General features: G+C 62.9%; 59 protein-coding genes, 1 tRNA gene and 3 pseudogenes (2 of these 63 running past the window's edge). 32 read left to right on the top strand and 31 right to left on the bottom strand.

All coding sequences use genetic code 11. The features are described from left to right. Positions 1–1,370, bottom strand: the 5' portion of a protein-coding gene (locus NKJ84_RS01455) for an alkaline phosphatase family protein (RefSeq protein ID WP_352505035.1). Its footprint begins 223 nt before the window's first position; 1,370 of the gene's 1,593 nt are visible here — the first part of the coding sequence; its start codon is at positions 1,368–1,370; its stop codon lies beyond the left edge, outside the window. Positions 1,371–1,579: 209 nt separating this feature from the next. Here NKJ84_RS01455 and NKJ84_RS01460 point away from each other — a divergent pair, with 209 nt between their 5' ends. The 4 genes from NKJ84_RS01460 (at position 1,580) to NKJ84_RS01475 (ending at position 4,695) form a co-directional block, all read left to right on the top strand. Then, positions 1,580–2,512, top strand: coding sequence for a VOC family protein (locus tag NKJ84_RS01460; RefSeq protein ID WP_352476214.1), 933 nt, complete (start codon positions 1,580–1,582; stop codon positions 2,510–2,512). 10 nt (positions 2,513–2,522) lie between these two features. Continuing rightward, on the top strand, positions 2,523–3,158 hold the full coding sequence (locus NKJ84_RS01465) for an alpha/beta hydrolase (protein ID WP_352505036.1): 636 nt from the start codon (positions 2,523–2,525) through the stop codon (positions 3,156–3,158). Beyond that, on the top strand, positions 3,151–3,450 hold the full coding sequence (locus NKJ84_RS01470) for a GNAT family N-acetyltransferase (RefSeq protein WP_352505037.1): 300 nt from the start codon (positions 3,151–3,153) through the stop codon (positions 3,448–3,450). Before NKJ84_RS01465 ends, NKJ84_RS01470 begins: the two co-directional genes overlap by 8 nt. A 186-nt stretch (positions 3,451–3,636) precedes the next feature. After that, positions 3,637–4,695 carry a dipeptidase gene (locus NKJ84_RS01475; RefSeq protein WP_352476217.1) on the top strand — a complete coding sequence of 353 codons (1,059 nt, stop codon included), beginning with the start codon at positions 3,637–3,639 and terminating at the stop codon, positions 4,693–4,695. A 42-nt stretch (positions 4,696–4,737) separates the two neighbouring features. On the opposite strand, the gene NKJ84_RS01480 is transcribed toward NKJ84_RS01475, so the two are convergent. After that, entirely contained in the window at positions 4,738–4,998 is a 261-nt protein-coding gene (locus NKJ84_RS01480) for a hypothetical protein (protein WP_352505038.1), read from the bottom strand. Between the two features lie 352 nt (positions 4,999–5,350). Between NKJ84_RS01480 and betI the strand changes: the two genes are divergently transcribed. From betI to NKJ84_RS01495, 3 genes and pseudogenes are all read left to right on the top strand, one after another. Continuing rightward, positions 5,351–6,046, top strand: coding sequence for a transcriptional regulator BetI (gene betI, locus NKJ84_RS01485; RefSeq protein WP_352505153.1), 696 nt, complete (start codon positions 5,351–5,353; stop codon positions 6,044–6,046). Positions 6,047–6,122: 76 nt separating this feature from the next. Further along, positions 6,123–7,424: a flavin monoamine oxidase family protein gene (locus tag NKJ84_RS01490; protein WP_352505039.1), complete on the top strand. Its 1,302-nt coding sequence runs from the start codon at positions 6,123–6,125 to the stop codon at positions 7,422–7,424. Positions 7,425–7,451: 27 nt separating this feature from the next. Further along, a pseudogene (locus tag NKJ84_RS01495) lies at positions 7,452–7,643 on the top strand (aspartate aminotransferase family protein); the annotation flags it as partial. A gap of 73 nt (positions 7,644–7,716) precedes the next feature. Here the strand turns inward: NKJ84_RS01495 and NKJ84_RS01500 are convergent. The 3 genes from NKJ84_RS01500 to NKJ84_RS01510 all read right to left on the bottom strand — a co-directional run bounded on the left by NKJ84_RS01500 (position 7,717) and on the right by NKJ84_RS01510 (position 9,763). Further along, a complete protein-coding gene (locus NKJ84_RS01500; RefSeq protein ID WP_352505040.1) occupies positions 7,717–8,217 on the bottom strand; it encodes a DUF6496 domain-containing protein in 501 nt (166 codons plus the stop codon). A gap of 122 nt (positions 8,218–8,339) precedes the next feature. Further along, positions 8,340–9,017: a dienelactone hydrolase family protein gene (locus tag NKJ84_RS01505; protein ID WP_352505041.1), complete on the bottom strand. Its 678-nt coding sequence runs from the start codon at positions 9,015–9,017 to the stop codon at positions 8,340–8,342. An 11-nt stretch (positions 9,018–9,028) separates the two neighbouring features. After that, entirely contained in the window at positions 9,029–9,763 is a 735-nt protein-coding gene (locus NKJ84_RS01510) for a phosphoribosyltransferase (protein ID WP_352505042.1), read from the bottom strand. 240 nt (positions 9,764–10,003) lie between these two features. Here NKJ84_RS01510 and NKJ84_RS01515 point away from each other — a divergent pair, with 240 nt between their 5' ends. Both NKJ84_RS01515 and NKJ84_RS01520 read left to right on the top strand, forming a co-directional pair. Next, a complete protein-coding gene (locus NKJ84_RS01515; protein ID WP_352505043.1) occupies positions 10,004–10,441 on the top strand; it encodes a DUF2267 domain-containing protein in 438 nt (145 codons plus the stop codon). A gap of 49 nt (positions 10,442–10,490) precedes the next feature. Beyond that, positions 10,491–10,961, top strand: a complete 471-nt coding sequence (locus NKJ84_RS01520) for a YbhB/YbcL family Raf kinase inhibitor-like protein (protein WP_352505044.1) — start codon at positions 10,491–10,493, stop codon at positions 10,959–10,961. A 24-nt stretch (positions 10,962–10,985) separates the two neighbouring features. Here NKJ84_RS01520 and NKJ84_RS01525 read toward each other — a convergent pair whose 3' ends face one another. Then, on the bottom strand, positions 10,986–12,461 hold the full coding sequence (locus tag NKJ84_RS01525; RefSeq protein WP_352505045.1) for an FAD-dependent oxidoreductase: 1,476 nt from the start codon (positions 12,459–12,461) through the stop codon (positions 10,986–10,988). Between the two features lies 1 nt (position 12,462). Next, on the bottom strand, positions 12,463–13,455 hold the full coding sequence (locus tag NKJ84_RS01530; protein WP_352505046.1) for a hypothetical protein: 993 nt from the start codon (positions 13,453–13,455) through the stop codon (positions 12,463–12,465). Between the two features lie 205 nt (positions 13,456–13,660). On the opposite strand from NKJ84_RS01530, the gene NKJ84_RS01535 reads away from it, so the two are divergent. Next, a complete protein-coding gene (locus NKJ84_RS01535; protein WP_352505047.1) occupies positions 13,661–14,617 on the top strand; it encodes an alpha/beta fold hydrolase in 957 nt (318 codons plus the stop codon). Between the two features lie 69 nt (positions 14,618–14,686). On the opposite strand, the gene NKJ84_RS01540 is transcribed toward NKJ84_RS01535, so the two are convergent. Then, positions 14,687–15,949, bottom strand: a complete 1,263-nt coding sequence (locus tag NKJ84_RS01540) for a tyrosine-type recombinase/integrase (RefSeq protein ID WP_352505048.1) — start codon at positions 15,947–15,949, stop codon at positions 14,687–14,689. 605 nt (positions 15,950–16,554) lie between these two features. On the opposite strand from NKJ84_RS01540, the gene NKJ84_RS01545 reads away from it, so the two are divergent. Next, on the top strand, positions 16,555–16,854 hold the full coding sequence (locus tag NKJ84_RS01545; RefSeq protein WP_352505049.1) for a helix-turn-helix domain-containing protein: 300 nt from the start codon (positions 16,555–16,557) through the stop codon (positions 16,852–16,854). Further along, positions 16,851–17,027: a hypothetical protein gene (locus NKJ84_RS01550; RefSeq protein ID WP_352505050.1), complete on the top strand. Its 177-nt coding sequence runs from the start codon at positions 16,851–16,853 to the stop codon at positions 17,025–17,027. The genes NKJ84_RS01545 and NKJ84_RS01550 overlap by 4 nt, the downstream gene beginning before the upstream one ends. A 52-nt stretch (positions 17,028–17,079) precedes the next feature. On the opposite strand, the gene NKJ84_RS01555 is transcribed toward NKJ84_RS01550, so the two are convergent. The 11 genes from NKJ84_RS01555 to NKJ84_RS01605 form a co-directional block, all read right to left on the bottom strand. Continuing rightward, positions 17,080–17,607, bottom strand: a complete 528-nt coding sequence (locus NKJ84_RS01555) for a hypothetical protein (protein WP_352505051.1) — start codon at positions 17,605–17,607, stop codon at positions 17,080–17,082. A gap of 12 nt (positions 17,608–17,619) precedes the next feature. Further along, positions 17,620–18,333, bottom strand: a complete 714-nt coding sequence (locus NKJ84_RS01560) for a hypothetical protein (protein WP_352505052.1) — start codon at positions 18,331–18,333, stop codon at positions 17,620–17,622. Positions 18,334–18,345: 12 nt separating this feature from the next. Next, positions 18,346–18,726, bottom strand: coding sequence for a hypothetical protein (locus NKJ84_RS01565; RefSeq protein WP_352505053.1), 381 nt, complete (start codon positions 18,724–18,726; stop codon positions 18,346–18,348). Continuing rightward, positions 18,726–19,250 carry a hypothetical protein gene (locus tag NKJ84_RS01570; protein ID WP_352505054.1) on the bottom strand — a complete coding sequence of 175 codons (525 nt, stop codon included), beginning with the start codon at positions 19,248–19,250 and terminating at the stop codon, positions 18,726–18,728. The genes NKJ84_RS01565 and NKJ84_RS01570 overlap by 1 nt, the downstream gene beginning before the upstream one ends. 9 nt (positions 19,251–19,259) lie before the next feature. Beyond that, positions 19,260–20,702: a terminase large subunit domain-containing protein gene (locus NKJ84_RS01575; RefSeq protein WP_352505055.1), complete on the bottom strand. Its 1,443-nt coding sequence runs from the start codon at positions 20,700–20,702 to the stop codon at positions 19,260–19,262. Next, on the bottom strand, positions 20,699–21,094 hold the full coding sequence (locus tag NKJ84_RS01580; protein ID WP_352449269.1) for a hypothetical protein: 396 nt from the start codon (positions 21,092–21,094) through the stop codon (positions 20,699–20,701). The genes NKJ84_RS01575 and NKJ84_RS01580 overlap by 4 nt, the downstream gene beginning before the upstream one ends. A gap of 327 nt (positions 21,095–21,421) precedes the next feature. Then, on the bottom strand, positions 21,422–23,761 hold the full coding sequence (locus NKJ84_RS01585) for a phage/plasmid primase, P4 family (RefSeq protein WP_352505056.1): 2,340 nt from the start codon (positions 23,759–23,761) through the stop codon (positions 21,422–21,424). A gap of 121 nt (positions 23,762–23,882) precedes the next feature. Continuing rightward, the gene (locus tag NKJ84_RS01590; protein ID WP_352505057.1) at positions 23,883–24,119 is read right to left on the bottom strand and encodes a hypothetical protein; all 237 of its coding nucleotides are present in this window, start codon (positions 24,117–24,119) and stop codon (positions 23,883–23,885) included. Further along, complete coding sequence (locus NKJ84_RS01595) at positions 24,119–24,307, bottom strand: DNA-binding protein (protein WP_352505058.1); 189 nt, start codon at positions 24,305–24,307, stop codon at positions 24,119–24,121. Before NKJ84_RS01595 ends, NKJ84_RS01590 begins: the two co-directional genes overlap by 1 nt. Positions 24,308–24,656: 349 nt before the next feature. Further along, a tRNA-Arg gene (locus tag NKJ84_RS01600) sits at positions 24,657–24,733 on the bottom strand. 47 nt (positions 24,734–24,780) lie between these two features. Continuing rightward, positions 24,781–25,473 (bottom strand): winged helix-turn-helix transcriptional regulator, encoded by a 693-nt coding sequence (locus NKJ84_RS01605; RefSeq protein WP_352505059.1) that lies wholly within the window; start codon positions 25,471–25,473, stop codon positions 24,781–24,783. A 174-nt stretch (positions 25,474–25,647) separates the two neighbouring features. Here NKJ84_RS01605 and NKJ84_RS01610 point away from each other — a divergent pair, with 174 nt between their 5' ends. The 3 genes and pseudogenes from NKJ84_RS01610 to NKJ84_RS01620 all read left to right on the top strand — a co-directional run bounded on the left by NKJ84_RS01610 (position 25,648) and on the right by NKJ84_RS01620 (position 27,036). Next, a complete protein-coding gene (locus tag NKJ84_RS01610) occupies positions 25,648–25,974 on the top strand; it encodes a DUF1330 domain-containing protein (protein ID WP_023677873.1) in 327 nt (108 codons plus the stop codon). 121 nt (positions 25,975–26,095) lie between these two features. After that, positions 26,096–26,625: pseudogene (locus NKJ84_RS01615) on the top strand (hypothetical protein). A gap of 120 nt (positions 26,626–26,745) precedes the next feature. Beyond that, on the top strand, positions 26,746–27,036 hold the full coding sequence (locus tag NKJ84_RS01620) for a hypothetical protein (RefSeq protein WP_352505060.1): 291 nt from the start codon (positions 26,746–26,748) through the stop codon (positions 27,034–27,036). Positions 27,037–27,051: 15 nt separating this feature from the next. On the opposite strand, the gene NKJ84_RS01625 is transcribed toward NKJ84_RS01620, so the two are convergent. Further along, a complete protein-coding gene (locus NKJ84_RS01625) occupies positions 27,052–28,215 on the bottom strand; it encodes a M20 aminoacylase family protein (protein WP_352505061.1) in 1,164 nt (387 codons plus the stop codon). Positions 28,216–28,485: 270 nt separating this feature from the next. Here NKJ84_RS01625 and NKJ84_RS01630 point away from each other — a divergent pair, with 270 nt between their 5' ends. Together NKJ84_RS01630 and NKJ84_RS01635 are read left to right on the top strand one after the other, a co-directional pair. Next, positions 28,486–29,664 carry a D-alanyl-D-alanine carboxypeptidase family protein gene (locus NKJ84_RS01630; protein WP_352505154.1) on the top strand — a complete coding sequence of 393 codons (1,179 nt, stop codon included), beginning with the start codon at positions 28,486–28,488 and terminating at the stop codon, positions 29,662–29,664. 4 nt (positions 29,665–29,668) lie between these two features. Further along, positions 29,669–30,823: a CobW family GTP-binding protein gene (locus NKJ84_RS01635; protein ID WP_352505062.1), complete on the top strand. Its 1,155-nt coding sequence runs from the start codon at positions 29,669–29,671 to the stop codon at positions 30,821–30,823. A 167-nt stretch (positions 30,824–30,990) separates the two neighbouring features. Here NKJ84_RS01635 and NKJ84_RS01640 read toward each other — a convergent pair whose 3' ends face one another. The 5 genes from NKJ84_RS01640 to NKJ84_RS01660 form a co-directional block, all read right to left on the bottom strand. After that, the gene (locus tag NKJ84_RS01640; protein WP_352505063.1) at positions 30,991–31,260 is read right to left on the bottom strand and encodes a sulfurtransferase TusA family protein; all 270 of its coding nucleotides are present in this window, start codon (positions 31,258–31,260) and stop codon (positions 30,991–30,993) included. Between the two features lie 5 nt (positions 31,261–31,265). Then, positions 31,266–32,591 (bottom strand): L,D-transpeptidase family protein, encoded by a 1,326-nt coding sequence (locus NKJ84_RS01645; RefSeq protein WP_352505155.1) that lies wholly within the window; start codon positions 32,589–32,591, stop codon positions 31,266–31,268. 211 nt (positions 32,592–32,802) lie between these two features. Continuing rightward, entirely contained in the window at positions 32,803–33,753 is a 951-nt protein-coding gene (locus tag NKJ84_RS01650; protein ID WP_352505064.1) for an acetyl-CoA carboxylase carboxyltransferase subunit alpha, read from the bottom strand. Positions 33,754–33,852: 99 nt separating this feature from the next. Further along, positions 33,853–34,770, bottom strand: coding sequence for a site-specific tyrosine recombinase XerD (locus NKJ84_RS01655; protein ID WP_352505065.1), 918 nt, complete (start codon positions 34,768–34,770; stop codon positions 33,853–33,855). Further along, on the bottom strand, positions 34,767–34,916 hold the full coding sequence (locus NKJ84_RS01660) for a hypothetical protein (RefSeq protein WP_023677884.1): 150 nt from the start codon (positions 34,914–34,916) through the stop codon (positions 34,767–34,769). Before NKJ84_RS01660 ends, NKJ84_RS01655 begins: the two co-directional genes overlap by 4 nt. A 158-nt stretch (positions 34,917–35,074) precedes the next feature. On the opposite strand from NKJ84_RS01660, the gene NKJ84_RS01665 reads away from it, so the two are divergent. From NKJ84_RS01665 to NKJ84_RS01680, 4 genes are read left to right on the top strand one after another with little or no spacing between them, the layout of a single operon-like run. Beyond that, complete coding sequence (locus tag NKJ84_RS01665) at positions 35,075–35,677, top strand: shikimate kinase (RefSeq protein WP_352505066.1); 603 nt, start codon at positions 35,075–35,077, stop codon at positions 35,675–35,677. Continuing rightward, the gene (aroB, locus tag NKJ84_RS01670; RefSeq protein WP_352476243.1) at positions 35,674–36,816 is read left to right on the top strand and encodes a 3-dehydroquinate synthase; all 1,143 of its coding nucleotides are present in this window, start codon (positions 35,674–35,676) and stop codon (positions 36,814–36,816) included. The genes NKJ84_RS01665 and aroB overlap by 4 nt, the downstream gene beginning before the upstream one ends. Continuing rightward, on the top strand, positions 36,813–37,709 hold the full coding sequence (locus NKJ84_RS01675; RefSeq protein WP_352505067.1) for an HlyC/CorC family transporter: 897 nt from the start codon (positions 36,813–36,815) through the stop codon (positions 37,707–37,709). The genes aroB and NKJ84_RS01675 overlap by 4 nt, the downstream gene beginning before the upstream one ends. Positions 37,710–37,749: 40 nt before the next feature. Next, positions 37,750–38,556, top strand: coding sequence for an alpha/beta hydrolase (locus NKJ84_RS01680; protein WP_352505068.1), 807 nt, complete (start codon positions 37,750–37,752; stop codon positions 38,554–38,556). 1 nt (position 38,557) lies between these two features. On the opposite strand, the pseudogene NKJ84_RS01685 reads toward NKJ84_RS01680, so the two are convergent. Beyond that, positions 38,558–38,859 (bottom strand): annotated as a pseudogene (locus tag NKJ84_RS01685) (BolA family protein). A gap of 133 nt (positions 38,860–38,992) precedes the next feature. Here NKJ84_RS01685 and NKJ84_RS01690 point away from each other — a divergent pair. The 6 genes from NKJ84_RS01690 (at position 38,993) to NKJ84_RS01715 (ending at position 44,685) form a co-directional block, all read left to right on the top strand. Next, entirely contained in the window at positions 38,993–39,622 is a 630-nt protein-coding gene (locus NKJ84_RS01690) for a J domain-containing protein (protein WP_254816626.1), read from the top strand. Positions 39,623–39,744: 122 nt separating this feature from the next. Beyond that, entirely contained in the window at positions 39,745–40,731 is a 987-nt protein-coding gene (cobS, locus tag NKJ84_RS01695; RefSeq protein WP_352505069.1) for a cobaltochelatase subunit CobS, read from the top strand. A gap of 11 nt (positions 40,732–40,742) precedes the next feature. Next, the gene (gene cobT / locus NKJ84_RS01700; protein WP_352505070.1) at positions 40,743–42,641 is read left to right on the top strand and encodes a cobaltochelatase subunit CobT; all 1,899 of its coding nucleotides are present in this window, start codon (positions 40,743–40,745) and stop codon (positions 42,639–42,641) included. Beyond that, positions 42,638–43,663, top strand: a complete 1,026-nt coding sequence (locus NKJ84_RS01705; RefSeq protein WP_352505071.1) for an esterase-like activity of phytase family protein — start codon at positions 42,638–42,640, stop codon at positions 43,661–43,663. Before cobT ends, NKJ84_RS01705 begins: the two co-directional genes overlap by 4 nt. Before the next feature lie 174 nt (positions 43,664–43,837). Further along, the gene (locus NKJ84_RS01710; RefSeq protein WP_352471491.1) at positions 43,838–44,206 is read left to right on the top strand and encodes an ArsR/SmtB family transcription factor; all 369 of its coding nucleotides are present in this window, start codon (positions 43,838–43,840) and stop codon (positions 44,204–44,206) included. Then, positions 44,203–44,685, top strand: a complete 483-nt coding sequence (locus NKJ84_RS01715) for an SRPBCC family protein (RefSeq protein WP_352505072.1) — start codon at positions 44,203–44,205, stop codon at positions 44,683–44,685. Before NKJ84_RS01710 ends, NKJ84_RS01715 begins: the two co-directional genes overlap by 4 nt. A gap of 57 nt (positions 44,686–44,742) precedes the next feature. Here NKJ84_RS01715 and NKJ84_RS01720 read toward each other — a convergent pair whose 3' ends face one another. The 3 genes from NKJ84_RS01720 to rpmB form a co-directional block, all read right to left on the bottom strand. After that, positions 44,743–45,417, bottom strand: coding sequence for a spermidine synthase (locus NKJ84_RS01720; protein ID WP_352505073.1), 675 nt, complete (start codon positions 45,415–45,417; stop codon positions 44,743–44,745). A 76-nt stretch (positions 45,418–45,493) separates the two neighbouring features. Then, positions 45,494–46,174, bottom strand: a complete 681-nt coding sequence (locus tag NKJ84_RS01725; protein ID WP_352505074.1) for a queuosine precursor transporter — start codon at positions 46,172–46,174, stop codon at positions 45,494–45,496. Between the two features lie 81 nt (positions 46,175–46,255). Next, on the bottom strand, positions 46,256–46,552 hold the full coding sequence (rpmB, locus tag NKJ84_RS01730; protein ID WP_352505075.1) for a 50S ribosomal protein L28: 297 nt from the start codon (positions 46,550–46,552) through the stop codon (positions 46,256–46,258). A 518-nt stretch (positions 46,553–47,070) separates the two neighbouring features. On the opposite strand from rpmB, the gene NKJ84_RS01735 reads away from it, so the two are divergent. The 3 genes from NKJ84_RS01735 to NKJ84_RS01745 are packed head-to-tail and all read left to right on the top strand — an operon-like array spanning position 47,071 to position 49,475. Beyond that, positions 47,071–47,859 carry a DUF3108 domain-containing protein gene (locus NKJ84_RS01735; RefSeq protein WP_352505076.1) on the top strand — a complete coding sequence of 263 codons (789 nt, stop codon included), beginning with the start codon at positions 47,071–47,073 and terminating at the stop codon, positions 47,857–47,859. A gap of 42 nt (positions 47,860–47,901) precedes the next feature. Then, positions 47,902–48,807, top strand: coding sequence for an aromatic amino acid exporter YddG (gene yddG / locus NKJ84_RS01740; protein ID WP_352505077.1), 906 nt, complete (start codon positions 47,902–47,904; stop codon positions 48,805–48,807). Further along, the gene (locus NKJ84_RS01745; RefSeq protein ID WP_352505078.1) at positions 48,804–49,475 is read left to right on the top strand and encodes a lysoplasmalogenase family protein; all 672 of its coding nucleotides are present in this window, start codon (positions 48,804–48,806) and stop codon (positions 49,473–49,475) included. Before yddG ends, NKJ84_RS01745 begins: the two co-directional genes overlap by 4 nt. 4 nt (positions 49,476–49,479) lie before the next feature. On the opposite strand, the gene NKJ84_RS01750 is transcribed toward NKJ84_RS01745, so the two are convergent. Both NKJ84_RS01750 and gloB read right to left on the bottom strand, forming a co-directional pair. Then, positions 49,480–49,908, bottom strand: a complete 429-nt coding sequence (locus NKJ84_RS01750) for a cupin domain-containing protein (RefSeq protein ID WP_352505079.1) — start codon at positions 49,906–49,908, stop codon at positions 49,480–49,482. A gap of 21 nt (positions 49,909–49,929) precedes the next feature. Next, the gene (gene gloB, locus NKJ84_RS01755; RefSeq protein ID WP_352505080.1) at positions 49,930–50,697 is read right to left on the bottom strand and encodes a hydroxyacylglutathione hydrolase; all 768 of its coding nucleotides are present in this window, start codon (positions 50,695–50,697) and stop codon (positions 49,930–49,932) included. Positions 50,698–50,794: 97 nt separating this feature from the next. Between gloB and NKJ84_RS01760 the strand changes: the two genes are divergently transcribed. Then, the gene (locus NKJ84_RS01760; protein WP_352451212.1) at positions 50,795–51,565 is read left to right on the top strand and encodes a class I SAM-dependent methyltransferase; all 771 of its coding nucleotides are present in this window, start codon (positions 50,795–50,797) and stop codon (positions 51,563–51,565) included. Between the two features lie 128 nt (positions 51,566–51,693). After that, positions 51,694–53,359: the 5' portion of an ABC transporter ATP-binding protein/permease gene (locus tag NKJ84_RS01765; protein ID WP_352505081.1), read on the top strand. The gene runs 167 nt beyond the window's last position; the window shows 1,666 of its 1,833 coding nt (coding positions 1–1,666); it begins with the start codon at positions 51,694–51,696; the stop codon falls past the right edge of the window.

The raw sequence follows: 53,359 nt of genomic DNA on the forward strand, positions 1-53,359 counted from the left end.
TATTTGAACTTTTGGGTGCGGATGACAGCGAGATTGCACTGACGCGGACCGATACCGAAATAGCGTTCTGCATCACCATCGGCGATCGAGCGGAAATCGAACTCCCAATGCGCCGCATCGCGCCAATCGTCCGGCTCCGTTGCGTCCAGGAAAGGCGCCAGCGAGCGGCCGTCGAGATGCGGCAGCACTTCGCCGCCGGTGAGCTCGAGCCCAGTGAGCTCGAGCAAGGTCGGTGCCAAATCGACCGCCTCGGTGAAGCGGTCGACACTGCTGCCGGCAGCCTTGCGGCGGCGCGGATCGCGAATGATCAGCGGAACATGGAAGCTGCCGTCGAAGAAGCCGCCCTTGCCCAGCATGAAATGATCGCCCATCATCTCGGCGTGGTCTGAGGTCAGCACGATGACGGTGTCGTCCCATGCATCGGCCGCCTTGACCGCTTGCCAGACACGGCCAAGCTGCGCGTCGACCTCCGAGATCATGCCGTAATAGAGCGCCCGGATGCGGCGAAAACTATCGTCGCTCCAGTCGCGCACCTTACCTTCCGAGCCGGGGCGGAATTTCGACCGTTCCTGCCGGTCTGATTCATAGGCGAGATAGGGGTGGCTTGCTGCTTCGGCCTGCCAGCTTTCAGCGCCGTCAAAAGCTGGGCCGACGGCCGGATCGTACATGGTGTTGTAAGGCGCCGGCACGATGAAGGGCGGATGGGGGCTGATGAAGGAAAGGTGCGCGAACCACGGCGCATCGTGCTCCTGCTCGCCGAGCCAGCGGATGAATTCGCCAGCCAGGAAGGCCGACGGCGTCTCGTCCTTCGAATAGATTGGCGGGGCGTTGCTGATCTCGCCGTCGTTTTCCAGGATTTCGCCCGCCGGGCGGTGGATGTCGGGGGAGCCGGCGCCGGCATCGACGCCGCGCGCCTTGAGCCATGACAGCCAGGGCCTCTGATGCTCGGGCAGAAGCTGGCGCACGGTAAAGCCCGGCAGCACGCCTTCACAACTCTTCAGCTGCGGATCGCCAGGCGCCAGCGTGCGCGGGTCGCGCGCCGTGTCGGTATAACCGAACAGCGTCGGATCATAGCTGAGAGCGCGCGCCCAGAGCGCTATGTTGCCGTGGCGGGCGTCGAGCGGTGTGCCGTTGCGGCAGACACGATTGTTCATCTGATAGAGGCCGGTGTAGAGGCAGGCGCGCGCCGGCGAGCAAGGTGCGGCGCCGCCATAGTGCTTCCGGAACAAAACGCCCTCGGCAGCCAGCGCGTCGGCATTGGGCGTCCTTACCACCTTGTGGCCAGCAGCTGACAGGCAGTCGCCGCGCCACTGGTCGCAGGTGATCAGGAGAATGTTGGGGCGTTTTCCACTCAACCGCTGTATCCTCATGCTGGCTACATGCGTCGCTCATGGAGCGCAATTTCGGCGAGTATGCAAGCCGGTCCAGTTTGCCGAATGGTGAACAAGACCTGCTTCGTCGTTCACTTTAACAGCACAGTCCATTCTGTGTTTGCCGCCTTTGCGGCCAGGAGGCGGATGCTCATATTTGCGTGGACAGCGGCAAGCGCCGCACCGGCACAAGGAAGGGAGCCACAGATATGCTCGACCAGGTCAAAGGCCTGCATCACGTCACCTCGATGGCCAGCGATGCGCGTCAGAACAATGAATTCTTCACAGGGACGCTCGGCCTGCGGCGGGTCAAGAAAACCGTCAATTTCGACGCACCCGACGTCTACCACCTCTATTACGGCGACGAGGTCGGCACGCCCGGCTCGGTGATGACCTACTTTCCGTTCCCGAACATCGGCAAAGGCCGCCATGGAGTCGGCGAAGTCGGCACCACCGCTTATTCGGTGCCCGAGGGCACGCTCGGCTATTGGGAGAAACGGTTTGCCGAGCAAGGTGTCACTGGGCTGTCACGCGAGGAGACGTTCGGCGAGAAGCGTCTTGCGTTTGCCGGTCCCGACGGCGACGGGTTTGCGCTGGTCGAGGACAGAGCGGACAGCCGTGCGCCATGGGCCAAGGGTGGCATCCCCACCGACGAGGCGATCCGCGGCTTCCACTCGGTGTCGCTCAGGCTGAAAGATGGCGGCGCCACCGAAGAGCTGCTGAAATTCATGGGTTATGAGGAGGTCGACAAATCCGGCAACGTCAGGCGGCTGGCGGTGAAGAACGGCAACGGCGCCGATGTGGTCGATATCGAATCGCTGCCAGGGGCCGGCTTCGCCAATCTCGGCGCCGGCTCGGTCCACCATGTCGCTTTCGCCGTCGAGAACCGCGCCAAGCAGCTCGAAGTGCGCAAGGCGCTGCTCGATACAGGTTATCAGGTGACGCCAGTGATCGACCGCGATTATTTCTGGGCGATCTACTTCCGCACACCGGGCGGCGTGCTGTTCGAAGTCGCCACCAACGAGCCGGGCTTCGACCGCGACGAGGATACCGCCCATCTCGGCGAGGCGCTGAAACTGCCGTCGCAACACCAGCATTTGCGGCCCTATCTCGAGCAGCATCTGCAGAAACTGGAAGACTGAGGGCAAGGTTATGAGCAAGGATTCGTATATTCACAAGGTGCTGCCCGGTTCGCCGGGCGGACCGTTGCTCTTCGTCTTCCATGGCACTGGCGGCGACGAGGATCAGCTTCTGTCGCTTGGGCGCGATCTTGCGCCGCAAGCAACGATCGTTGCCCCGCGGGGCGATGTCTCGGAACAAGGCGCCGCACGCTTTTTTCGTCGTACCGGCGAGGGCGTTTACGACATGGGCGACCTCACGCGAGCGACGGACAAGATGGCCGGCTTCGTCAAGGCGCATGTCGAGGCGGCAAAGCCATCTTCGGTGCTAGGCCTCGGTTATTCCAACGGCGCCAACATCCTGGCCTCGGTGCTGTTTGCCGAGCCGTCGCTATTCGACGCAACGGTGCTGATGCATCCGCTGATCCCGTTCGAGCCGGAGGTCAAGGGCAGCCTTGGCGGCAGCCGCATCCTGGTCACCGCCGGCAGGCGAGACCCGATCTGTCCGCCTAATTTGACGGCGCGGCTCGAAGCCTATTTGCGCGCCGATGGCGCCGATGTCACAGTCGAGTGGCATGACGGCGGCCATGAGGTGCGGCCGGGCGAGATCGAGGCGGCGCGGCAGTTGTTCGCCGTGGCGTCGGATGAAAGGACCGCAAGCCATGTCTGACCTATTGCCGGAAATTGAACTGGAGGACCGCGGCTCGAAGGGCCGCTACTTCCTGCGTGGGCCGGACGGCGCCGAGGCGGAGATGACCTTCACCAAGATCGGCGAGCACCAAATCATCATCGACCATACAGAAGTGCCGGATGCATTTCGCGGCCAGGGCGCGGGACTTCGCCTGGTCACCCGTGCCGTCGAGGATGGGCGTGCGGCGGGCAAGACGATCATCCCGCTTTGCCCGTTCGCCAATGCTCAGTTCCGCCGCCATCCGGAATGGGCGGACGTGCTGAAGCGGTAAGAGACAGCCCCTCGATGAGTGACAGGAGAAAGGGTGCGCGGCTTTACCGCGTGCCCCTTCGACCATTGGCGGCGTACAAACACAAGGCAAACATGCGGGATTTGCGCAGAGCGCCCGTCTTGCCTAAGTATTGGCAACAACCGGCTCGCCTTCTGCGGCCCGACCACTTCAACCGAATGGCCCCCCATGACCGAATCCGATCTCGTTCCCGTCTTCGACGGCCACAACGACACGCTGCTCAGGCTCTACCAGTCGAAGGATGCGGACGTCGAAAAGCTGTTCGTCGAGGGGACGCCGGGTGGCCATATCGACCTGCCGCGCGCGAAGAAAGGCGGATTTGCCGGCGGCATGTTCGCGATCTTCCCGCCGCCTGCCGAGAAATCCAAACGCGGTGCGGTGCCGCTGGCGCCGAGCGACAGCGAGCCCTTGCCGCCCGAGGTTCCGCGCGCCGATGCGCTCAACTCCACCGTAGCGATGGCCTCGATCCTGTTCAGGCTGGAGCGGGCTTCGGCGCTTACCGTCTGCCGCAGCGCCGGCGATGTGAGAAAGGCGATGGCGCAAGGCTCGATTGCGGCGGTGTTTCATATCGAAGGGGTCGAGGCGATCGACCCTGAGCTCACCCTGCTCGACGTTCTCCACGCAGCCGGCCTGCGCTCGCTCGGCATCGTCTGGAGCCGTCCCAATGCCTTCGGCCACGGCGTGCCGTTCCGCTTCCCCTCGTCGCCCGATACAGGGCCGGGGCTGACCGATGCCGGTAAGGCGCTGGTGAAAGCGTGCAACCAGCTGAAGATCATGATCGATCTTTCGCATCTCAACGAAAAAGGTTTCCGCGACGTCGTCGAGATCAGTGACGCACCGCTGGTCGCGACCCATTCAAACGTGCACGCGATCTGCGGCCATTCGCGCAACCTCACCGAATGGCAGCTCGGCGCGATCCGCGACTCCGGCGGCATGGTCGGGCTGAACTTCGCCACCGGGTTCCTGCGTGAGGACGGCAGGATGAACGCCGACACCAGCCTCGACATCATGGTGCGCCATGTCGATTCACTGCTGCAGGCGCTGGGCGAAGACGGCGTCGGCCTGGGCTCGGATTTCGACGGCGCTATGATCCCGGCCGTGATAGGCGACGTTGCCGGCCTGCCAAGATTGCTCGACGCTTTCGCGGCGCGCGGCTTCGGGCGCGCGCTGATCGAGAAGATCGCCTATCGCAACTGGCTCGGCATCTTGGAGAAGACCATCGGCTAAGCGGGTGATGCCGGCTTGTCCGGAACACAGGTTGGAGGCGGACTATTCGAAACCCATGCGTTTAAGCCAGTCCTGGCCAATGCCGCGGTCGCGGATGATCGGCAGCGGATCGGTCGAATCCAGCCTCGCACAAATGCGGTAGACCTCCAGCGTTTCAGCGCTCATCTCGCCGCGCTTGTAGAAGAACATGGCCGCGGCATAGCGGGTGCGGCCCGACCATTTTTCGCCGAGCGGCGTGTTGACCAGCTGCCACTGTTCGGCGGCTTCGGCGTCGATTTCGGGACTGTCGATGTCGTCGGCCATATTCAGAAATCCGCAGGCGATTGGCAGTGCGGCGGCCGAGCTTGATGACCAGCCGCGGCACCAGTTTGGCACGCTTCAGCAGCTTTTGATATTGCAGCTCGCGCCTGGCGTAGATCTCGACCCAAGATCCGCTACAGGCGGACTCGGCGGTGCTGATCTGGTCCGCGTGCCGGGATCGTTGCCTTTCGCCGACGGCGCCTTCGACGTCGTTTTCTATAAGGGTGCAGTCTCGACGAGAACATTCGAATATGGGCAGCCATGCAGAAGGTGCTTGACAGTGCCAAACACCGTCCCACTGATCTTCGCGGCCGAAGCCGGTCGGCTAGCCGGCGATGCTGGAGACCGTTACCCGATGAAGACAACAGAGGCGCGCGAAGCCCTCCTCGAACCGGCGCGAAAAAGCGATTCCGATAAGCGCGGCCGCAAAGCGTCGAAGCAGACAAGGCAGGTTCAACTGATCGAAGCGACTATCGATTCATTGGCCAAGCGCGGCTATTCGGAAACGACTATGGCCGACGTCGCCGACGGCGCCGGCCTGTCGCGCGGCATCGTCAATTTCCATTTCGAGAGCAAGGAGAAGCTGCTCGTCGCCACTTTGCAATACATGCATGACGAGTATTCGGCGCATTGGCGCAGCGCCTTGCAAAGGGCCGGCGATGATCCCGCCCGCCAGCTGCAGGCATTGGTGGCGGCCGATTTCGACCGCTCGATATGCAACAAGCGTAAGCTGGCTGCCTGGTGTGCCTTCTGGGGCGAGGCCAAATCGCGACCGAAATATCAGGCGCTGAGCAGCGCACGCGATGCCGTCTACCAGAACATCTTCATCGACCTTTGCGCGGCGCTCAAGCAGAACGGCTTCTATGCCTATGAGCCGCAAGTCATGGCGCTGGCGCTCAGCGCCATGCTGGATGGTCTGTGGCTGCATTTGATGATGGGCATCGAGGACGCCACACGCGAGACGGCGCTGCAGGCTGCGAACGAGTTCCTGTCTGCGGCATTCCCCAAGCACTATCCGAACTCCGCAGCCCGCGGTGCCAGGCCGGCGTGAACCATCAAAAAGAGGGTGGACCAGCAATGAAGACAATGATCCGGCCCCTGACATTCGAGAAGATCAAGGCCGGCTAATGAAGTTCAAGATCGAACGAGCCGATGTAGCCATCGTCGGCGCCGGCTTCACCGGCCTGTCGGCCGCGCGTGAATTGAACCACGCCGGCATCGATGTCGTGCTGCTCGAAGCCCGCGACCGTGTCGGCGGCCGCGTCGAAGCCGTGCAGAACGGGCTCGGCGAGCGGATCGACAGCGGCGGCCAGTTCCTGTGCGAAGACATGCCGGAATTGATGGCGCTGGTGCAAGCGCGCGGCAAGACATTGGTCGAGACCCATATCGCAGGCGAATTCGTCACGCAGCCGCGAATGGGCGAGGCGCAAGCCGGGCGCACTTACGGCACCGCGATGCGAATGCGCGAGCGGATGAACGCGATCGCACCGAACGACCCGACCATTGCCGGCTTGACGGTCGCGGCATGGCTCGATCGCCAGGCCGATCCCGACGATGCGAAGGCCGCCTTTCGGTCGATGATCGAGGGCCTGTGGTGCCTGGCAATGGAAAGGCTGCCGCTGTGGTACTTGATCGACAATGATCGCCGCATCACCAACGAGGTGTCGGAGCTGCAGTATTTCGTGGGCGAAACCATGCATTCGCTGGCGGATGATCTTGCGCGGGATCTCGGCGATCGACTGTGGCTGAATACAGCTGTCGAGGCCATTGAGCACGGGCCGGGAGGGGTTCGCGTCGTTTCGCCTGCCGGCGCGATCGAGGCACGAGCGGTACTGGTCGCCGTACCGCCGATGATGGCCTCGAGAGTAGATTTCGTGCCGCCGCTGCCGGCTGTGCTGAAGAGGGCCCTCGGCGTCTGGCAAAGCGGCGCGGTGATCAAGATGCTGGTGCGCTATCCCACGGCTTTCTGGCGCGACAGGGGCTTGAGCGGCATGGTGATGTGGCGCGACCCGCACGGGCTTTTTGCCTGCGATGCCAGCAGGGACGAGGATCATGCAGCACTTGTCGTCTTCATCGGCGGGCCGCTGGCGCAGCGCTGGCGGGATTTGGACGACGCGGCGTTACGCGCAAAGGTGACGTCAAAGCTGGAACAGGCGCTCGGTATCGAGGCGGCCGGCATTATCGATCTCAGTTATCGCGATTGGACTGGGGATCGCTGGAGCGGCGGCGGTTACAGCGATCTGATCGTGGATGTGACGGCAACTGATGCCGAACGCATTATCCGCGCCGGCGCGTCGCCGATTCATTTCGCCTCGTCGGAGCTGTCGCCGTCATTTCCAGGCTATGTCGAGGGCGCCATCGTCGCCGGCCGCATTGCTGCCCGAAAAATTATTCAGTCGGCCATCGACAGCAGAGCCTCGGGGTCATGAGCGAGGCGGATCGAGCTGCCGAGCGGGATTGACGCCCATTGCCACGAGCTCGGCCTGCTGGTCAGGCCGCTGATCAATATATGCGATATCCGTCATATGCGTCATGTCCCGCCGCTGATCATCACGCGCGAGCGGATCGACGACATGGTGTCGATCCTGCGCCAAGGCATTTCGCGCACGATGGACGATCTGCGCCGGGAAGGGGTCTGGCGGGGATAAGCGTTTATGACTGGCGTTCTCGCAGGTCGTTTGGGCCATATCGGGTTTCCAGGAGGCGAACTGCCGTCTTGAACTATGCGTGCTGTGCCCGCGTTCTGGCGGCCTTCTGCGCCGCCGCCTTCCTTCCGCTGGCGCCTTTCGTCTCGGCGGCCTTCTTTGCGGCGGCCGAGCGCTCCTCAGCCGTCCGGCGTGAGGCCGCACGCTTGGCCTGCTGCGAGAGCGCCTCGTGCGACGCCGTGCTCTTCGGCTCATGCTCGAGCACCTTGGAGACGGCTTTCGAGACCCGCGGGCGGCGTTTCGGCGTGCGTTCGCCCTGGCCGGCCTCATAGGCGTATTCGGCGCTCTTGCGCGTGCTCTCCTTCACCTTGCCCTTTTTGGGCGGGGGCAGGTCTACGCCTGCGCGTCTCGCCTCGGAAAGCCCGATGGCGATAGCCTGCTGGGTCGAGCGCGCGCCGTGCTCGCCGCGGCGGATTTTATCGATCTCCTCGTGCACGAACTCGCCGGCCTGGGTGCTCGGCGATTTGCCCTCGCGCTTATCCTTTCGGGCCTTCTCGATGGTTTTCTTCTCCGGCATTGTCTTTCTCCCACATATGGGTTGCGACAGCCATTCAGGTTGCAGCGGCGCACGATCTTATGAGGATCATAACGCGTTGAGGACGCAAATGATCCCGGGACTGGTGATCCAAGCCCCGGCTGTCAAGACGTCGACGCCGATCCGTCCGAAATCAGATGGCGCAAGAACCATTGAGTAGCGAGATCCGCGACTTCGTCCAGGGCGCCGGGCTCCTCGAACAGATGTGTCGCGCCAGGGACGATGGCGAGCTCCTTCTCGCCGCGGAGCGCCACCAGCGCCGAGCGGTTGAGTGCGATCACTTGCGTGTCCGCGCCTCCGACGACGAGCAAGGTCGGCGCCCGGACGCGCGGCAGGGCGAGCGCTGCGAGATCGGGCCGGCCACCACGCGAAACCACCGCCGCGGCCTGGTCGGGCCGCTCGGCCGCCGCCACCAGGGCGGCACCGGCGCCCGTGCTCGCGCCGAAATAGCCAAGACGCAACCCCGACGTGTCCGGCGAGGCGCCGAGCCAATCCGTGACGCCGACCAGCCGATCGGCGAGCAGTCCGATATTGAAGCGCAACTCGGCCGTGACCTGGTCGATCCGCTCCTCTTCGGCCGTCAACAGGTCGACGAGGAAGGTGGCGAGGTTCGCCTCGTTCAGCCTTGCGGCCACGTAGCGGTTGCGCGGGCTGTGGCGGCTGCTTCCGCTGCCATGGGCGAAGAGCACGAGGCCGCGAGCATCCGGGGGCAACGAAAGATTGCCCTCAAGCGTGACAGGCCCCGCGGGAACATGAACGACGTGCTCGCTATGCCGGTCCATATCCACCTCCGCTATGGCGATCTAGTGCCGCGCGCCGGACCCGCGCCCGCGTGCCCAGCCAACTCCTCTTCGGAAGCGGCAGGCTTGTCGGAAGCTGCAGGCTTGGGCACGGACCTGGCGACCAGCGCGCGGACCTCTTCATCGCTCGTCTGCGAGAAATCCACGTACCAGCGCCCGACACCGAGCAACGGCTCTGGTGTCGTCGCGCAAACGACCTCGTCGGCGTCCGCCCGCATCGCGTCGCAAGTGTCGGGGCTACCGACGGGAACGGCCGCGACGATACGGGCGGCGTGGTTTTTTCGCAGCGCCTTGATTCCGGCCCGCATGGTCGATCCGGTCGCAAGCCCGTCATCCACGAGGATAATGGTCCGTCCATTCAACTGCGGTGGGGGTCGCCCGGCCCTATAGAGGTGCTCGCGGCGCAGAAGCTCTTTTTCCTCCTTTGCAGCGACCGCGTCGATGACATATGGCGGGATCGCGAGACCGCTGACGATTTCGTCGTTCAGGACACGTACGCCGGAGGGCGCGATCGCCCCCATGGCCAGTTCCTCGTGGCCGGGGACGCCGAGCTTGCGCACGACGAAGACGTCGAGCGGTGCCTTGAGTGCCTGCGCGACCTCGTAGCCGACCGGCACGCCGCCTCGGGGCAGCGCCAATACGATCACGTCGTCGCGGCCGGCAAAGCGAACGAGCTCCCCGGCGAGTTGCCGCCCGGCCTCGCGGCGATCTGAAAATATGACGGCCATGACCTTCAATCCGCGTGCATCTGTTTTCCCGGTGGATGTGCTTTAACCAACCTGCGGCTACATCCCGTGGGATGGCTGATCGGCGACAGCAAATAAAACTCGTCCGCCCATGAGGATGTTCCGCACGCCGGCCGGGAAAGGCGGTCCGAAAAACCGCGGAATGCGCATCGGGGAACAACCGGCAGGTAGGACTGTTTGGTCACATCCGCCGTAATCGGATTTGAACGGAAGGAGGATTCGATGAACGCCACCGGACTCGACGTATTCGACAAGACACTGCAGACCACGAACATCTGGCTCGACGAGATCATGGACGAGATCGGACCGGATCGGCAGGTCGCCTGGCACGTTCTCGGAGCGGTGCTGCACGCCCTGCGCGACCGTATGCAGCCGGATCTTGCAGCCCACCTCGGCTCGCAGCTGCCGATTCTGGTGCGTGGCGCCTTCTATGACCAATATCAGCCTTCCAAGGCTCCCGAGAAGGTGCGGTCGCTCGACGAGTTTCTGGCCAAGATCAAGGCGGAGCTTGAATTCACCCGTCCGGTCGATTCCAAGGATGCATTCAGGGCCGTGTCCAAGGTGCTTGCCCATCATGTCGGAGAAGGACAGATGCACAAGGTCTGGGAATCCCTGCCAGGAGAGATCAGACGCGTCGCCGAAGCTCAGCAAGCGGCGTGAACGGCGCCGGCGCGGGTTTCTTGGTCGCAATCTTCTTGGGGAAACAGCAATGCCACTCACCCTTATCAGCCCGGCGTTCCCGGCAGGCGGAAAAATTCCCGAAAGGTATACGCGTGACGGCCAGAACGTCTCGCCGCCACTGAAGTGGTCCGGTGTTCCGGATGGTGCCAAGAGCCTTGTTCTTGTCGTGCTGGATCCCGATGCGCCAAGCGGGACTTTCGGGCATTGGGCGGTATTCAACATCCCACCCGATGCCGGTGAACTCGCCGAGGCAGCAGACGGCAAGCCCGGTCCGTCGGCACTCAGGCAAGGCACCAACGATTTCGGCAATGCCTATTACGATGGCCCGCAGCCGCCCGTAGGCCATGGCGTCCATCATTACCATTTCCGGCTGGCCGCGCTTGATGTGCCGAGCCTCAGCGTACCGGGACAGGCGGGCGTGCATCAGGTCTGGAAGCAAGCCCAGAAACACGCATTGGAGGAGACGGAGTTGGTCGGAACCTACGAACGGCCGGCGTGACGCGGGCGGCGTCGGTCGCCGCCTTCACAACGTAATCTGGGCAAGCGGTTTTCGGGCAGGGCCGTGGATGACCGAACCATCGGCCGCGAAGATCGAGCCGTGGCAGGGACAATCCCAGGTGTGGTCCGCAGTGTTCCAGGTTACGGTGCAGCCCTTGTGGGTGCAAGTCGCCGAAACCGCCTGGAGTGCACCTTCGGTGTCTCTCCACGCCGCAATCTTTTCGTCTCCCCTGACGATCACGCCCCCCATACCAGGCGCAATGTCGTGGGTGGTCGAGACGATCGATTGACTGCGGCCGTTCTTGTGGAAGTCCTCAGGATAGGCCCGGGCCGGATCGTAGAGTTTTTGCCATGGGCTCGGGCGGCCGCAGATCAGGTCGGCGATCATCGTGCCCACGGCCGTCCCGTTGGTGATGCCCCAGGCGTTGAAGCCGGTGGCAATGTGGAAGCCGGCTGCCTTGGCGGGATCGGGCTCGCCGGCATATGGAATCCTGTCGGCCGTATCATAATCCTCATTGCACCAGCGCCACGCGACGTCGCCGACCGAAAGGTTCTTTCTTGCCCATTTTTCCAGTTCGACAAACCGTTTGGCCACGTCGCCGTCCCAGCCGGTGTTGAACTTGGGGCCGAGCGCGACCAGCAGCGGCCCTTCGGCATCGTGGCCCGTGCGGATGGAATGCGTCGGATCGTCGATGCCGATGAACATGCCGTCGACAGTGAGGGGATCGTCGATCCGAAAGGCCATGGCGGTGTGGCAGCGCGGTTGCGTCCGGTTCGCCATGCCGATGGGGCTCTTCACCGTCATGTTGGTGGCGACGACGACATGCCCGGCATCAACGGCGCCGCCATCGGTGACGATGCGCCAGCGGCTTGCCTCGTCGATCGACGTGGCGCGGCTGTTTTCGAAGATCCGACCACCATGGGCCGTCACCGCTTCCGCCAGGCCAACCAGATACATCGCCGGATTGAACTGCGCCTGGTCAGAAAACCGTAGCGCGGCGGCCGTTTCGAAAGGCAGCGGCGCGTGGTCGAGGATCTCGGCCTCCAGCCCGACCTGGCGGGCGGCCTCCGCCTCGGCCGCGACCTCCGCGCGCCGGCTTTCATCGCAGGTGTAGGTGTAGGCGTCCTTGCTCTCGAGATCGCAGGCGATGGCGTACTCGCGAACCCAATCGCGGATCTGTCGGGCGCCGGCGGAATTCGCATCGGCGTAGACCTGGGCCAACTCCCGGCCGACAGTGTCGATGAGATGACGATAGATCAGTGCATGCTGCGTGGTGATCTTGGCCGTCGAGCGGCCGGTCACCTGGCCGCCCGTGCGCAGGCCTTCAACGACGACCACCGACCGGCCTGCCTCGCAAAGGCGAAGCGCCGTCGTCAGCCCGACAATTCCAGCACCCACGACAACGGCGTCCGCACGGATCGAACCTTCGAGCTGGGGATAGTTCGTGGATCTGGCTGCCGCTGCCCAACAGCTTCCCGGTTTTCCCAAGAGAATGGCCATTTCAACCGCGCTCCTTGCGTCTCGATGCACTTCCATCGACAACCGCGCCAGCAGGGGAACGTTCCCGAGCTTGGTTGCTTCTTTCAGTCATTGTCCCGCCACCCCGGGTCAGAAAAGCACCGGGAAGGCGCGAGGTGCAGGCCATCACCCAGGTGATCGCCTCGCGGTCGTATTCGTCGCCGGAGCGCCAGTCCTCGAAGAAGGCATTCAGCCTATCGACACGCCCCGGCCAGATGCCGGCGGCTTGCAGGCCGAGCGATACGCCGTAATTGGTGAAGGCGAACTTGGTATCGCGCAGCCATGGCGCGCGGCTGAAATAACCGGGCGGGTCGACCCACATCGTTTCCAGGGTTCGTAGCGAACGCCTCGTCTGGGCCTCGGCCCACGGCTCGTCGGGAAAGAAATGGGCGAGCCACAGCATCATGCCGAGGCCGAGGTCCTGGTCGACGTCGAGTGTGCGCCAATCGCGCTCCATCAGGTCACGCATCTGCGCGATCTCGGGCGCCAGTTCCTCTTCGTCGAGCATGCGATAAGAGACGTAGCCGTCATAGGCATCCATGCTGCCGAGGCCGTAGCCGGGGTAAGGACCGCTCAAATCCTCCTGCATCTTCCAGATCACGCCGCGGCCGGGGACCACAAACGCCGGGTGAATGTCCCGCGCCAGCGCAATGCCGCGTTCGCGGTATTCCGGCTTCAGATCGCCGAGACGCGCCAGGGCAAACAGCCACATCGCCAGATAGTGGAAATACTGGCCGTCGCGATCGGCCGCTTCGCCGATCCTCAATCCGCGCCGGCGGCCGAGCACACGCTCGACATCCACCACCAGCCGCTCGGCCTCGTCCAGCCAGCGCTCTTCGCCAAGTTCCGCATAAAGCGAGACGTAGAGCACGACCCCGAATGCATCGGTCCACAGATATCGCAAGCCGTTGGGCCAGATGCCTTCGGCGCGCATCCAGTCGAGTTTTTGCAGGACATAATCGACGTCACGCAGCATTGCGCCAAGCCCCGAATCCACGGCAGACTTTGCCGATGTTCGGCTCCATGCGATTGCGAGCATGCGGCATATCTGCCTCAGGTTGATCTGGCCAGATATCGCCAAACGATCTGATCGGCGGCGGGGTTCCTTGGTCGCTTCCACCGGCCGCGACCGGGAACCCTCGACCCGATCATGAGTTTCGGGTCCAGGCGCTCACAACGGGATGCGGGAGGTTACCAGTCATTTTCGGAGCCTTTCAATCGAGGAGGCAAAGTTGCGACACCGCCAAATCAGAGTTGACGGAATTACTGTCTTCTTTCGCGAGGAAGGGCCGGCCGACGCTCCCGTGCTTCTGCTGCCGCACGGCTATCCCTGTTCCTCCTATCAGTTTCGAAGGCTGATGCCCGGACTGGCTGATCACTGGCACACGTTCGCCCCGGACTTTCCTGGCTTCGGCTATAGCGCTACGCCCGACATGGCTGCATTCGGCTACGATTTCGAGACCTATGCCGGGTTTTTGGCGGCTTTCGCGGACACGCTCGGCCTGTCCCACTATGCGCTCTGGCTGCACGATTACGGCTCGCAGATCGGATTGCGCCACGCCATCGCCTATCCGGAGCGCGTTGCCGCGCTTATCATCCAGAACGGCGACATCTACGAAGACGTGCTTGGCCCGAAATACGCAGCCATCAAGGCGTATTGGAACGACAAGACGCCCGACAAGCATCGCCCGCTGGAAGAAGCGGTGAGCGAGGAGGGCTTCCGGCACGAGTTCATCGGTGAGGTTGGCGAGGTCGTGGCCGAGCGCGTGCCACCGGATCTGTGGAAACTCCATTGGCCTCTGATGGACACGCCGCCCCGTCGGCGGCTCGCGGTCGGCCTGATGGAGAAGCTGGAGGCGAATCTTAACTGGTTCCCGAAATACCAGGCTTATCTGCGCGAACGGCAACCACCGACACTGATCGTCTGGGGTCCTGAGGATGGCTACATGCCGGCCGCATCGGCCCGCGCCTACAAGCGCGACTTGCCGCAAGCAGAGCTCCATCTCCTCGATGGCGCCGCCCACTGGCTACTGGAAACCCATTTCGATGAGGCGCTTGCGTTGGTGCGCGACTTCCTCGCACGCGTTCACAGCCGAGCACCGACGCAACCGTCAGGTAACCTCTTGAACACGTGGTGATCCCGACAGGGATCGAACCTGTGACCTACAGATTAGGAAGATGTAGGAACCCCAGCGTTTGCGCGGGCTCTAGCTGATTTGTTGCACTTTTGTTGCAGATAGGGGGCCAAGCAGCGCAGCTTCCGCTGCTGCCATAGCCGCTGCGTCGTCCGTGGCGGGAAACAGGTGGCCATAGGTGTCCATTGTCAGGGCGAGAGTGGAATGGCCCAGCACGTCCTGCACCTCCTTCGGGTTCATGCCCCTTCCGTCGCGCGACTTGGAATTGATGGACCAGCTGGCGAAGAAGTGCCGCAACGCGTGCAATCCCTCGTACTTCGCGACCGTGATGAATTGCTGCTTGCCGTCCTTATCCAGCACCGGCTTGCGCCCCTTTGTCCGTAGCACCTTCTGCTTTGTGAGGCCGGCAGCGATCTGCGGCGCACAAAGGCCGCGGCGTACAATGTTCTCATGGCGCTGCACGGTGCCGTTCTGTGTTGGAAAGACAAGGCCAAGCTCGCCCTTCGGGCAGCGCGTTTTCCAATGGGTCAATGTGTTGGCGACGTAGTCAAACATAGGGATAGTCCGCTCGCCGGCTTCGGACTTTGGTCGGCCAATCTCGTTGTTGGCGTCGGCGCGTTGCGTGACGTGGATCTTCTTGTGCTTGAGATCGACATCAGTCCAGCGCAGGCCCCGCAACTCGCTCGCTCGCATACCCGTGAAAATGGCGGTGATGATCAATTCCCGGTAGGCGGCATTAGGCTTGCTGAGTTCCACCAGTATGCTTTGGACTTCCGCTGGGCTCGGGATATCAACACCGATCTTAAGCTTGGCCTTTCGGCGTGCAGCGTGCCGCGCCTCCTTGCCCTTGCGGCGCTGTGACATTTCACGCACCGCATTGCGCACGGAATGGCCGCGTTCCTGGGCCTCGGAAATGATCCCGCTTAGGCTTGTGCGGACGGACTTGACCATCGCGCCCGAACGGCCTGCCTCCTTCAGCTTGTCCATGAACTTGCGCACTTCTGGAATACCGATGCACGAGATTTTTTCTTTGCCGATGAACGGCACGATATGGAGGCGGAGGTGCTGCTCGTATTGATCCGCCGTTTTTGTCTCCAGATCGTCCCTCGCTCGCTTGAGCCAATACTCTCCCGCTTTTTCTACGGTGATGTCAGCGGACAGCGGGACGTGTGAGTTGTTTCGTACCTCCACCCCCGTCTGGTCCCGAAACGCCACAGCGTCCTTGCGGCGCGTAAATTGTCGAACCTGCCGGTGGCCGGTCTGGTCGGTGTAATCAACGAGATAGGCTTCGGACGTCCCTTTCTTGGTGGTCCATGTGCGCTTACGAATACTCATGTCTCTGTGCTCCTGTCTGGAGCAACAATGTTGCAGAAAATCCGTTGGTCAGCAACGAGGCGGGTCTAACGCGGTTAATAATGGGACGCCGGCCAAAGCCGGGCCCTGTAGCGCGACAAGCATGCGGATCGCCCCAAGTGTGTGGGCAGCGCGCCTTGCACTGTAGGCGCCGCATTTTGCTTGCTGTTTTTGTGTCAGACTGCTAGATTGATAATTGACGTAAGCAGGCTCTAAAAAGCGATTCGTCAACGCAGATGTGCGGAAGCAAGCCCCGCCCGTCATCACCCAAATCGAAACCGTTTCAACGAACAAATCGATATCGGAGTTAACGTCATGACGATGTCAAGGCGCTGGCTTACCGTCGGGTTGACGATGCTTGGTATTGCCGCCAACGTCTACAGTCTGTCGCCATTAGCCCAGCAAATAATCCGACTCATCAGAAACTAGAAACCCGGACCGGGCTGGCGTCTTTAGCTGCACACAGTCGAAGGCGCCGGCTCGGCTATGAAAACGTCCGATGACAACTACCAGTCGCTCTACCAACTAGGAATGTTGTCCTAGTCTGCTTTTCGTCCAACAAGGACGTGCCAGACAGGAGACATCACATGCCCAAGAGCAAAGACGTAGCGACCGACAAGCCGCAGACGAAGAAATCCCGCGTGCAGGAAATGCTGACTGCCGGCGCCGTCAGCGTCGCAGAAATTGCCGACGCACTTTCGATTAGCAAGCAGGCCGCCTATTCGCTGATCGGCGATTTGAAGCGCGCCGGCGTTGAAATTGCCGGTGCCCTCAAGGACGGCGTGATGTGCTACAGCGTTACTGCGCCAAAGCGCGGAAAGGCCAAAGCAGCCGCCTTTGGCAAGGGAGCGAGCGGCAGCGCTGCCCCGTCGGAGGGGAAGGAATGACGATTCAGCAACTCATTGAAGCGCTGACCGCCATTCGCGACGTGAACGGCGCCGACATTGAAGTCCGCATGGGAAGTAAGTGGCGGTCGCATTCCGTGGCTGAGGCCCAGGTTGTCTTTCAGGAAGCCAACGCCTTCGAACCCTATGTGCTGATCATCGCCGAAGCCAACTGACTCGGGTAACGATGGGGCGCTGGGCGACAGCTCCGCGCCCCCGTTGCTGATGTCAGCCGCGCAGCCTGTTGATCCTCTGGGTGAACTTGCCCGCCGTTGGCGCGCTGCGCTTCTGCCGGTAGCCCACCCCATCATCGGATTCCAGAAAGCTAGCGACGACCCTCTCCACCGGGAACCCACCGTAGGCTGACGTAGCTATCACGACCGCGCCGCTGCCGTCGTCTGACGCCTGCACCACAAACTTGTTCCGCTGCTGGAGCAGTGCTGCCACACCTTCCTGTAGCCCCGGCTTGATACCTGCTTTGGCAATTTCAGCGGCGAGCGAGCGCTCTACCGTCTCCCTATCCCGCTTGGCTTTCGCATGCCCGGCGGACAGGCGTTCGATCTCGGTTGAAAGGCGATCCCTTTCCCCCTCATACCATGCCTTCAGCTCGCGCCCTTCGTCGTTCAGGATGAAGCGGTCTGGGTACTTGGGGTGGACGCGATAAGCTTCCTTGAAGTCGTCGGGCACGTCGTCCATCGAGTTGACCAACACTGGCATGCTGAACATGCCATGTTCGTCCACGTACGGCTTTGCCATGGTCGTTCTCCCTTATGCCGCGTCCCGGTAGAGGGCTTGCAGTTCCTCACGCGCCTTCATCGCGGCTTCAGCGAGCGTAATGGCTGGCGAGTTCGCGACGCGTTCGACGAAGCCAACGAATGCATCGCCCTGCGCCTCAGCCAGTGCCAGCGCCTTTTTCAGGCGACGTGACCGCTCATACTGGGCAGCGAAGAACTGGCTCCGGTAACGATGCCGCACAATTCCCATGTAGCCGGGCGTCAGGCCCGAGAGATAGGGCGGCCAGCGCAGAACGGCACCCAGCACTGTCTTGTTCTGCGTCTTGAACGCGTCGTTGATAGCCGCCTTGCGCTGGGCCTCCGTCATCGTCTTGAATGCGGCGCGGAACTCAGCTTCAACGGATGCACTGACCGGCGACAACGCCGGAGCCGCTGTGTCCTTCTCGAACTGTTCCAGTCCGCCAGCGATTCTCGCCCGGGCGGCATCGAGTTTCGTTGCCACGGCGGCGGACGACGACAGCGCGTGGTTTCGAACTTGCAGAAGCCCGACTTCAGGCACCTGCGTTCTGTCGCGCATTGTCACGTCAGCGAACTTTACGATGCGTTGCGCCGCCTCGCGAGCCGCTTTGATCGAGTTGGCGAGGTCATCCAGATCGTCGTCCTCGACCTTTTCGCGGCTGACAGGATCGACAGCGTGAAACTGTTCGATCAGCCTTTCATCGACTGACACAGGTGCATTGACTGCCATGGATTTTCTCCTTCACACTTTTCTATTTTCGACTACGAGCAAGTGGTAGCTGACCGTCGCAATGGCCGGCCTGATCTCGATGAACCCGACGCCGGTAAACTGCCGTCTGCGCACTGCCAGCATGACCCTCGCAATGTCGCCATCACGACTCATGTACTCGCCGCGATTTCCATCGACCCACACTTTGTCGCCCGAATTGAAAACAGGTGTTTCTATCGGGATTAGCCCTTCCGTGTTCCGCTGGTAGCTGCTGTATGTTCCGTACATGTTTTTGCGGACCAACTTTGCCTCACGTCTCCCGCTCGGGTTGCTGAGAAACCCGCTCACGACCCAGCGAAGCTGTCCTGATCCTGCTACGGACAGGGCAACGATGTCGCCGACCGCTACGGTCATCAGATTTCCTCCGCGCGCGCTATGCGGCCCTGCGCTTGCGAAAAATCGATGGGCGGCAAGCCGGCGCGGTCACGCTGCACCAACAACGCGAATTGCCAACGCCACAAAATGAGGTGGTCTGAGCCGCCGCTGTCGCTATCATATTGCACCGCGACGAACAGGTCGTTGAAGCCCGACGCTTTGACCAGCATCTTGCCGTCATGCGTCTCCATGAAGGGGTGAACTTCTGCCGTAGCGGGCACCGCGAAATGGAGCGTGTCCTGTTTCACAAGCGACACCGAACCATTCAGGTACCCAGCTGACGTGTAACCCACTTCAAAGTCGTTGCGCTGCCAACCCTTCCGGATGTCGGATTGGGGACGCAGTGTGAACAGCAAGTTGGGCGTGCCATTCCAGTCAATAGCGCGAATCAGGAAAAAGTGACGGCCCTTGCCGAGAGCGCGTTCGTAGGCGCCTTCCTCGACCGCATAGCCGATGATCCATTTGTGCTTACGCCTTGATGTTATGATGTCGCCGCTGCGCATGTTCTGTTCTCACATCGGAATTGCTATGGTGGTGGTTTTCGTCTGACGCCGAGCCTGTGCGATCACTGCCAGGCACCCAGCGACGGCGTTCGCCACGTCGTCATGCGCTTCGGCTTTGTGATCGATTGTCTCACGCCCCGCGCTGGTCACGCGGCGCTGAAGACCAACGAGCTGCGCGACCATCTTCCCGTGGTCCAGCAATTGAATGCTGTGGCTGTTCAACATCGGCAGGAAGTTGAGGAATAGTTCGGTCTTGGTCATTGGCGACCGCAGGTATCGGATGCCATGCCGCTCAAAGGCAGCCGTCACCCATTCACCACCGTAAGCATCGCCATAGACGCTGTCGCAGCCGTAGGATTTCAGGATAGCCGAAAACTTGGCGACAACTTCTTCAGGCTTAAACGGCGGCTTCGCTTCCTCAAGCCGATCCAAAACTATCAGATCCTTGCCCAGCTGCTGGTCGTCTAAGCCGTCATGACCGATTGCGAGCGTGAAGCTGTCACTTGACCCGCCGCTCGGGTCACAGAATGCCCTGTAAGGTTGCCGCAGGGCGTTGGGCAGGATGACCGCCAGTGCCGCAACTACGCAGGCCTGCACAGTTTCAAGGCTCACAAAGGCCTCAAGATCATTCCTGAATTCGCCCAAATATTCGGCGCGCGCTTTGGCTTCATCCTTTTCCAGTGCGCGATCAACGACACGCTGCGCCAATGATGGATTGAAGGTGCGGCTCGCGCCCCTCGCGACCAGGATAAGGGGATCACCGTTTGGACCGAAGTCGCGCTCAACCGCTTGGAACACTTCACCCGACTTTGCGTGCGGCGAGCTAATCGCAATCAGCGGCCCAGATGTCGTCGCGAGCGAAGGGCGCACCGCATTCAAGATTTCCGTATCGGTGTTCGCGCTATTTTCCTCGGACTGGAAGAATGCCAGTTCGTCGAAGATTGCGCCGATACTGGTGACGCCGCGCAGCCCGCGCCACGACGCGGCGCGCACTTCCAGTTCAATGCCGGTCTTGAGCTTGATGACATCGGCGCTGACGTTCTCCACCATCTCCCGGAACAGGGGTAGGTCGGTGAAGGTCGACCGCGCATAGCCGAAAGCGATGCCGGCCTGTTTGGCGTTATAGGCCATGTACAGGAGCTTGCCGGTTTCACCGGGAACCAGCTTGTCGCTCCAGTCACAGAGTCCGGCTAGGTAGGTGCTCAGGACGCTCATCGCCCTCGTCTTGCCGCCACGGCGTCCGACGATGCCCCAGAACTCCTCGACAGGGGACAGCGGTTCGTGGTGGCGCTTCGTCAGCTGCGTGAAGAGTGATCGTTCTTCGTCCGTGAGCGGTTCGCCCATCAAGGCGATCAGGAGCATCCGCCATGCCTGCCAGCTGTCGCCTTCGAGGATGGTCCCGAACAGGTCCGGGTCGGCAAGGGCTTCGCGCATGGAGATGAGAGGCTTCATGCTGCGCCCTGCCGCTTGGACGCCAAGTGGTCTTCGATGGTCTTGGGCGGCTTGGCTGCTCGCTTCAGGCCCAGCGACTCCAGTAGGCGGCGGAGCGAGTTGGCGCTGGTCTGGTACTTCATGAGGTCATCAGTGTTGACCGTGCCCTCGTTGGCGAACTGCACTTCCATCTGTTCCAGTGCGAGGGCAATGTGCGCGGCACTCTTGATGATAATGTACTGGCTCTGGGCGATAGCGTCGGGGCCGCCCAGATCAGCCACGTGCTGCGCGATGACGTCATACAGGCGCTTGGACCATGCCGTCCGGCCATCGACCCCAGGCAACAGGGCGCTGCCGTTTGCGACGCCGCTTTTGCCTTTTGTCTTCTTAGGGACTGGATAGGGTGTGCCCACTATGCATCTGCCGTGTAGTTTGCCTGTGGATTGAAGTAGTGCAATGCTTAGGGCGCGCTGTAACATCGACGCAACATGAACCTTTTTCCGCAATAGTTTGAATCGCTTACATGTGTACTACGGATACAAAAACTGTAGGTCGAGCAAGAGCTTTTAGCCCAGCTGCATCAAGCCCAGTGCTGCAATAAAAAGCGCGAGGTGACCAGATTTTCATCTCACCGCACAACACCCAACATTTACCGATCCTAGAGTGGGAAATTTTGCACTGGGAAAAAGCGCAAGCCGCAACGGGGTGTGTAAATGTCCCGGTTTGTGAGGTGTGTACCGTCACCGCCCATAGCCATCTGGGTGGAAAGGGTCCCTCCCACTGTCAACCGCGTCCCGATTTAATCGCGCCTGCTGGGCACTGTGCCGCCGTTCCACGACAGCATCTGTCAGTCTCAGTCCCTTGTAGATGGTAGTGCGTTCATTGCCCGTGCCAGTGTCGCCACTGCCCAGTCCGGGAACTGCTGTGCGCAGATTGCGTCCAAACCACTTCTTTGTGCCTGCCCTGTCGATATTGGAGCGCTGGCACCACGCCTCCCACTCGTCGAACAAGTCGTCGATGGTGACTTCAAACCCCGGACCAACCTCACAGCAATCCTTCACGAAGGCGCGGGCAGGGGACGCAAGCATCTCCATCTCGTCCACCACCGCCTCGCTGCGTGACGGCTGGATGAAGTGCCCACGCTTTCGCAGACGCTCATAGCCCTCCATCGCCCAATTCAGGATGCCAGCCATTTCAGTCTTGAGCTTGTCGAACAGCCCTCTGTCCTCTTCGCCGAGGAAGCTCACCTCCATCATCAGCACAAGGAAGCGGCTGGCGAGGGCGCCTGCACCATCGGAGAACGCGGGCACCTCATTTGTCAGGATCATGATGCGGGTATTCAGTCGTCCAATCCACGCGTCCTTGAACTTGCGATTGACGGTAAGCGTGTCCTCGCCGGAGATGGACAGCAGTCGCTCCGCCACTGTGGACTTGTCCGTCCTTGCGCCAATCCGCATGTCAGGCACGATGGCGAGGGGCTTTGGTATGAGCGATTCAAGCCCGAATGTATCGCCAAGCCCCGATGCAGTCGGGCCGGCGACCGAGTCGCGTCCCAGCAGTTGCGTCAGCACGCGGGCAATAGTGCCTTTGCCCGAGCGGCGTGGTCCTACGATGAGGAGTATTTTCTGCTGCGATGTGTCAGGCAGAAGCGTATAGCCAAACCACTCCTGCAGCGCGTCTATCGCCTCCTGATCGTCGACAAACACTTGCTTCAGGAATGCCAGCCATCTGCTGGGTGCGGAGGCGTCGGGATTGAACGACACTTCCGATGAACTGGTGTTGAAGAAGCTGGCAGTTGGTTGCCACATCTCGCCGCTCGGGACGTGAAGCAGTCCATTCTTCACTGCCATAAATTCTGACGCCGGCTTGTCGGGATCAGCATCCATCCATGCAGGCGCTGAAATGTCGTTGCGTAGGCGCGCGGCGGCGCGCAGCGCCTTGGTTACATCAGCTACGCGGGCAGAGTTTGGCTTGAACGGTGCTAGTCCCTCTTTGCCCGGTTGAAAGGCGACGGCGAGGAAGCCCCACGCATCAGCCTCGATCTGCTCGTCGTCGGCAATTGCATAGTGCGAGCCATTCCATACCCAGAAGGTGCTGCGGTGGCGCTGTAGCGTGCGCAGCCCCTTGTCGTCGGTGTAGCGCGCAAGCACCATGCTCCTCGCGCTGCGCATCGGGTCTGTCGGATCTAGGATCAAGCGGGGCGTGATGGGGCGCTGCTTGCCAGCCGCCAGTCCGGATTGAATTGATTTGCTCGACTCTTTCCGAGCGAGGCCACATTCATCCGCCGCTGCTTCAAGCCGCTTCCGAGCGTCCTCTTCATCAATGTAGCCGTTGGCGACTAGCCCACCTATCGTGAAGGCAGCTTTGTTCAAGTTGTCGTTGCGCTTGTGGCTGCCGTCTGGCGTTGCCGCCACCTTGGCGCACTCACTCTCCACCAGCTGCATGGCCGCGCCATTATCATCGTCCGCCGCGTCCACAACTTGCGGGATGGCTGCGGCAGGCGGATCGCCCCTGAACTGCCTTGCTGGGTATGTCTCGACAAGCCATGTCTTGTAGATGCGGACAAGCTGTGGCTCGCCTTTCTGGTGGTAGAAGCCAGGCAGACGCATGACGCGGGGCAAATCCTTCACCACCTCGTCACCATCAAACTTTGCGATGAGCTTGCGCTGGGCGGCAGGGAACTCGTCAAGCTCCATTCCCTCGACGCACCAGTACGCGTGCCATTTGCCCTCGGATGTCGTTACCACCACCTGCGGCGGGCAGACATCCTTCAGCACTGGGTCAAGTGGCGCGCCATCCAGATCGACAAAGACAGCGCGGACACGGATGATGTCTTCCGTTTTGCGCCCCTCGCCATTCGTCTCGTTGATGGTAACGAAGACACCGGCACCCAGCTTGTTGAGCTTGATTAATTCAGGGGCGCACTGGTGAAGCGATCCGTTCAGCACCCGCCCCAACTTTGGGTCTTTCTTTGGACTGTCGTCGATTGTCTGGAAGGTGAAGGATGTTGCCTCTGGATCGATGATATTCAGAAAGCGCTCAGCCTCGTCGATATCCACGGCAAGTGGCTGTTGTGTCATTACCCTACCCAATAAAATCTGTTGCAACGCAAGGTTGAAGTAGGGTAGCGTTTTGCGAGCATTGCCCAAGCTCGGGACGTGCTTTTAAGTGCTCATGCTTCTCCAGAACGCCGGTTCCTGTTCAGTCAGGAATCGGCGTTTTCTTTGGCGTAGGTAGCCACAGCCCTCCAAGCAACGCTGCTCGGGCGGCGAGTTCGAACGTATCGCCAACTACCATCTCGTCGATGTCCTCTCGGCTGCTTGGCGTAGCAAACGAAATGCGCCAGTTGGTGGTGAACTTGAGGATGGATAAATGGCCGTCGAAGTCAGCCGACATTGTTAACAGCCGATCCATAAGTTTGATGTCGTTGGCGTCCATCACGCCGCCTCCGTTCCGAGGAACAAGTCGTGCAGCTTTTGGCGGGCGACGCACCAGCGCCCAGCAAGCTTGCGAGCGCCAGGGATCGAACCGCTCTCCAGCAGGTAGAAAGCTTTGCGCTCGTCGCAGTTGAGGAGGTCGGCAATCGCCTTCGCACCCCAGATAATATCAAGGTCGGTATTTGCCATGTGTCGGTACTCCGAAATTGAGCACTGACAGTTCTGGCTTGAGACAGTCAGCGCTCGGGTTGCGCGGCCTTGCTCGAAGCGGGCCATATGACTGTCTGGGCGCCCAAAAGGGATGGGCGTGGGGCAACTATAGCGGCCCGCGTAATTATCGCAAGTGCGTGCAAGTGCGTAAAAGTTCGCGGTACTACGGTCCGAATCGGTGTTGCATGATTTGTTGCATGTAAGCGCAGCTAGCACGTGCAAAACCGCGGTAATGCGCGGTAGTAGCCGGTAGGCGTGCAACATAAAATCATCAGATTTTAAGAGCCACCAAATCTCCGCAAAGCCTTGTGCTGTATGGGTTTGCGAGTGGTGATCCCGACAGGAATCGAACCTGTGACCTACAGATTAGGAATCTGCCGCTCTATCCTACTGAGCTACGGGACCACGCGGCCCGACACATAACCGCTTCGGATCGTTTCGCCAAGAGGCAGTTAGGCCGCTCGCTTCGGCTCCACCGCGAACGGACTCAGGCCGAGCCAGGTCTGCATTTTGCGCGCGATATCCTGGTCGCCAGTCAAGATGACTTTCGGCCCGGCCTTCTCGACGGTGATCAGTCCCATCCAGATTTCGGTCATGGTGTGCAGGTCGGTCGAGACGTAGAGATCGACATCGAAGCCCGGGTCGTACCAGCAGAGGTCGACCTCGCCGTGCTTCTCGACGATCAGCCACCACGACCGTTTCGAGGCGGGGAGCTCCTGGTACAGAAATTGTATCACCGTGCGGCCATCGGGCAGCGGCGACGCATTGAGGTTGCGCCGCATGTCCCACATCAGCAGCGACGGATCGAGGTTCTTCAGCGACAACCGCGACTCGACCCATTTCTGCCCCCAAAAGCCCATCGCCTCGACAACGGAACGCAGATCCTTGCCTGCCTCGGTCATCCGGTATTCGAAGATGCCTTTCTCGCCGCGCACCTCCTTGCGCTCGACGATCCCGGCCAGCTCGAGCTCCTTGAGGCGTTGCGACAGAAGGGTCGGCGACATTTTGGGGACGCCGCGGCGCAGATCGTTGAAACGGGTCGAGCCCGCCACCAATTCGCGAAGCAGAACCATGGTCCAGCGGGTGCACAGCACCTCCGCGGCCATCGATAACGGGCAGAACTGTTTGTATCCGGACTGGGTCACGATGTTGCCTTCCCCTCAAACTCCGCCGGAACCATAGGCCTTTCCCAGCGACGCGGCGAGTACAGAAACTGTACCACACCAGTACAGATCGCGGACTGGCTGGCGCGACCCTTGCCGTGCGACCCCTCTGCCGCTGCACGGGATACCCCTGTGCACGACCAGGAGACATGACCCATGACCGCTTACGTTATCGCAGACATCAAGGTGAGGGACCCGAAGTGGATGCCGGCCTATGCCGCGTCGGTCCACGACCTCGTTCACAAGCACGGCGGCAGATATCTGTCGCGCAGCGGCAATGTGAAGACACTCGAAGGCAAGCCGCTCGACACGACGCTGATTGCCTTGATGGCGTTCCCGACCGAGGCAGCGGCGCGCGCCTTCACCGACGATCCTGCCTACGCACCGTTCGTTTCGGCCCGTCAGGGCGGCAGCGACAGCCGTTTCCAGCTGATCGACAACTCCGATCTGGCTGGGACGATCCCGTATCTGCCGAAGGGATGATCTTCCCCTGCATTCGTCGCATCGGGATAGGGATCTCCCAGCAACAACAGCCACAGCGCCCACCTGCCGGACCTCCTTACCTCCGGCGGCCAGCCGGGCTGTGCTTTTCAAGAAGAATGGAATGACTATGACAATCAACTTTCGCAATAGACTTCTCGCTGCCGCGGCGCTGCTGTCGGCCTGCACTGCGTTGGCGCAGGCGCATCAGGCAGCGCCCGCGTCCGGTCCCAATCCGCTGGCCGACAAGGTACCGCCGCCAACAGCCGCTTCGAGAATGTGGCGGCGGCGACCGCCGAGGGCTATGCGCCGATCCCCTGCGCCAGCGGCATCACCGGCGGCGCCATGGGCATCCACTACGTCAATCCCGGCTACCTCAAGGACGACGCTGTCGATGTCGCCAAGCCGGAAGCGGTGATGTACGAGCCGATGGCCGACGGCACGCTAAAACTGATCGCGGTCGAATACATCACCTCGAAAGGCCCGGCCTCGCTCGATGGGCATCTGTTCAACTTCAACAGCGCGCCCAATCGCTATGGCCTCGGTCCGTTCTATGAGCTGCATGTCTGGGCCTGGAAGGGCAACCCGACCGGCGCGTTCGCGGATATGAACCCGAACGTGTCGTGCGAACCGACGACTGCTGTCAGCCAGTAAGCAGCCGAGCCAGGCGGCGCCAACGCCGCCTGGCCGAATGTGGGAGCAGGCCCCAAAGAGGTCGGGATAGCGGAACTTTCGGGACGCCGGCGCGCTTTAGTGTCCCGAAGGAGACACCGCATGAGCGCCACCAAAGAGTTCTTTCAAACGTGGCTGCAGGAGAATGTCGGCAATTTGCCTGCCGAGAGCGAGGTGAGCGTCGCCGTTCTGGCGCAGCAATTCGAGCAGGACGCCGACGCTGCCGGCTATGGCCACGAGGTTCGCGAAGACGAACTCGGCAATATCCAGGAGGCGATCGAGGCAGCCCTGAAGAAGGCGAGGACAGGCGAAGAACCGCAACCCGCCGACGACAACGAGCTGGCGCCGGTCATGGAAGCGCTGGAGGTCGAGGATCCGAAGAGCGGGCCGTAAGCCAATGCCGAACGGCTACGCCGCCAGCGCTGTTTCCGCCAGCTTCACCCAATAGCTCATGCCGTGCGGGATGACCTCGTCGTTGAAGTCGTAGGCTGGGTTGTGCAGGCCGGCGGTATCGCCATTGCCGATGAAGATGAAGGCGCCCGGCCGCGCTTCAAGCATGTAGGAGAAATCCTCGCCGCCCATCACCGGCTGGATCGCGCGGTGCACATAGCTGTCGCCGGCGACGTCGGCCGCGATGTCGCTGGCAAAGACCGTCTCTTCCGGATGGTTGAAGGTGACCGGGTAATTGGCATTGTAATCAACCTCGATTGTCGCGCCGAAGGCAGCGCCCAGGCCTTGGCAAAGCGCGCGGATGCGCTCTTCGGCCTTCTTGGCGACCTCCTTCTTCAGCGTGCGTACGGTGCCGGCGATCTCGGCGGTCTCGGGAATGACGTTATAGGCATCGCCGGCGTGGAATTTCGTCACCGAGACGACCACCGCCTCGACCGGATCGGTGCTGCGCGAGGCGATCGTCTGCAATGCGCCGACGAGTTGGCTGGTGATGACGATCGGATCGATGGTGCCGTGCGGCATCGCCGCGTGGCCGCCCCGGCCCTTGACGGTGATGGTGAATTCGGCGGTCGCCGCCATGATCGGGCCCGGCCTGATGGCGAACTGGCCGACCGGCAGGCCCGGCATGTTGTGCATGCCGAAAACCTTGGAGATACCGAAGCGCTCCATCATACCGTCCTTGACCATCTCGTTGCCGCCGCCGCCGCCCTCTTCGGCCGGCTGGAAGATGACCGCGACGGAGCCGGCGAAATTGCGCGTTTCGGCGAGGTATTTGGCGGCACCCAACAGCATCGCGGTGTGGCCGTCATGACCGCAGGCGTGCATCTTGCCGGGGACGGTCGAGGCATAGGATTTGCCGGTGATCTCGTTGAGCGGCAGGGCATCCATGTCGGCGCGCAGGCCGATGGTCGAGCCTTCGCCGTGGCGGCCGCGGATGATGCCGACGACGCCGGTCTTGCCCAAACCCGTCACGATGTCGTCGCAGCCGAAAGCCTTCAGCTTCTCGGTGACGAAAGTGGCGGTCTTGAAGACGTCGAAATTCAGCTCCGGCGTCTGGTGCAAATGGCGGCGCCAGCCGGCCACCTCGTCCTGCATTTCGGCGGCTCGGTTCAGGATCGGCATGATGGTTCCATTTCGCTGTTGGAGCAGGCGGTCTTGGCCTGCTGCTTTGCAATTGTGCCTGTTGCCTTGCAACCATGCACGCTGCTTTGCATTGTGCTGCTGCTTCCACATTGTGATCGGCAGCACTTTGCCATGTTGACGTCACATAGAGTAAATAGCACCGCGACTGTGGTCCGGGAACAGAGGGCCGGACCATTATCCTGGCGATCGTGTAACGAAATCTTACGGAGCCAGGTGGGACTGCGGCAAGAGGCTATTTCGGTTTTCATGATGCGCTACAGGCATTTCCTCAAACTGTTGGTGGCGGGCACGGTGGCGCTTGCGTCGCTGGCCGGGCCTGCCTTGGCCAATCCGACAATCCTGTTCGACCTGAACAGCGGCAAGATCCTGCAGCACCAGGAGGCGTTCAGGCGCTGGTACCCGGCTTCGCTGACAAAGCTGATGACCGCCTATGTGGCGTTTCGTGCGATTGCCGCGGGTGAGGTCCAGCTCGATTCGCCGATCAAGGTGACGAAACATTCCGCCGGCGAGCCGCCGAGCAAGATGGGCTTCAAGCCGGGCTCGGTGATGCGGTTGGACAATGCGCTGAAGATGATGCTGGTCAAATCGGCCAACGATATCGCCATGGCGGTCGGCGAGAATATCGGCGGTTCGCAAGCGGCTTTCGCCGAACGCATGAACGCCGAAGCGCAGAGGCTCGGCATGAGCGGGTCCCATTTCGTCAATCCGAACGGGCTCTATTCGCCGGACCAGTATACGACAGCGCGCGATCTCGCTTTGCTGGTGATGGCGATTCGCAAGGAATTTCCGCAATATGCCCCCTGGTTCTCGATCGAAGGCCTTGCCGTCGGCAAGAAGGCGATCTCCAACTACAACCTGCTGATCGGCCGCTATCCGGGTGCCGACGGCATGAAGACGGGTTTCGTCTGCTCGTCCGGGTTCAACATGGTCGGCTCGGCGACCCGCAACGGCCGCACCCTGGTCGCCGTGGTGCTCGGCGAGCAATCGGCCGTCACCCGCGCCGAGGCGGCGGCAAAATTGCTCGACCAGGGCTTTGCAACGCCGGCGCCGAGCTGGCTGACGGTAGCGGCGCTGCCCGCCTATGGCGACACCATGTCGGCCAACGACATGAATGACGAAATCTGCAAGAAGAAGCCGGTCGATGAGCAGTCGGAAACCGCACCCGCCGTCGGCGACAAGGGCAAGGACGTGCCGAAATCGCCCTATCAGGAAAAGCTCGACCATGTACCGACGCTGATCGCCGTCGGCCTTGGCGGCGCCACGGGACCGAAGCCGAAGGCGATGCTCGACGCCTCCGGGCAGGAATATGCCGACGTGCCGCTGCCGACATGGCGGCCGGACCGGGCGCCGCCGGCCGGCGCCGAGCCAGTTGTGGCCGGATCCGCCACCGCCGCGCAGGTCCAGCAGCCGGCCAAGGCGCTGAACTAGCCGCATGGCCGGCTTCCCGATCCCCGTTTCGGTGCTCACCGGCTTTCTCGGTGCCGGCAAGACGACGCTGCTCAACCGGCTGCTGCGGGATCCCGCGCTCGCCGACACCGCCGTCATCATCAACGAGTTCGGCGAGGTGGCGATCGACCATCTCCTGGTCGAGCAGGCCTCCGACGGCATCATCCAGCTCTCCGACGGCTGTCTCTGCTGCACGGTGCGGGGCGAGCTGGTCGACACGCTGGCTGACCTCGTCGACCGCCTGCAGACCGGCCGCATCGACCGGCTTGCCCGCGTCGTCGTCGAGACCACCGGGCTCGCCGATCCCGCCCCCGTGCTGCAGTCGATCATGGCGCATCCGGCCCTGGTCCAGGCCTTCCGGCTCGACGGCGTCATCACCCTGGTCGACGCCGTCAACGGCAATGCGGCGCTCGATGCCCATGTCGAGGCGGTGAAGCAGGTGGCGGTCGCCGACCGTATCGTGCTCAGCAAGGCCGACCTGGCCACGGATGCAGGCGATGTCGAGGCGTTGCGGGCGCGGCTCAGGCAGCTCAACCCGGGCGCCGTGGTGCTCGACGCGAGTCAGGCAAGCGCCGCGACTCTGTTCGATTGCGGCCTCTACAATCCGGCCACCAAATCGGTCGATGTGCAGCGTTGGCTGGGCGAAGAAGCCGGCGACGACCATGACCATAGCCGGCATGACCACAGCGGGCATGATGACGACGGGCATCATGACGACGGGCATGACGGTGGCGATCACCATCACCATGATCATGGTCATGGCCATAGGCACGATTCCCGCGTGCGTTCGCATTCGTTGGTTCACGACGGGCCGGTGCCGTTTTCGGCAATCGAGATGTTCCTCGATCTGCTGCGCTCGGCGCATGGCGAGCGCCTGTTGCGGATGAAGGGCGTCATCGAGCTTGCAGAAGACCCGTCGCGGCCGCTGGTTATCCATGGCGTGCAGAAGATCCTGCATCCGCCGGTGCAACTGCCGGCCTGGCCGGACAGCCAGCGCGGCACCAGGCTGGTGCTGATCACGCTCGACATGCCGGAAGACTATGTCCGCCGGCTGTTCGCCGCCTTCACCAACCAGCCGTCGATCGACACGCCGGACCGGGCGGCACTGGAGAGCAATCCGCTGGCCATCGCCGGGCGGTGAAGCGGCTGATCTCCCCCCTCGAGGGGGAGATGGCCGGCAGGCCAGAGGGGGTTGCCGCGCGTGAAGCGCCAACTTTCTCTTTGGTCGTACATGGCGTCGCGCCAGCCGAGGCAACCCCCTCTGTCGCCTTCGGCGACATCTCCCCCTCGAGGGGGGAGATCACGCGCTCAGCCGCGCTCGACCAGGAAGCGGTGGCCGGCTGACATCGCCGTTGTCTCGACCAGCCGATGGCCGCTCTCGGCGCAGAAGGCGGGAATGTCGATGACGGCGAGGGGGTCGGTGGTTTCGAGCCACAGGCGGCTGCCCGGCTGCATTGTGGCCAGGCGCTTTTTTGCCTTGAGCACGGGCAACGGGCAGTTCAGGCCTTTGAGGTCGTAGACGGCGGCGGGGCTGGTTGAGGGCCTCTCTTCTTGGCCCCCATCTTCTTGTTCAAGCATGAAGTTCAGCCGCCAAACATGCCGAGCAGCTTTTTCTTCAACCTTGTCGCCGTGCTTTCGGCGTCCGCAGCCTGCGTTTCGACTGCCGGGGCGGCGTCCGATGGCGCTACGGTGGCAGTGGCGACAGGCATCTCTGCGGCGGTCTTGGCAGCTTCCTTTTCGGCGAGCGCCTGGGCTTTGGCAGCTTCCTTCTCGGCCAAGGCCTGTGCCTTGGCTGCCGCTTTCGCTGCCTTCGCCGCTTCTATCGCGGCAAGCCGCTGTTCCTCGGCCTTCTGCTTGGCAGCCTTTTCGGCGTCGAGGGCCGCCATCTTGCGGCCCGCCGGCGAATCGATGCGGCCCATGCGCGCCGTTTCGGCCACCGTGCCGTCCGGGTTGAGCGAGGGCGGCTCGATCGGAACGCGTTCGCCGCGGGCACGCCGCTTCGACCAGTCGGAAACGATGCTGGCTTCCTTGATCCCGGCGATGGTCGGCTTAGGTGCCGGCACGCTGGCCTTGACGGCGCCGTTGAAGGCCGCCTCATAGGTGCTTTGATAGGCGTTGATGGCGCTCTTCAGCGAATCGGGCTGGGTGGTCGCAGGGCAAGCGCCGGTCGGATTGAAGGTCGAGCCGTCGGCCGCAACCTGGTTGAAGACGTAGCGCTTCTCGCAGACGTCGACTTTCGGCGGCACCTTGGTGACCTCGAAATTGTCGTAGCCGACCTTCAGCATCTTCCAGAATTCGTAGTTCGGGTCGTTGCGATAGCGCGCCATGTTGGCGGCGGTCATGCGGAACGGAAAAGCCTGGATCTGGAACTCGGTCTGGCCGCCCTGGAAGGCGTCGCGGCCGAAAGCGTAAATCTGCTCGATCTGCGCGTCGGTCATCGAATAGCAGCCGGACGACGAGCAGGCGCCATGGACCATCAGGTTGGAACCCGTGCGGCCATTAGCGCGGTCATAGGCGTTCGGGTAGCCGATGTTGAAAGACAGGTGGTAATTCGACCGCGGGTTCATCTGTGCCGGGCGGACCGTGTAAAAGCCTTCCGGCGCCTGGCGGTCGCCTTCGGTGAATTTTGGCCCGAGCTTGCCTGACCATTTGCAGATGTCGTAGCTGGCGACCAGGTCGTAGCGGCCGTTGGTCTTGGCCTTCCAGATTTCGAGCTTGCCTTCTTCCTTGAAGATGCGGGCCATCACCGAAGAGGTGCGGACCATGCCCTTGGCTTTCATCTCGGCCAGGATCTTGTCCGGCAGCGGTTTGTTGGCTTGCGGCGCAAAATCCTTCATCGAAGCGTCATTGCAGCCGGCGACGCCGATCGCAGCGATCAGAACTCCGGTGCGGGCAAGCTTGGCAAACATGGATATGGCTATCGTCTTCATCTCTGCGCCGCGGATGCCGCAGCTGCTAAACCGACCGCTGACGGACCTTAAGCCTGTTAACCTTGAAAATTCCTTACCGCAATCAAGCGGCGCGTCCCCTTGCGTTAAGCTCACTGAGCCGAATGCGGCGGCATTTTTGTGGCGAAACTGGTTCACGCCGCCACATTTCGGGTCGCGTGCCTGCCGGATGTTACAGATTGCGGCCCATCGCCAGGTATTTCTCGCGGCGATGCTCGCGGAAGTCGGTGTTGGCGCCGGAGAATTCATTCATCGTCCTGGCGATGAGGTCGCCGGTGGCGGCAATCACCGTTTCGGGGGCGCGATGGGCACCGCCGAGCGGCTCGGCAATGATGGCGTCGATGATCTTCAGCTCCAGCAGGTCCTGCGCCGTGATCTTCATGTTGGTCGCCGCGTCCTTGGACCGCGTGGTGTCGCGCCACAGAATCGAGGCTGCGCCCTCCGGCGAGATCACCGAATAGATGGCGTGTTCGAGCATGTAGACGCGGTTGGCGGTGGCGATTGCTATGGCGCCGCCCGAGCCGCCTTCGCCGATCACCACCGAGATCGACGGCACCTTCAGGCCAAGGCAGGCCGAAGTCGAGCGGGCGATGGCTTCCGCCTGGCCGCGCTCTTCGGCGTTGACGCCGGGATAGGCGCCGGCCGTGTCGACCAGCGTCAGCAGCGGGATCTGGAAGCGGTCGGCGAGTTCCATCAGCCGCACCGCCTTGCGGTAGCCCTCCGGCCGCACCGAGCCGAAATTATGCTTCAGCCGGCTTGCCGTGTCGGAACCCTTCTCCTGGCCGATGATCGCCACCGGCTCGCCGCGGAAGCGGGCGAAGCCGCCGACGATCGCCTGGTCCTCGCCGAAATTGCGGTCGCCGGCGAGCGGCGTGAAATCGGTAAGCAGGCCCTTGATGTAGTCGATGCAATGCGGCCTGTCCGGATGGCGCGCCACCTGCACCTTCTGCCACGGCGACAGCGCCTTGTAGGCGTCGCGCAGCGCATCGCGCGAGCGCTTCTCGAGACGGGCGATCTCATCGCCGACATCGACCGCCTCGCCGTTCTCGGCAAGCTTCTTCAGCTCAAGGATCTTGCCTTCGAGATCCTGCACAGGCTTTTCGAAATCGAGGTAATTGTACATTCTTGGGCGGACCGGCAAGTCGGAAGGCAATGACTGACGCAAGCCTGAAAATGCAGGCTGGGCGCGGTGGAACGTCGTTCTCACATAGCGACATGACGCCTAGTCGGCAAGCGGATGATGATCGTTGACCAGACGCACCAGCCGCTCCTCCAGCACATGCGTGTAGATCTGCGTCGTTGAAATATCGGCATGGCCGAGCAACTGCTGCACGGCCCTGAGATCAGCGCCGTTCTGCAAGAGATGGCTGGCGAAAGCATGGCGCAGCACATGCGGCGATATCTTCGCCGCGGCAATGCCGGCCCGAGCGCCAAGCCCTTTCAGCTCGCGGGCAAAGACCTGTCTCGAGAGATAGCCGCTGTCGGAGGCAGCCGGAAACAGGAACGGGCTGTCGGCAAGAGCCGGCACCGCCCCCCGTGCGGCAAGCCATGTCCGCATCGCGGTGCGCGCCTTGGCCGACAGCGGCACCATGCGCTCCTTGTTGCCCTTGCCGCGGACCATGAAGAAGCGGTCGTCGCGCTGTGCCACCGTCACGGGAAGGCCGACCAGCTCCGAAACGCGCAAGCCGGTGGCGTAGAGCACCTCGACCAGCGCGTGCAGGCGCAGCGCCGCCAGCCTGTCGCCGTCATGCATGGAGGGGTCCATCGCCTCCTGCGCCGCGCGGTCGAGCAGCCGGCCGGTATCGGCCTCGCTCATCGTCTTAGGCAGCGGCCGGCCTTTCTTCGGACTGTCCAGCGTGCCGGTCGGATCGTCACCGCGCAGGCCTTCGGCGTAGAGGAACTGGAAGAACTGCCGGATCGCCGACAATTTGCGCGCCTGCGAGCTGGCGGCAAAGCCGCGCGCGGCGATGTCGTCGAGATAGGCACGGATGTCGGCGCTGGTGGCAGCGGCAAGCCCACCGCCGATCCCGGCGGAAGCGTCTTCGAGGTCGCGGCGGTAGGAGGAAAGCGTGTTTTCGGCCGCGCCGCGCTCGGCGCTCATCATCTCCAGGAAGGCTTCGATGCGGGCGGCGCTGTTCATTTTTTGGGATTGAGCTTTTCCGGAGGGATACGCACGCTCATTTCCGCCTTTCTCGGCTCGACGAACATGACCAGGGCGAACATCGCGCCATAGACAATGCCGGCCAGAATCGCGAGCGTCACGACAAAGCGAAACAGTGTTGGCATTAATTTTCGCCCGTCGTCTTATTCTGCATTTCCAACCCTGTGCCCTTATGAGACGCCAATCCGGCCAATTCAAGGGTGAAGCCCATAGTCCCGGTTGCGCCGCGCTTGACGCAAACAGGCTTTTGATGTCGATACGCCGCCAAAGAGGCCCTAGAAGCATGAACGCGCTACCAGCAAATCCTCCGGGCGAGAGCCATGCCGCGCTGCTCGGCCGGCTGGGCGGCCGTTCCATCGTCTTTGTCGGGCTGATGGGCGCCGGCAAGACGGCGATCGGCCGCAAGGTGGCGGCGATGCTGGCACTACCCTTCATCGACAGCGACCAGGAGATCGAAACTGTTTCGCGCATGAGCGTCCCGGACCTGTTCGAGCGCTATGGCGAGGCGGAGTTCCGAGCACTGGAGCAGCGCGTCATCCTGCGTGTGCTGGAGCACGGGCCGCAGGTGCTGTCGACCGGCGGCGGCGCCTTCATGAACGCGCAGACGCGCGAGGCGATCGCCAGCCATGGCGTTTCGGTTTGGCTGAAAGCCGAGATCGACCTGTTGATGGAGCGCGTTTCCAAGAAACAGAACCGGCCGCTGCTGAAAAGCGCCGATCCACGCGCCGTGCTGGAACGGCTGATGGCGGAACGCTACCCGGTTTATGCCGCGGCCGATGTCATCGTGCCGACCCGCGACGACCGCAAGGAGATCATTGCCGCCGAAGTGGTGGACGCGCTGCGCGGCCATCTCGGCATTGCCGACATTGACGAGGTGCGGTCGTGAGCGCTGATGCAACGGTCTCTGTCGAAGTCGGGCTTGGCGAGCGTGCCTACGATATTTTGATCGGTCCCGGCCTGCTGTCACGCGCCGGCGCCGAGATTTCGCGCCGTCTGCCGGGGACGCGGGCGGCGGTCGTCACCGACGAAAACGTCGCGGCCGCGCATCTCGCGACGCTTGCGGCCGGCCTGGCAAGCGGTGGCATCCAACATGCCGTCATCACGTTGCCGCCAGGCGAAAAGACCAAGAGCTTTGCGCATCTCGAAGAGGTGGTCGATGGCGTGTTGGCCGCCAAGCTGGAGCGCGGCGACGTCGTCATCGCGCTCGGCGGCGGCGTCATCGGCGACCTGGCCGGCTTTGCCGCCGGCATCGCGCGGCGCGGCATGAATTTCGTGCAGGTTCCGACCTCGCTGCTGGCGCAGGTCGATTCCTCCGTCGGCGGCAAGACCGGCATCAACAGCAAGCGCGGCAAGAACCTCGTCGGGGTGTTCCACCAGCCCAAGCTGGTGCTGGCCGATACCGAAGTGCTCGACACGCTGCCGATCCGCGAGTTTCGCGCCGGCTATGCCGAACTGGCCAAATACGGGCTGATCGACCGGCCGGAGTTCTTCGCCTGGCTGGAAGAAAACTGGCGCCAAGTGTTTGCCGGCGGGCCGGAGCGGGCTGCGGCCATCGCCGAGGCCTGTCGTGCCAAGGCCGACGTCGTTGCCCGCGACGAGTTCGAGACCGGCGACCGCGCCCTGCTCAATCTCGGCCACACCTTCGGCCATGCACTGGAGGCGGCGACCGGCTATGACGGCGCACGGCTCGTGCATGGCGAAGGCGTCGCCATCGGCATGGCGCTGGCGCACCGCTTTTCCTCAAGGCTCAATTTGGCGAGCCCCGACGATGCGGCGCGCGTCGAGGCGCATCTTCGCGCCGTCGGCCTACCCTGGCGCATGGCCGACATTCCGGGCGAATTGCCCGACGCCGAGCAGCTGTTCTCCTTCATCACCCAGGACAAGAAGGTGTCGCGCGGCGCGCTGACCTTCATCCTGACGCGCGGCGTCGGACAGGCCTTCATCGCCAGGGATGTGCCGGCCTCGGAAGTGCTGGCGTTCCTCAGGGAGAACCATCCGGGTCGGCAGGAAAGCCGCCCGGGATGAGTCAGGCCGGCTGGATCGCGGCTGCAGTGCTCGCCGGCCTAGGCCTGCTGGGCTTCGTCCTGCGCCGGCACCTGCTCGCCGCCTTCGGCTATGAGCTGCAGCGCATCGAGCCGCAGCGCTCGGCGCGCGAGGAACTGCGCGGCGCCGTCGACGATTTCCGCCGCGACGGCCAGGTGGTGCGCGAGGACCGCGCCCGCATCGGCGGCCTGTTCGACCTCGAGGAGCTCGAAGTGTCGGACGTCATGGTCCACCGCACCAATATGCGCTCGGTCAATGCCGATGACCCGCCCGAAGCGGTGGTTCGCGAGATCCTGCAGAGCCCGCACACCCGCATGCCGTTGTGGAAGGGTTCGCTCGACAACATTGTTGGCGTGCTGCACGCGAAGGATCTGCTGCGCGCGCTGAACGAGGTCGGCAACGATTTCTCCCGGATCGACGTGATGAAGATCGCATCTAAACCGTGGTTCGTGCCCGACACCACGACGCTGCAGGAGCAGCTCAACGCCTTCCTGCGCCGCAAGGCGCATTTCGCCATCGTCGTCGACGAATATGGCGAGGTCGAAGGGCTGGTGACGCTGGAGGACATCATCGAGGAGATCGTCGGCGAGATCGCCGACGAGCACGATATCGACATCCAGGGTGTCAAGCAGGAGGCCGACGGCTCCGTCGTCGTCGACGGCACGGTGCCGATCCGCGACCTGAACCGGGCGCTCGACTGGCACCTGCCGGACGAGGAAGCCACCACCATTGCCGGCCTCGTTATCCACGAGGCGCAGTCGATCCCGGACGAAAAGCAGGCCTTTACGTTTCACGGCAAGCGCTTCGTCGTCATGAAGCGCGACAAGAACCGAATCGCGCGGCTGAGGATCAAGCCGGTAATGCTTGGCGAATGACAGCGCGCATCTTGCGGCACCTGTGGGCGGTCAGGAGTCTATGACAATCGATCGGCGAAGCCTGCTTCTGGTGTCGATGGCGGCGCTGTTGCCGGGGCAGGCGGCGGCATTGCGGCTGCGTTCGCCGTCGCCCGAAACCTTCGACTATGGGCCGGCCAAGCTCGACATCTATTCCCGCGACGGCGCAAGCGGCCTGCCGGTCGTCTTCTTCGTCCATGGCGGCGCCTGGCGGGTCGGCAGTCGCGGCAACGTCAATGCCAAGCCGCAATTCCTGCTCGACAATGGCTTCTGCTTCGTCTCGATCGACTACCGGATGCTGCCCGAGGCCGACGTCGCCACCCAGGCGGCGGATGTCGAACTGGCCTATCGCTACGTCCGCGCCAACATCGCCAGGCATGGCGGCGATCCGGACCGGATCGTCGCGATGGGCCATTCGGCCGGCTGCCATCTCGTCGCATTGACCGGCCTGCGCGGCGGCCTGCCCGGGGTCGCGGCGCTGGTCCTCGACGACACCAGGGCTTACGACCTGGAGGCATTGGCCAGGAGCGGCGGCATGGCAGGGGTCTATGCCCGCGCCTTTCCCGATCCGGCGCAGTGGCGCGCGCTGTCGCCTGTCACCTATGTGGAAGGCCGCAAGCACCCGCCGACCTTCATCGCCCATTCACGGGCGAAAGCCCGCGCGGCGGACGCGGAGGCCTTCGCCGGGCGTCTGCGCGCCACCGGAACCAGGGTCACGCTGTTCGACGGCAGCGCCTATTCGCACATGTCGATCAATCGCGACTTCGGCACCGAAGGCGATGCATTGACCACAGCGGTGATGGCCTTCTTGAGGTCGAGCGTCGGCTGATCTACCAGCGGGTCTTTTCGCCGGGCGCCGCCGGCTCGATCGCCAGGGCATGCACGCCGGATTCAACTCCTCGGCCAGCAGATCGTTGACGGCGCGGTGACGCTCGACGCGGCTCATGCCGGCAAAGGCTGGCGCGACGATGCGGATGCGGAAATGCGTCTCGCCGGCGCCGTCGAAGGCAGCGTGATGGCCGGAATCCGCGTGATGATGACCGGCATGGAGATGGCTTTCGTTGATGACGTCCAGCCGTTCCGGCGAAAACGCCTTTTTCAGCTTATCTTCCATCGTTGCCTGTATGGACATCGTCGCTTCCCTTCACCACATCTATGTCATCGCACAAAATTCGCCATTCGCCGGTTTTATGCCGCGATTCAGCGGTTAGGGCGATCATCGCGAAAATGTCAATTCTTGTTTCGCATCCGCGAACGGCCCATAAATGGGTGAGATGAAGCCGTACCCAAAATATTTCGAGAAGATTCGCATCCGCCCGGAGAAGGACGCGGAGCTGAAGTCGCGTTCGCCGATCTGCCAATGGGATGGCTGCAAGGAGGCCGGTACCCACCGCGCGCCGGTCGGGCGGATGAAGGAAGGCGAGTATTTCCAGTTCTGCTTCGACCATGTGCGCGAGTACAACAAGGGCTTCAATTATTTCTCGGGCGTTCCGGATACCGAGATCGCGCGCTTCCAGAAGGAAGCCATGACCGGCCACCGGCCGACCTGGAAAATGGGCGTCAACGGCGCCTCGACACGCTCCTCGCCCGACTTCGCCCAGGCGCGTTCCGGCCGTGCCGGCTACTACAATCGCATGCGCGATCCCTTCGACCTGTTCAAAGGCCCGAAGGACCCGCGCGAAGCACGCGAGCGCAAGGCCAAGCCGCTTGAGGCCAAGGCACTGGAAACGCTTGGCCTTGATACAAAGGCAAGTGGCAAGGATATCAAGGCGCGCTATAAGGAACTTGTGAAACGCCACCATCCGGATGCGAATGGCGGCGACAGAGGTTCGGAAGACCGGTTCCGCGATGTGCTCCAGGCGTATCGCGTGCTCAAGCAGGCAGGTTTGTGCTGAGCGACCTTACGGTTCGTGTCGCTTTCCAACTTTCATAGGGTTGGAAAAGGCTCTAAGACCGCCCCCGAACAAAATCGATTGCCAGCGAAACGCGGCGTTTCGCTTGTGGAGACGTGATAGAGATGAACAAGGTCGATCGCGACATCGCCAACCTGCCCGACACCACGGTGTCGGTGAAGGAGACATTCGGCTTCGACTCCAAGATGGTGGTGCCGGCCTATTCGGTGACGAGCGAGCATGTGCCCGACATCGATCCGGACTACCTGTTCGACAAGAACACGACGATGGCGATCCTCGCCGGCTTTGCCTATAACCGCCGCGTCATGGTGTCGGGCTATCACGGCACCGGCAAGTCGACGCATATCGAGCAGGTCGCCGCCCGCCTCAACTGGCCTTGCGTGCGTGTCAACCTCGACAGCCATGTCAGCCGTATCGATCTCGTCGGCAAGGATGCCATCGTCGTCAAGGAAGGGCTGCAGATCACCGAATTCCGCGACGGCATCCTGCCCTGGGCCTATCAGCACAATGTCGCGCTGTGCTTCGACGAGTACGATGCCGGCCGCCCGGACGTGATGTTCGTCATCCAGCGCGTGCTGGAATCGTCGGGCCGGCTGACGCTGCTCGACCAGAGCCGGGTTATCCGCCCGCATCCGGCCTTCCGGCTGTTTTCGACCGCGAATACGGTCGGGCTCGGCGACACCACAGGCCTCTACCACGGCACCCAGCAGATCAACCAGGCGCAGATGGACCGCTGGTCGATCGTCACTACGCTGAACTATTTGCCGCACGACAATGAAGTGAACATCGTGCTGGCCAAGGCCAAGCATTATCGCGACGGCAAGGGCAAGGAGATCGTCAACAAGATGGTTCGTGTCGCCGACATGACGCGCTCGGCCTTCATCAACGGCGATTTGTCGACGGTTATGAGCCCGCGCACGGTTATCACCTGGGCCGAGAATGCCGAAATCTTCGGCAATATCGGCATGGCGTTCCGGCTGACCTTCCTCAATAAATGCGACGAGCTGGAACGCTCGCTGGTCGCCGAGTTCTACCAGCGCGCCTTCGGCGAAGATTTGCCGGAATCGGCGGCGAATGTGGTGCTGGGCTAAGCAGAGTCTCGATGGCGGGTCCGGGCGACAACACACGAAACAAATCCAAGACCGGCGCTGAGGCCGACAGCTTCAAGCGCGCGGTTACCGTCTGCATGCGCGCCATCGCCGGCGACAAGGATCTCGAGGTCGGTTTCGCCAAGGACCGGCCGGCGCTGGCCGGCAGTCGCGCCCGGCTGCCCGAACTGCCGAAGAAGGCATCGAAGGCGGATATCGCCATTACCCGCGGGCTCGGCGATTCCATGGCGCTGAAGCGCGCCTGCCATGATACGCGCATCCACACCAGGCTGGCGCCGGAAGGCAAACAGGCCCGCGCCATCTACGACGCGGTCGAGCAGGCCCGGGTCGAGGCGATCGGCAGCCGCGCCATGCAGGGCGTTGCCGACAATATCGGCTCGATGCTCGAGGACAAATACGCCAGGGCCAACCTCGCCGACGTCAAGGACAAGGCCGACGCGCCGATCGAGGAGGCGCTGGCGCTGATGGTGCGCGAAAAGCTGACCGGCCGCACTGTGCCGAAGAGCGGCGAACGGCTGGTCGATCTCTGGCGCCCTTGGGTCGAGGAAAAAGCCAGTGCCGATCTGGACGGGCTGTCGGCAAAGCTCGACGACCAGCAGGCGTTCGCCCGCGTCGTGCGCGAGATGCTCGCCTCCATGGAAATGGCGGAGGAGCTCGGCGACGACCAGGAGACGGAAGACTCCGAGGACAACGACGAAAACCAGCCGCAAGGCGAGGAGCAGAGCGAGGAGGGCGGCGAAGACGATTCGGGCTCCGAGCAGTCGCAGTCCGAGGATACCGAGGCATCGTCGGACGACGAGCAATCGGCCGAGACGGAAGCCTCCGACGCCACCGCCGAGGATCTCTCCGACGACGACGACGCCGATGCGGAGACGCCCGGCGAGGCGCGCCGCAACGACAATCCCTTCACCAATCTGCCGAAAGAGATCGACTACAAGGTCTTCACCACGGCCTTCGACGAGACCGTTGGTGCAGAGGAACTGTGCGAGGAGGAGGAGCTCGACCGGCTGCGCGCCTTCCTCGACAAGCAGCTCGCCAACCTTTCCGGCGTCGTCGGGCGGCTGGCCAACCGGCTGCAGCGCCGCCTGATGGCGCAGCAGAACCGCTCCTGGGATTTCGACCTCGAAGAAGGCTATCTCGATCCGGCACGGCTGGTGCGCGTCGTCATCGACCCGATGCAGCCTCTGTCCTTCAAGCAGGAGCGCGATACCAAATTCCGCGACACGGTGGTGTCGCTGGTGCTCGACAATTCGGGTTCAATGCGCGGCCGGCCGATCACGGTCGCCGCGACCTGCGCCGACATCCTGGCGCGCACGCTGGAACGCTGCGGCGTCTCGGTCGAAATCCTCGGCTTCACCACCCGCGCCTGGAAGGGCGGGCAGGCGCGCGAGAAATGGCTGAAGGAAGGCAAACCGCCGAACCCCGGCCGGCTCAACGATCTGCGCCACATCATCTACAAATCCGCCGACCATCCGTGGCGGCGGGCGCGCCGCAATCTCGGCCTGATGATGCGCGAGGGCCTGCTCAAGGAAAACATCGACGGCGAGGCGCTGCTGTGGGCGCACAACCGGCTGATCGCGCGGCCGGAGCAGCGCAAGATCCTGATGATGATCTCCGACGGCGCGCCGGTCGACGATTCGACGCTGTCGGTCAACCCCGGCAATTATCTCGAGCGGCATCTGCGGGCCATCATCGAACTCATCGAGACGCGCTCTCCGGTCGAGCTTTTGGCCATCGGCATCGGCCACGACGTCACCCGCTACTATCGCCGCGCCGTCACCATCGTCGATGCCGAAGAACTGGCCGGCGCCATGACCGAGCAGCTGGCCTCGCTGTTCGCCGAGGAAACCGTGCGCGACACGCGGCGCGGCGGCATGCGGCGCGCCGGATGATTTTTTCCCGCGGCGGCTTTTGGCAGAAGCTTTTGGCCGCCATTGCGTTGTTAGGCATCAGTTTGGCGCCACCTGTCGCTGCCGGCCCGGCCTCGGTCGAGCCGGCCGAAATCACGGCACGGCCGATCAGCGAATTCCACATCGGCCGGCCGGACAAACAGTTCGGGCCGCTCGAATTCATCGGCGGGCTCGAAATGACCTCGTCGACGCGCGATTTCGGCGCGCTGTCGGCACTTCGGTTCCTCGAGCCCGGCAGCGATTTCATCGGCGTCGCCGACACCGGCTTCTGGTTCTTCGGCACCCTCGTCCACGATGCCGAGAAGCGGCCTTCCGGCATCCAGAATTTTCGCATGCAGCAGATGGTCGATGCGGCCGGTCAGCCGATCGACGAGAAATGGGCGGTCGATGCCGAAGGCCTCGCGGTCAAGGACGGCATTGCCACGGTCGGTTTCGAGGGCGATCACCGTATCGCAGAGTTCAAGATCGATCCGGACGGCATGAAGGCGCCGTTCAGGCAATTGGGCTTCCTGATTCCAGCCTGGGAACTTCGCCGCAATCGCGGCTTTGAGACCGTCACCCGCGCCCATCCTTACGGACAGCACGCGGGCGGACTGGTCGTGGTGTCGGAAAAGAGCCTCGACAAGGCCGGCAACATCTTTGCCGCGATCATCGAAGGGCCGCACAAGGGCGTCTTCACCGTCAAGCGCAATGGCGATTTCGACATCACCGACGGCGCCTTCCTGCCGGACGGCGACCTGTTGCTTCTGGAGCGCAGTTTTTCGATGGCCGGCGGCGTCAAGATGCGGCTGCGGCGCATCTATGGCGAAGGCGTCGAGAAGGGCGCCGTCGCCGACGGGCCGGTGCTGCTCGAAGCCGACATGGGCTACCAGATCGACAACATGGAAGCGCTCGACGTCTGGACCCGCGACGATGGCGCGCTGATCGTGTCGCTGATGTCCGATGACAACCACTCGATCCTGCAGCGCAATCTTTACCTGGAATTTGTGCTGCACGAGGATTGACGCGCGACAGGCCTGCTGGCTGACAGCATCGCTGGCATTTCCGCGCCGTTTTGCAGCGCAGCCAATTTCCCCTGGCAATGACCCGCGTCGCGGGTTCCAGCCGGCTGTCACCATCTGCAAAAATACTTTAGTCGTGACTTGACAATTTGTGTCATCAGCGAAATACTCAAGTCCATGCTTAAGTATTCCGAGATCGACAGCATCCTGCGGGCTCTTGCCGAGCCGACGCGCCGGGCAATCCTGGAAAGGCTGAGCCGCGGGCCGGCCACCGTCAGCCAGTTGGCGGAGCCGTTCGGCATGACCTTCGCCGCCGTACTCCAGCATCTCCAGGCGCTGGAAGCGTGCGGGCTGATCCGCAGCGAGAAGGTCGGACGCGTGCGCACCTGCCGGATCGAGCCCGGCGGGCTGGCCCCGCTCGCCGACTGGATCGCCGCGCGCCGTACACTGGCCGAACGCCAGCTCGACCGTCTCGGCCAGATCCTGGCGGAGACTGACCAACCGGACGCAACACTCCACGACCAGGAAAAGGACGACAAGAAATGAACCAGATTGCCCCCGTGAACGACCAGTCCGTCATCCATTCAAGCTTCACGATCGAGCGGACCTACCCGCAATCGCGCGAACGCGTCTTCCTCGCCTTTGCCGACAAGGCGACGGTGCGGCGTTGGCGCGTCGAAGGCGACGGCTTCACCATCGCCGAATTCACCTTCGATTTCCGTGTCGGCGGCAGCGAGGTTTCGCGGTTCAGCTACCAGGGCGGCCCGGAGATCAGGCTCGATGCGCAGTTCCAGGACATCGTCCCTGACCGGCGCATCGTATTTTCATACCGGATGGCGGTCGGGGCGCAGCCGCTGTCGGCGTCGCTCACTACGGTCGAGCTTGCACCTTCCGGCGAGGGCACCCGCCTGACCTATACCGAACAGGGTGCGTTTTTCGATGGCGTCGATTCAGCGCAAGGACGCGAGGAGGGCACGCGCGGGCTGCTGCAGGCGCTTGCCGCCGAGCTTCAGAAGGCGAAGTAGAGGTTCGTGGGCGTGGCGGGCGGCGTGCAACAAGGCCGGCCCGGATTGCGAGGTGGCCTATTGCCCCTTGGTCGCGAGCCAGACGATGTGACGGGCGCCGCGCTTGCCGTGAGCCCGCACCTTGACCTCCTCGACCGTGAAGCCGGCCTGCTTGAGCCTTCGGGTGAAGCCTGCGTCAGGGCCCTGCGACCAGACCGCCAGCACACCGCCGGGCTTGAGAGCTGCTCTCGCGCTGATCAGGCCGGCTGCGCTGTAGAGCGCATCGTTGGCCTTGTAGACGATGCCCTCGGGGCCGTTGTCGACATCGAGCAGGATCGCGTCCCAGGTCGATGCTTGCGAACGGATGAGCTGACCGACATCGGCCTCGCGAATGCCGACACGCCGGTCGTCAAGGCAACCGTCGAAAACTTCGGCCATCAGGCCGCGCGCCCAAATCACGACTGCCGGCACCAGTTCGGCAACGGCGACCTGCGCATCGTCGCCGAGCTCGGCCAGCGCCGCGCGCAAGGTAAAGCCGATGCCGAGGCCGCCGATCAGGATGTTCGGGGTCCGGCGGCCGGCAATCCTTTGGCAGGACAGTTTCGCCAGCGCCTCTTCGGAACCGCTGAGCCGGCTGTTCATCAGCTCGTTGGCGCCAAGCATGATCGAGAATTCGCCGCCGCGCCGCTTCAGGCGGAGTTCCCGTCCGCCGTCAGGCGTTTTTGCCGAATCAAGGTGGACCCAAGGGATCATGCTCGATAGCCTTTGAGCATGATCTTGTCCGAAAACCGGTTCCCACTTTTCGCTAACGCGGACCTTTGGTTCGGGATCATGCTGCCAGTGCCGGTTGGCTCCAGCGGGCGGCAAGCAGCCGGTAGGGGATCAGCGCCACCACCGCTATGACCAGCTTGACGCCGAGATCGCCGAGCGCCCAGGAAATCCAGCGCATCGTCTCGACCGGCAGCACGCCCATCAGCGGCGCGGTTTCCAGCGCAAAGCCGTCGTTGGGCCCGGCGAAGGCGAACGCCGCCGCGAAGGCGACGGTGAAAAACACCACCGTATCGAAAACGGAGCCGACCAGCGTGCCGACGATCGGCGCGCGCCACCAGCTCTGCCGGCGCAGCCGGTTGAATACGGTGACGTCGAGCAACTGCGCGGTGAGGAAGGCGGCGCCCGAGGCAGCGGCAATGCGCACCAGCCGGTCGGCGGCGGTCTCGAATTCGATCAGGCCGTGGCGAAACAGCAGCGGTGGGATGACGATCGAGCAGATCACCGCTGTCATGAAGCCGACAAAGACGATCCTGCGCGCCACCGCCGGCCCATAGCGGCGGTTGGCGAGATCGGTGACCAGGAAGGAGAACGGATAGGTGAAGGCGCCCCAGGTCAGGATGTCGGCCAGCGACAGCCCGCCGATTGAACCTTGCATCGGGAACTGCACGAGGATGTTCGAGGCCACGACGACGAGCGCCATGGCCGCCACGAAGGGCAGGTACCGCGAGAGGAAAATCATTTTTTTATCCTGGGTAATGGAACCAGCGGAACGCGATCCGGAGTTCGGACCCCGCCCTGGAAGGCGCTGCCGCCGAAAAACTCAGGCGGCCGGCTGCTCGGCGATCTTCTTGGCGATCTGCTTCTTCAATAGGCGGGCGCGCTGCGACAATTCCTTGGCATCGGCCTTGGCCAGGAAGGCGTCGAGGCCGCCGCGATGCTCGACCGAACGCAATGCGTTGGCCGAAATGCGCAGGCGCACGTTCTGGTTCAGCGCTTCCGAGATCAGCGTCACATTGACGAGATTGGGCAGGAAGCGACGCTTGGTCTTGTTGTTGGCGTGGCTCACATTGTTGCCGGACATGACTGCCTTGGCAGTGAGTTCGCAGGTGCGGGACATGGTTCTAACCTTCGGTTCTCGGTCCTGGCCAAACATTCGACCCGCGCCGGGTGGCGCGCGGTTTCGGTCAGGCGGCCTTATGGAAAAAGTTGGCGTTCCATAGTTGCATTTCGCCGAGGCGTCAAGCTTGGGGTTGGTTAGTGCCAAGGGAATCAATCAAAAGATGACCGATGCCGGCGCTGCCCCTCATCCGCCTGCCGGCACCTTCCCCCGTATAGTGACGGGGAGAAGTGCCCGGCAGGGCGATGAGGGGCTGCGCAAACCTGTCGCGATTTTCCAGGTGGCCACATTTTGTTCTTGCTTTGTGCCGGCAGCTATGCTACTAATTTCGGTATGGTGCTAATTGGCTCCAACGACCCGCCCGTCGAGGCGGGTTTTTTATTTCTGGCCCTGGACCCTCCCCAGCGTTCCCTGCCGACGCCGCCTTTCACATTAAGGCCGGAATTCAGCCTATAAGCGGTCGCACAGGGACATGCCAGACCGGAGCCGCCCGTCCGGTCGACAATCAAGGACCCGCCATGCCTCGTTCTTTCCTCCATGCCCTGGTCGTGCTGTTGGCCGCCGCGTTGCCGACGACGGCTTCGGCCGAGCCGCAATCCTTCACGGGCGAATATTCGGTGTCGTTCCTCGGCCTCTCCGTGGCCAAGGCGAAATTCTCCAGCCATTACGAGGATGACACCTATTCGATCGAGGGCAGCGTTTCCGCCGCCGGGCTCGCCACTTTGTTCGACGATACGCGAGGCACGATCTCGTCGAAGGGCAAGATTTCGGGCAAGCAGTTGCAGCCGCAAGCGTTCCACGCCGACTACACGTCCGGCAAGAAGGCATCGATGATCGACATCCAGTTTGCCAACGGCGTCGTCACCTCGACCAAGGTCGTGCCTGAGCCGAAGAAGCGCAATCCCGAGAATTGGATACCGCTGGTCGGCAGCCATCTCGTATCGGTCCTCGATCCGATGGCCGCCACCGTCATCCATGCCGACAGCCTCGACCAGGTCTGCGGGCGCACGGTGAAGCTCTATGACGGCGAAATGCGTGCCGATCTGAAACTGACCTACGAGTCCAAAGGGTCGATCTCGGTGGCCGGCTACAAGGGCGATACGGTCACCTGCAGGCTGGGCTTCGAGCCGGTGGCCGGCTACCGCAAGAACCGCAAGGCGCTGAATTACCTGAAGAAACGCAGCCGCATCATGGTGACGTTTGCACCGGTCGGCCAAAGCGGCGTATATGCGCCGATCCGCGCCACGGTCAGCACGCAAATCGGCCCGTTGACGATCAGCGCGGAGCGGTTCGAAGCAAACGAATAGGCGTGATGGTGCGCCGCCAACGATGGGCAGGGGGCGACGGGTATGGCGCGCGCAACACTGATCGGCTTCTCCGCGGTCGCCATGTGGGCGCTGCTGGCGCTGCTTACGGATGCTTCGGGCGCCGTGCCGCCGTTCCTGCTTTCGGCAATCACCTTCACGATCGGCACTTGCGTCGGGCTGTTTGCCCGGCTGTTCATGCCGGCAGCCGACGGGGCCGCGAAGATACCGCGCCAGGTCGAAATACCACGCAAAGTCTGGGTGATCGGCATTGCCGGCCTGTTCGGCTACCACTTCTTCTACTTCACCGCGCTGCGCAATGCGCCGGCCGTCGAGGCCAGCCTGATCGCCTATCTGTGGCCGCTGCTGATCGTGCTGGGGTCGGCGCTGATGCCGGGCGAGCGGTTGGCCTGGAACCACGTCGCCGGCGCGCTGCTCGGCCTTGCCGGCACGGTCCTGATCGTCACCAAGGGCGGCGGGCTTGCCTTCGATGCGCGTTATGCCTTCGGCTATGCAATGGCCGGCGTCTGCGCGGTGCTGTGGTCGTCCTATTCGCTGTTGTCGCGGCGCTTCCCGTCGGTGCCGACCAGCATCGTCACCTGGTTCTGCGCCGCCACCGCGGCCCTTTCGCTCGTCTGCCATCTGTTGCTGGAAGAAACGGTGCTGCCCAACGGCGCCGGCCAGTGGCTCGCCGTGCTCGGCCTTGGTCTGATGCCGGTGGGGGCGGCGTTCTATGCCTGGGACATCGGCGTCAAGCGCGGCAACATCCAGGTGCTGGGGGCGGCGAGCTATGCCGCGCCGCTGCTGTCCACCCTGGTGCTGATCGCCGCCGGCTTCGCCGAGCCGTCATGGCGCATCCTCGCCGCCTGCGTGCTGATCACCGGCGGCGCGGCACTGGCGGCGAAATCGCTGTTCCTGCGCAAGAGGGCCGCGAGCGAGGCAAACGCATGATGCCGTTTTCCGGCGGCATCGATGCCAATGCCAATGCGACGCTGCTGTTTTCGCTGGCGGCGGCGGTGATTTACGCGTTCAGCCTCGGCATGCCGCCGCGGCTGGCGCGGTCGGCGGCAAGGACATTGGCGGTGGCGATGCTGGCGGTGCTGGTCGCGCAGCAGGGCGGCCCATGGCTGCTCGTCGCCGCGCTGGCGCTCAGCGCCGTCGGCGACGCCTTCCTGTCGCGGGACGGCGAGAAGGCATTTCTTGGCGGCACGGCCAGTTTTCTTGCCGCGCATGTGCTTTACGTCGTGCTGTTCCTGCGCGCCGGCAGCGGCCTCGGGCTGCTCTCGGCCGAACCGTGGCGAGGAATTATTGCCCTGGCGATGGCCGTGTTGGCGCTGGCGATGATTTTCGCGCTCTGGCGCCGCACCGGCCCGGCCTTGCGTTTGCCGATTGGCATCCATGCCGCGGCGCTGCTTGGCATGGGCATTGCGGCGCTCACCCTGAACAGCGTCTGGGTCGTCGGCGGCGTCATCCTGCTCATGCTGTCCGACGGGCTGCACGCCGCGGAAAAGTTCCTGCTGCCCGCCATCTCGGCGCACCGCATTTGGGTGCGCCATGGGGTCTGGGCGCTGTATTATGCCGGCCAGCTGGCGATCACGCTGGGTTTGCTGCTGGGGTAGGTGCCTAGGGCGTTCCCGGTAGCCAGCCTGGTTCGGCGAGTTCGAAGGCGGAGAAATCGAAACCCGGCGCCACGGTGCAGCCGACCAGGGTCCATTCGCCGAGGCTGCGTGCCGACTGCCACCAGCCTGCCGGCACGACGATCTGCGGCCGCTCGCCCGCGGCAAGTGCCGTACCGAGGATCTCCTCGATGACGGGACCGCCTTCTCGGTGTATCGATAGCGCCAGCGGCGCGCCGTCATAGAAGTGCCAGACCTCGGCCGCGTCTCTGACCCGGTGCCAGGCCGACAATTGGTCCTTCTCGAGGAGGAAATAGATCGCCGTCGAATGGCCGCGCGTGCCTGCCGCGCCGCCGCGAAAGGTCTCGGCATACCAGCCGCCTTCCGGATGCGGCTTCAGGCCGAGCAGGGCGATGATTTCGGCGGAACTGGTCATGACCCTAGCTCCTGGCGCCGCTCAGAAATTGTCCTTGCGCTTGCGGATCTCGGCGAACACTTCGGCATCCGAGGCGTTCTCCAGGCCGAGATGCCTGCGGATCGCCGGATCGTGCCAGCGCAGGAACGGATTGGTCGACAGTTCCTCGCCGATCGTCGTCGGCAGCGTCGGCTTGCCGTCGGCGCGCAGCGCCTCGACCTTGGCGGCACGCTCTTTCAGCGCCGAATTGGTCGGGTCGACGGTGAGCGCGAAACGGGCATTGGCCAGCGTATACTCATGGCCGCAATAGACGACCGTGTCGGCCGGCAGCGCCGCGAGCTTCTTCAGGGATTCGTACATCACCGGCGGCTTGCATTCGAGCAGCCGCCCACAGCCGAGCGCAAACAGCGTGTCGGCGGCGAATGCCACTTTCGACGCCGGCAGATGATAGGTGACATGGCCGGCGGTATGGCCGGGTGTGGCGATGACCTCGATCCGCTCGTCGCCGAGACGGACGACCGAGCCTTGCTCGACAGTTTCGTCGATGCCGGGAATCTTTGCCTTTTCGGCTTCCGGCCCGACAATGCGCAGCTTGAAACGCTCCTTCAGCGCCAGATTGGCCTCGACGTGGTCGAGATGGTGGTGAGTGGTCAGGATCATCGTCGGGGTCCAGCCGGTGCGCTTGATCGCCGCCAGGATCGGCGCCTCCTCGGGCGCATCGATGAGCGCCGTCTGACTGCTTTTCGGGTCATGCACCAGCACGCCGAAATTGTCGCTGCGGCACATGAATTGTTCGATCTCGACCGGCATCGCATCTCTCCCTTTATTGCCGCAGACATAGGGCGCCTGCCAGCCGATGTCATCTGCCTTTGTTGAACTTGGACTGCTTCGAAGCTACCGTCCGCGCATGCATTCAGACATTGTCGATCTCCGTTCGTTTTATTCGACCACGCTCGGCCGCCTGGCCGAACGCTCGATCACCATGGCGCTGTCCTCGATATGGGCCGTCGTGCCCAACGAGCGGCTGGTCGGCCTCGGCTACACCTTGCCGTGGCTGGAGCGCTTCGGCAGCGATGCCGAGCGCGTCTTTGCCTTCATGCCGGCGACACAGGGCGCGGTGGTCTGGCCGGCGACGGGGCCGACGGCGACCGCCCTGGTCTTCGACGAGGAACTGCCGCTGGTCGATTCCTGCATCGACCGCATGCTGCTCGTCCATTCGCTCGAACATGTCGAGAACCCGCGCGAGACGCTGAACGAGATCTGGCGGGTGCTGTCGCCGGCCGGCCGTGTCGTCATCGTCGTGCCCAACCGGCGCGGTGTCTGGGCACGCTTCGAGCATACGCCTTTCGGCAATGGCCGACCGTTCTCGCGCGGCCAGCTGACCGAATTGCTGCGCGAAGCGAATTTCACGCCGGCGGCGTGGTCCGATGCGCTGTTCTTCCCGCCGTCGCCGCGACGGTTCATGATGCAGTTCCATAATGTGCTGGAACGCGCCGGCCGGCGCTTCTGGCCGATCTTCTCCGGCGTCATCGTCGTCGAGGCGCAGAAGCGGCTCTATCAAGGCGTGCCGGTCGCCCAGCGCGCGTCCCGCCGCGTCTTCGTGCCGGTTCTCTCGCCGCATGGCGCGCCGACGCTTGGCCGGCTGTCGCGGGCCGAACACCCGGCACCGCCAGGATGACGCGTTCGTGATCCGAGACGTGCTTTTTCACGCCTATCTGACGATATCAGGTTTGCTGTCCGATTGAAGGCCGTGCGGCCGATCCCTATGACCGGTTTGGCATTGCTCCGAATGCAAGGATTTAACCGATGGATGATCGTCCGGATGTCGAGGCCAGCGCCCAGAAGCTTGCCACGTCGATCGAAGCCAGCAGCCTGCGTGAGCAGCTGGCAACAATCAAGATAGCGCTGACCACCTCGCCGGTGCGAAAACAATTGCTTTGGGCAGCGATCGGCATCGTCGCCGTCATCGTGGCGAGCTCGATCGGGCAGGTTCTGCTCAATCGCTGGAACCAGCCTTTCTACGACGCGCTGGCGCGGCGCGACATGCCGGCTTTCCTGCATCAGCTTCTGGTCTTTGCCGGCATCGCCGGCGGGCTTGTGGTGCTCAATGTCGGCCAGACCTGGCTCGACCAGATGCTCCGCCTGAAGCTGCGCGAGGCGCTGACGCTCGACCTGATCGACGAATGGATGCGGCCGGCGCGTGCCTTCCGGCTGACCCATGCCGGCGCCATCGGCGTCAATCCCGACCAGCGCCTGCAGCAGGATGCCGGGCATCTCTCCGATCTTTCCACCGGTCTTGGCATCGGCCTGCTGCAGTCCTGCATCCTGCTTGCCTCGTTCGTTGGCGTCCTGTGGTCGCTGTCTTCCGGATTCGTCTTCCACATAGGCGGCCATTCGCTGGCCATACCCGGCTACATGGTCTGGGCGGCGATCCTTTATGCTGGCACCGCCTCCTGGTTGAGCTGGCTGGTCGGGCGACCGTTGATCCGCTTCAACAACGATCGCTATACGCGTGAGGCGGAGCTGCGCTCCTCGGTGGTTCGCGTCAACGAGAATGTCGATGCCATCGCGCTGGCGCATGGCGAGGCCGATGCCAGGCGCCGGCTCGAATTCGATCTCGGCATGGTGCTGGGCGCCATGCGGCGCATCTACAGCGCCCAAATCAATCTTTCCTGGGTTACCGACACCTATGGCTGGATCACTGTCGTCGCGCCGATTCTGGTCGCCTCACCGGTCTATTTCGCCGGCGATATCAGTTTTGGCGGCTTGATGATGGCAGTCGGCGCTTTCAACCAGGTTCATTCGTCGCTGCGCTGGTTCATCAACAATATCGGCGGCATCGCCGATTGGCGCGCTACGCTGATGCGGGTCGCCGACTTCCGCATCGCGCTTCGCGACACCGACGCGCTGCACCATACGGAAAGGCGCATTTCGTTCGGCGAAAACCCGGACGGCAGCCTGACCTTCGAGAAACTCGAGGTCGCCTCGCCGGAGGGATGCACCAAGCTTGCCGAGCCACATGTCGAAATCCGCGCCGGCGACCGGGTCATGATCACCGGAGATCCGGGCGCCGGCAAGACGCTGTTCTTCCGGGCCATTGCCGGTCTGTGGCCATGGGGCAGCGGACGGATCGGCATGCCGGCCGGAGAAGCGCCGATCTTTGTTCCGCGTACCCCCTATTTCCCGCTCGGCAAGCTGCGCGAGGTGCTCAACCATTCAGACGGCGCGGCGGAGGCGAGCGATGGCGAGATCTCGGAGGTGCTGGCCGATGTCGGGCTGCAACGCCTGTCGTCCTCGCTCGATCGCTCGGCGCGCTGGGAGCGTGAGCTCAGTGACGACGAGCAGCGTCTGCTGGCCTTTGCCAGGCTGGCCTTGCGACGGCCGAAATGGGTGATCATCGACGAGGCGCTGGACGCGTTCGACGGCCCAACGCTGAGGCAAGTGCTGTCGATGCTGGAGAAGCGCCTTCCCG

The sequence above is a fragment of the Mesorhizobium sp. M0048 genome (assembly GCF_040323405.1).
Classification (GTDB): domain Bacteria; phylum Pseudomonadota; class Alphaproteobacteria; order Rhizobiales; family Rhizobiaceae; genus Mesorhizobium.

Excerpts from the sequence above, each read along its gene's own strand:
- NKJ84_RS01460 (WP_352476214.1), top strand. The coding sequence starts at position 1,580 with ATGCTCGACCAGGTCAAAGGCCTGCATCACGTCACCTCGATGGCCAGC.
- NKJ84_RS01465 (WP_352505036.1), top strand. The coding sequence starts at position 2,523 with ATGAGCAAGGATTCGTATATTCACAAGGTGCTGCCCGGTTCGCCGGGC.
- NKJ84_RS01470 (WP_352505037.1), top strand. The coding sequence starts at position 3,151 with ATGTCTGACCTATTGCCGGAAATTGAACTGGAGGACCGCGGCTCGAAG.
- NKJ84_RS01475 (WP_352476217.1), top strand. The coding sequence starts at position 3,637 with ATGACCGAATCCGATCTCGTTCCCGTCTTCGACGGCCACAACGACACG.
- NKJ84_RS01480 (WP_352505038.1), bottom strand. The coding sequence starts at position 4,998 with ATGGCCGACGACATCGACAGTCCCGAAATCGACGCCGAAGCCGCCGAA.
- betI (WP_352505153.1), top strand. The coding sequence starts at position 5,351 with ATGAAGACAACAGAGGCGCGCGAAGCCCTCCTCGAACCGGCGCGAAAA.
- NKJ84_RS01490 (WP_352505039.1), top strand. The coding sequence starts at position 6,123 with ATGAAGTTCAAGATCGAACGAGCCGATGTAGCCATCGTCGGCGCCGGC.
- NKJ84_RS01500 (WP_352505040.1), bottom strand. The coding sequence starts at position 8,217 with ATGCCGGAGAAGAAAACCATCGAGAAGGCCCGAAAGGATAAGCGCGAG.
- NKJ84_RS01505 (WP_352505041.1), bottom strand. The coding sequence starts at position 9,017 with ATGGACCGGCATAGCGAGCACGTCGTTCATGTTCCCGCGGGGCCTGTC.
- NKJ84_RS01510 (WP_352505042.1), bottom strand. The coding sequence starts at position 9,763 with ATGGCCGTCATATTTTCAGATCGCCGCGAGGCCGGGCGGCAACTCGCC.
- NKJ84_RS01515 (WP_352505043.1), top strand. The coding sequence starts at position 10,004 with ATGAACGCCACCGGACTCGACGTATTCGACAAGACACTGCAGACCACG.
- NKJ84_RS01520 (WP_352505044.1), top strand. The coding sequence starts at position 10,491 with ATGCCACTCACCCTTATCAGCCCGGCGTTCCCGGCAGGCGGAAAAATT.
- NKJ84_RS01525 (WP_352505045.1), bottom strand. The coding sequence starts at position 12,461 with ATGGCCATTCTCTTGGGAAAACCGGGAAGCTGTTGGGCAGCGGCAGCC.
- NKJ84_RS01530 (WP_352505046.1), bottom strand. The coding sequence starts at position 13,455 with ATGCTGCGTGACGTCGATTATGTCCTGCAAAAACTCGACTGGATGCGC.
- NKJ84_RS01535 (WP_352505047.1), top strand. The coding sequence starts at position 13,661 with ATGCGGGAGGTTACCAGTCATTTTCGGAGCCTTTCAATCGAGGAGGCA.
- NKJ84_RS01540 (WP_352505048.1), bottom strand. The coding sequence starts at position 15,949 with ATGAGTATTCGTAAGCGCACATGGACCACCAAGAAAGGGACGTCCGAA.
- NKJ84_RS01545 (WP_352505049.1), top strand. The coding sequence starts at position 16,555 with ATGCCCAAGAGCAAAGACGTAGCGACCGACAAGCCGCAGACGAAGAAA.
- NKJ84_RS01550 (WP_352505050.1), top strand. The coding sequence starts at position 16,851 with ATGACGATTCAGCAACTCATTGAAGCGCTGACCGCCATTCGCGACGTG.
- NKJ84_RS01555 (WP_352505051.1), bottom strand. The coding sequence starts at position 17,607 with ATGGCAAAGCCGTACGTGGACGAACATGGCATGTTCAGCATGCCAGTG.
- NKJ84_RS01560 (WP_352505052.1), bottom strand. The coding sequence starts at position 18,333 with ATGGCAGTCAATGCACCTGTGTCAGTCGATGAAAGGCTGATCGAACAG.
- NKJ84_RS01565 (WP_352505053.1), bottom strand. The coding sequence starts at position 18,726 with ATGACCGTAGCGGTCGGCGACATCGTTGCCCTGTCCGTAGCAGGATCA.
- NKJ84_RS01570 (WP_352505054.1), bottom strand. The coding sequence starts at position 19,250 with ATGCGCAGCGGCGACATCATAACATCAAGGCGTAAGCACAAATGGATC.
- NKJ84_RS01575 (WP_352505055.1), bottom strand. The coding sequence starts at position 20,702 with ATGAAGCCTCTCATCTCCATGCGCGAAGCCCTTGCCGACCCGGACCTG.
- NKJ84_RS01585 (WP_352505056.1), bottom strand. The coding sequence starts at position 23,761 with ATGACACAACAGCCACTTGCCGTGGATATCGACGAGGCTGAGCGCTTT.
- NKJ84_RS01590 (WP_352505057.1), bottom strand. The coding sequence starts at position 24,119 with ATGGACGCCAACGACATCAAACTTATGGATCGGCTGTTAACAATGTCG.
- NKJ84_RS01595 (WP_352505058.1), bottom strand. The coding sequence starts at position 24,307 with ATGGCAAATACCGACCTTGATATTATCTGGGGTGCGAAGGCGATTGCC.
- NKJ84_RS01610 (WP_023677873.1), top strand. The coding sequence starts at position 25,648 with ATGACCGCTTACGTTATCGCAGACATCAAGGTGAGGGACCCGAAGTGG.
- NKJ84_RS01620 (WP_352505060.1), top strand. The coding sequence starts at position 26,746 with ATGAGCGCCACCAAAGAGTTCTTTCAAACGTGGCTGCAGGAGAATGTC.
- NKJ84_RS01625 (WP_352505061.1), bottom strand. The coding sequence starts at position 28,215 with ATGCCGATCCTGAACCGAGCCGCCGAAATGCAGGACGAGGTGGCCGGC.
- NKJ84_RS01630 (WP_352505154.1), top strand. The coding sequence starts at position 28,486 with ATGCGCTACAGGCATTTCCTCAAACTGTTGGTGGCGGGCACGGTGGCG.
- NKJ84_RS01635 (WP_352505062.1), top strand. The coding sequence starts at position 29,669 with ATGGCCGGCTTCCCGATCCCCGTTTCGGTGCTCACCGGCTTTCTCGGT.
- NKJ84_RS01640 (WP_352505063.1), bottom strand. The coding sequence starts at position 31,260 with ATGCTTGAACAAGAAGATGGGGGCCAAGAAGAGAGGCCCTCAACCAGC.
- NKJ84_RS01645 (WP_352505155.1), bottom strand. The coding sequence starts at position 32,591 with ATGTTTGCCAAGCTTGCCCGCACCGGAGTTCTGATCGCTGCGATCGGC.
- NKJ84_RS01650 (WP_352505064.1), bottom strand. The coding sequence starts at position 33,753 with ATGTACAATTACCTCGATTTCGAAAAGCCTGTGCAGGATCTCGAAGGC.
- NKJ84_RS01655 (WP_352505065.1), bottom strand. The coding sequence starts at position 34,770 with ATGAACAGCGCCGCCCGCATCGAAGCCTTCCTGGAGATGATGAGCGCC.
- NKJ84_RS01660 (WP_023677884.1), bottom strand. The coding sequence starts at position 34,916 with ATGCCAACACTGTTTCGCTTTGTCGTGACGCTCGCGATTCTGGCCGGC.
- NKJ84_RS01665 (WP_352505066.1), top strand. The coding sequence starts at position 35,075 with ATGAACGCGCTACCAGCAAATCCTCCGGGCGAGAGCCATGCCGCGCTG.
- NKJ84_RS01675 (WP_352505067.1), top strand. The coding sequence starts at position 36,813 with ATGAGTCAGGCCGGCTGGATCGCGGCTGCAGTGCTCGCCGGCCTAGGC.
- NKJ84_RS01680 (WP_352505068.1), top strand. The coding sequence starts at position 37,750 with ATGACAATCGATCGGCGAAGCCTGCTTCTGGTGTCGATGGCGGCGCTG.
- NKJ84_RS01690 (WP_254816626.1), top strand. The coding sequence starts at position 38,993 with ATGGGTGAGATGAAGCCGTACCCAAAATATTTCGAGAAGATTCGCATC.
- cobS (WP_352505069.1), top strand. The coding sequence starts at position 39,745 with ATGAACAAGGTCGATCGCGACATCGCCAACCTGCCCGACACCACGGTG.
- cobT (WP_352505070.1), top strand. The coding sequence starts at position 40,743 with ATGGCGGGTCCGGGCGACAACACACGAAACAAATCCAAGACCGGCGCT.
- NKJ84_RS01705 (WP_352505071.1), top strand. The coding sequence starts at position 42,638 with ATGATTTTTTCCCGCGGCGGCTTTTGGCAGAAGCTTTTGGCCGCCATT.
- NKJ84_RS01710 (WP_352471491.1), top strand. The coding sequence starts at position 43,838 with ATGCTTAAGTATTCCGAGATCGACAGCATCCTGCGGGCTCTTGCCGAG.
- NKJ84_RS01715 (WP_352505072.1), top strand. The coding sequence starts at position 44,203 with ATGAACCAGATTGCCCCCGTGAACGACCAGTCCGTCATCCATTCAAGC.
- NKJ84_RS01720 (WP_352505073.1), bottom strand. The coding sequence starts at position 45,417 with ATGATCCCTTGGGTCCACCTTGATTCGGCAAAAACGCCTGACGGCGGA.
- NKJ84_RS01725 (WP_352505074.1), bottom strand. The coding sequence starts at position 46,174 with ATGATTTTCCTCTCGCGGTACCTGCCCTTCGTGGCGGCCATGGCGCTC.
- rpmB (WP_352505075.1), bottom strand. The coding sequence starts at position 46,552 with ATGTCCCGCACCTGCGAACTCACTGCCAAGGCAGTCATGTCCGGCAAC.
- NKJ84_RS01735 (WP_352505076.1), top strand. The coding sequence starts at position 47,071 with ATGCCTCGTTCTTTCCTCCATGCCCTGGTCGTGCTGTTGGCCGCCGCG.
- yddG (WP_352505077.1), top strand. The coding sequence starts at position 47,902 with ATGGCGCGCGCAACACTGATCGGCTTCTCCGCGGTCGCCATGTGGGCG.
- NKJ84_RS01745 (WP_352505078.1), top strand. The coding sequence starts at position 48,804 with ATGATGCCGTTTTCCGGCGGCATCGATGCCAATGCCAATGCGACGCTG.
- NKJ84_RS01750 (WP_352505079.1), bottom strand. The coding sequence starts at position 49,908 with ATGACCAGTTCCGCCGAAATCATCGCCCTGCTCGGCCTGAAGCCGCAT.
- gloB (WP_352505080.1), bottom strand. The coding sequence starts at position 50,697 with ATGCCGGTCGAGATCGAACAATTCATGTGCCGCAGCGACAATTTCGGC.
- NKJ84_RS01760 (WP_352451212.1), top strand. The coding sequence starts at position 50,795 with ATGCATTCAGACATTGTCGATCTCCGTTCGTTTTATTCGACCACGCTC.